44 protein-coding genes, 4 pseudogenes and 1 other annotated feature are annotated in these 47,033 nt (G+C 43.5%); of the genes and pseudogenes, 42 read left to right on the top strand and 6 right to left on the bottom strand.

The genetic code is table 11. The features are described 5' to 3' along the window. Nucleotides 1-237: 237 nt before the first annotated feature. From OCV70_RS16870 to OCV70_RS16880, 3 genes are all read left to right on the top strand, one after another. Complete coding sequence (locus OCV70_RS16870; RefSeq protein WP_021924913.1) at nucleotides 238-1,644, top strand: MATE family efflux transporter; 1,407 nt, start codon at nucleotides 238-240, stop codon at nucleotides 1,642-1,644. A 372-nt stretch (nucleotides 1,645-2,016) separates the two neighbouring features. After that, nucleotides 2,017-3,327, top strand: coding sequence for a sensor domain-containing diguanylate cyclase (locus OCV70_RS16875; RefSeq protein WP_173768017.1), 1,311 nt, complete (start codon nucleotides 2,017-2,019; stop codon nucleotides 3,325-3,327). Next, nucleotides 3,314-3,592, top strand: a complete 279-nt coding sequence (locus OCV70_RS16880; protein WP_243000405.1) for a kinase — start codon at nucleotides 3,314-3,316, stop codon at nucleotides 3,590-3,592. The genes OCV70_RS16875 and OCV70_RS16880 overlap by 14 nt, the downstream gene beginning before the upstream one ends. On the opposite strand, the pseudogene OCV70_RS19940 reads toward OCV70_RS16880, so the two are convergent. Beyond that, nucleotides 3,532-3,762, bottom strand: a pseudogene (locus OCV70_RS19940) (DUF6783 domain-containing protein). The gene OCV70_RS16880 and the pseudogene OCV70_RS19940 overlap by 61 nt on opposite strands. Here OCV70_RS19940 and OCV70_RS19945 point away from each other — a divergent pair. From OCV70_RS19945 to OCV70_RS16955, 16 genes and pseudogenes are all read left to right on the top strand, one after another. After that, nucleotides 3,700-3,861: pseudogene (locus OCV70_RS19945) on the top strand (DUF6783 domain-containing protein); the annotation flags it as partial. The pseudogenes OCV70_RS19940 and OCV70_RS19945 overlap by 63 nt on opposite strands. Before the next feature lie 3 nt (nucleotides 3,862-3,864). Beyond that, nucleotides 3,865-4,053, top strand: a complete 189-nt coding sequence (locus OCV70_RS16885) for a DUF6472 family protein (protein WP_021924909.1) — start codon at nucleotides 3,865-3,867, stop codon at nucleotides 4,051-4,053. A 42-nt stretch (nucleotides 4,054-4,095) separates the two neighbouring features. Continuing rightward, nucleotides 4,096-4,232: a sequence feature (ribosomal protein L10 leader region), on the top strand. 30 nt (nucleotides 4,233-4,262) lie between these two features. Beyond that, nucleotides 4,263-4,778: a 50S ribosomal protein L10 gene (gene rplJ, locus OCV70_RS16890; RefSeq protein ID WP_117854801.1), complete on the top strand. Its 516-nt coding sequence runs from the start codon at nucleotides 4,263-4,265 to the stop codon at nucleotides 4,776-4,778. A 67-nt stretch (nucleotides 4,779-4,845) separates the two neighbouring features. Beyond that, complete coding sequence (gene rplL / locus OCV70_RS16895; protein WP_117854804.1) at nucleotides 4,846-5,217, top strand: 50S ribosomal protein L7/L12; 372 nt, start codon at nucleotides 4,846-4,848, stop codon at nucleotides 5,215-5,217. A gap of 176 nt (nucleotides 5,218-5,393) precedes the next feature. Continuing rightward, nucleotides 5,394-7,715 carry a right-handed parallel beta-helix repeat-containing protein gene (locus OCV70_RS16900; protein WP_173768016.1) on the top strand — a complete coding sequence of 774 codons (2,322 nt, stop codon included), beginning with the start codon at nucleotides 5,394-5,396 and terminating at the stop codon, nucleotides 7,713-7,715. 173 nt (nucleotides 7,716-7,888) lie between these two features. Beyond that, nucleotides 7,889-11,743 (top strand): DNA-directed RNA polymerase subunit beta, encoded by a 3,855-nt coding sequence (gene rpoB / locus OCV70_RS16905; protein ID WP_117854809.1) that lies wholly within the window; start codon nucleotides 7,889-7,891, stop codon nucleotides 11,741-11,743. Nucleotides 11,744-11,760: 17 nt separating this feature from the next. Beyond that, nucleotides 11,761-15,489, top strand: a complete 3,729-nt coding sequence (gene rpoC, locus OCV70_RS16910) for a DNA-directed RNA polymerase subunit beta' (protein ID WP_173768014.1) — start codon at nucleotides 11,761-11,763, stop codon at nucleotides 15,487-15,489. A gap of 478 nt (nucleotides 15,490-15,967) precedes the next feature. Continuing rightward, nucleotides 15,968-17,203: a glutathione S-transferase C-terminal domain-containing protein gene (locus OCV70_RS16915; RefSeq protein ID WP_173768012.1), complete on the top strand. Its 1,236-nt coding sequence runs from the start codon at nucleotides 15,968-15,970 to the stop codon at nucleotides 17,201-17,203. A gap of 37 nt (nucleotides 17,204-17,240) precedes the next feature. Continuing rightward, the gene (locus OCV70_RS16920; RefSeq protein WP_117854815.1) at nucleotides 17,241-18,098 is read left to right on the top strand and encodes a transporter substrate-binding domain-containing protein; all 858 of its coding nucleotides are present in this window, start codon (nucleotides 17,241-17,243) and stop codon (nucleotides 18,096-18,098) included. A gap of 24 nt (nucleotides 18,099-18,122) precedes the next feature. Continuing rightward, the gene (locus OCV70_RS16925) at nucleotides 18,123-18,641 is read left to right on the top strand and encodes a GNAT family N-acetyltransferase (protein WP_202031110.1); all 519 of its coding nucleotides are present in this window, start codon (nucleotides 18,123-18,125) and stop codon (nucleotides 18,639-18,641) included. Between the two features lie 25 nt (nucleotides 18,642-18,666). Further along, on the top strand, nucleotides 18,667-19,419 hold the full coding sequence (locus OCV70_RS16930; protein WP_021924466.1) for an amino acid ABC transporter permease: 753 nt from the start codon (nucleotides 18,667-18,669) through the stop codon (nucleotides 19,417-19,419). Next, entirely contained in the window at nucleotides 19,406-20,164 is a 759-nt protein-coding gene (locus OCV70_RS16935; protein WP_173768010.1) for an amino acid ABC transporter ATP-binding protein, read from the top strand. Before OCV70_RS16930 ends, OCV70_RS16935 begins: the two co-directional genes overlap by 14 nt. Before the next feature lie 72 nt (nucleotides 20,165-20,236). After that, nucleotides 20,237-21,352, top strand: coding sequence for a M20/M25/M40 family metallo-hydrolase (locus tag OCV70_RS16940; RefSeq protein ID WP_202031109.1), 1,116 nt, complete (start codon nucleotides 20,237-20,239; stop codon nucleotides 21,350-21,352). A gap of 170 nt (nucleotides 21,353-21,522) precedes the next feature. Then, on the top strand, nucleotides 21,523-23,274 hold the full coding sequence (locus tag OCV70_RS16945) for a serine/threonine-protein kinase (protein WP_173768007.1): 1,752 nt from the start codon (nucleotides 21,523-21,525) through the stop codon (nucleotides 23,272-23,274). 14 nt (nucleotides 23,275-23,288) lie between these two features. Then, nucleotides 23,289-24,113 carry a PP2C family protein-serine/threonine phosphatase gene (locus OCV70_RS16950; RefSeq protein ID WP_021924462.1) on the top strand — a complete coding sequence of 275 codons (825 nt, stop codon included), beginning with the start codon at nucleotides 23,289-23,291 and terminating at the stop codon, nucleotides 24,111-24,113. Next, a complete protein-coding gene (locus tag OCV70_RS16955; protein WP_021924461.1) occupies nucleotides 24,110-25,348 on the top strand; it encodes a hypothetical protein in 1,239 nt (412 codons plus the stop codon). Before OCV70_RS16950 ends, OCV70_RS16955 begins: the two co-directional genes overlap by 4 nt. A 191-nt stretch (nucleotides 25,349-25,539) precedes the next feature. Here OCV70_RS16955 and OCV70_RS16960 read toward each other — a convergent pair whose 3' ends face one another. From OCV70_RS16960 to OCV70_RS19950, 3 genes and pseudogenes are all read right to left on the bottom strand, one after another. Next, entirely contained in the window at nucleotides 25,540-26,736 is a 1,197-nt protein-coding gene (locus OCV70_RS16960; protein WP_243280839.1) for a serine hydrolase, read from the bottom strand. Next, entirely contained in the window at nucleotides 26,736-27,536 is an 801-nt protein-coding gene (locus OCV70_RS16965) for an N-acetylmuramoyl-L-alanine amidase (protein WP_173768005.1), read from the bottom strand. The genes OCV70_RS16960 and OCV70_RS16965 overlap by 1 nt, the downstream gene beginning before the upstream one ends. 85 nt (nucleotides 27,537-27,621) lie before the next feature. Next, nucleotides 27,622-27,876: pseudogene (locus OCV70_RS19950) on the bottom strand (DUF6783 domain-containing protein). On the opposite strand from OCV70_RS19950, the pseudogene OCV70_RS19955 reads away from it, so the two are divergent. The 5 genes and pseudogenes from OCV70_RS19955 to tuf all read left to right on the top strand — a co-directional run. Further along, nucleotides 27,826-27,939: pseudogene (locus OCV70_RS19955) on the top strand (DUF6783 domain-containing protein); the annotation flags it as partial. The pseudogenes OCV70_RS19950 and OCV70_RS19955 overlap by 51 nt on opposite strands. A gap of 262 nt (nucleotides 27,940-28,201) precedes the next feature. Further along, nucleotides 28,202-28,621, top strand: coding sequence for a 30S ribosomal protein S12 (gene rpsL, locus OCV70_RS16970; protein WP_117854826.1), 420 nt, complete (start codon nucleotides 28,202-28,204; stop codon nucleotides 28,619-28,621). Between the two features lie 158 nt (nucleotides 28,622-28,779). Further along, nucleotides 28,780-29,250 (top strand): 30S ribosomal protein S7, encoded by a 471-nt coding sequence (rpsG, locus tag OCV70_RS16975; RefSeq protein WP_207661336.1) that lies wholly within the window; start codon nucleotides 28,780-28,782, stop codon nucleotides 29,248-29,250. Nucleotides 29,251-29,267: 17 nt separating this feature from the next. Next, nucleotides 29,268-31,391 (top strand): elongation factor G, encoded by a 2,124-nt coding sequence (gene fusA, locus OCV70_RS16980; RefSeq protein WP_262579919.1) that lies wholly within the window; start codon nucleotides 29,268-29,270, stop codon nucleotides 31,389-31,391. A 155-nt stretch (nucleotides 31,392-31,546) separates the two neighbouring features. After that, nucleotides 31,547-32,740, top strand: a complete 1,194-nt coding sequence (tuf, locus tag OCV70_RS16985) for an elongation factor Tu (protein WP_117854831.1) — start codon at nucleotides 31,547-31,549, stop codon at nucleotides 32,738-32,740. Between the two features lie 259 nt (nucleotides 32,741-32,999). On the opposite strand, the gene OCV70_RS16990 is transcribed toward tuf, so the two are convergent. Further along, nucleotides 33,000-33,482: a helix-turn-helix domain-containing protein gene (locus OCV70_RS16990; RefSeq protein ID WP_015541737.1), complete on the bottom strand. Its 483-nt coding sequence runs from the start codon at nucleotides 33,480-33,482 to the stop codon at nucleotides 33,000-33,002. Nucleotides 33,483-33,713: 231 nt separating this feature from the next. Here OCV70_RS16990 and OCV70_RS16995 point away from each other — a divergent pair, with 231 nt between their 5' ends. The 12 genes from OCV70_RS16995 (at nucleotide 33,714) to OCV70_RS17050 (ending at nucleotide 41,378) form a co-directional block, all read left to right on the top strand. Further along, the gene (locus OCV70_RS16995) at nucleotides 33,714-33,908 is read left to right on the top strand and encodes a MerR family transcriptional regulator (RefSeq protein ID WP_173768003.1); all 195 of its coding nucleotides are present in this window, start codon (nucleotides 33,714-33,716) and stop codon (nucleotides 33,906-33,908) included. An 11-nt stretch (nucleotides 33,909-33,919) separates the two neighbouring features. Continuing rightward, nucleotides 33,920-35,011 (top strand): site-specific integrase, encoded by a 1,092-nt coding sequence (locus OCV70_RS17000; protein ID WP_173768001.1) that lies wholly within the window; start codon nucleotides 33,920-33,922, stop codon nucleotides 35,009-35,011. Nucleotides 35,012-35,180: 169 nt separating this feature from the next. Next, nucleotides 35,181-36,263, top strand: coding sequence for an AAA family ATPase (locus tag OCV70_RS17005; protein WP_015541740.1), 1,083 nt, complete (start codon nucleotides 35,181-35,183; stop codon nucleotides 36,261-36,263). A gap of 67 nt (nucleotides 36,264-36,330) precedes the next feature. Then, entirely contained in the window at nucleotides 36,331-36,570 is a 240-nt protein-coding gene (locus tag OCV70_RS17010) for a complexin-2 (protein ID WP_129899239.1), read from the top strand. A 172-nt stretch (nucleotides 36,571-36,742) separates the two neighbouring features. Further along, the gene (locus OCV70_RS17015; protein ID WP_055258605.1) at nucleotides 36,743-36,970 is read left to right on the top strand and encodes a DUF5348 domain-containing protein; all 228 of its coding nucleotides are present in this window, start codon (nucleotides 36,743-36,745) and stop codon (nucleotides 36,968-36,970) included. A 234-nt stretch (nucleotides 36,971-37,204) separates the two neighbouring features. Beyond that, the gene (locus OCV70_RS17020; protein WP_129899238.1) at nucleotides 37,205-38,623 is read left to right on the top strand and encodes a plasmid recombination protein; all 1,419 of its coding nucleotides are present in this window, start codon (nucleotides 37,205-37,207) and stop codon (nucleotides 38,621-38,623) included. A gap of 4 nt (nucleotides 38,624-38,627) precedes the next feature. Further along, complete coding sequence (locus tag OCV70_RS17025) at nucleotides 38,628-39,002, top strand: TnpV protein (protein WP_129899237.1); 375 nt, start codon at nucleotides 38,628-38,630, stop codon at nucleotides 39,000-39,002. Between the two features lie 107 nt (nucleotides 39,003-39,109). Next, the gene (locus OCV70_RS17030) at nucleotides 39,110-39,490 is read left to right on the top strand and encodes a mannose-1-phosphate guanylyltransferase (protein WP_129899236.1); all 381 of its coding nucleotides are present in this window, start codon (nucleotides 39,110-39,112) and stop codon (nucleotides 39,488-39,490) included. A 51-nt stretch (nucleotides 39,491-39,541) separates the two neighbouring features. Continuing rightward, entirely contained in the window at nucleotides 39,542-39,961 is a 420-nt protein-coding gene (locus OCV70_RS17035; protein ID WP_129899235.1) for a TIGR04076 family protein, read from the top strand. Between the two features lie 26 nt (nucleotides 39,962-39,987). Next, nucleotides 39,988-40,383 carry a DUF6483 family protein gene (locus OCV70_RS17040; RefSeq protein WP_129899234.1) on the top strand — a complete coding sequence of 132 codons (396 nt, stop codon included), beginning with the start codon at nucleotides 39,988-39,990 and terminating at the stop codon, nucleotides 40,381-40,383. Nucleotides 40,384-40,419: 36 nt separating this feature from the next. Next, a complete protein-coding gene (locus OCV70_RS17045; protein ID WP_129899233.1) occupies nucleotides 40,420-40,797 on the top strand; it encodes an SdpI family protein in 378 nt (125 codons plus the stop codon). 413 nt (nucleotides 40,798-41,210) lie between these two features. After that, nucleotides 41,211-41,378 (top strand): hypothetical protein, encoded by a 168-nt coding sequence (locus OCV70_RS17050; RefSeq protein WP_154301420.1) that lies wholly within the window; start codon nucleotides 41,211-41,213, stop codon nucleotides 41,376-41,378. Nucleotides 41,379-41,949: 571 nt separating this feature from the next. Here the strand turns inward: OCV70_RS17050 and OCV70_RS17055 are convergent. Further along, the gene (locus tag OCV70_RS17055; protein WP_173768536.1) at nucleotides 41,950-42,483 is read right to left on the bottom strand and encodes a helix-turn-helix domain-containing protein; all 534 of its coding nucleotides are present in this window, start codon (nucleotides 42,481-42,483) and stop codon (nucleotides 41,950-41,952) included. Nucleotides 42,484-42,693: 210 nt separating this feature from the next. On the opposite strand from OCV70_RS17055, the gene OCV70_RS17060 reads away from it, so the two are divergent. The 6 genes from OCV70_RS17060 to OCV70_RS17085 all read left to right on the top strand — a co-directional run bounded on the left by OCV70_RS17060 (nucleotide 42,694) and on the right by OCV70_RS17085 (nucleotide 46,628). After that, entirely contained in the window at nucleotides 42,694-42,885 is a 192-nt protein-coding gene (locus OCV70_RS17060) for a helix-turn-helix domain-containing protein (RefSeq protein WP_009243123.1), read from the top strand. Nucleotides 42,886-42,898: 13 nt separating this feature from the next. Continuing rightward, entirely contained in the window at nucleotides 42,899-43,951 is a 1,053-nt protein-coding gene (locus OCV70_RS17065; protein WP_044925418.1) for a site-specific integrase, read from the top strand. A gap of 18 nt (nucleotides 43,952-43,969) precedes the next feature. After that, nucleotides 43,970-44,140: a hypothetical protein gene (locus OCV70_RS17070; RefSeq protein ID WP_165854697.1), complete on the top strand. Its 171-nt coding sequence runs from the start codon at nucleotides 43,970-43,972 to the stop codon at nucleotides 44,138-44,140. A 186-nt stretch (nucleotides 44,141-44,326) separates the two neighbouring features. Next, entirely contained in the window at nucleotides 44,327-45,001 is a 675-nt protein-coding gene (locus OCV70_RS17075) for a CHC2 zinc finger domain-containing protein (protein WP_044925415.1), read from the top strand. Beyond that, nucleotides 44,946-46,283: a virulence-associated E family protein gene (locus OCV70_RS17080; protein WP_044925412.1), complete on the top strand. Its 1,338-nt coding sequence runs from the start codon at nucleotides 44,946-44,948 to the stop codon at nucleotides 46,281-46,283. Before OCV70_RS17075 ends, OCV70_RS17080 begins: the two co-directional genes overlap by 56 nt. Nucleotides 46,284-46,400: 117 nt before the next feature. Further along, nucleotides 46,401-46,628, top strand: coding sequence for a DUF5348 domain-containing protein (locus OCV70_RS17085; protein WP_055066584.1), 228 nt, complete (start codon nucleotides 46,401-46,403; stop codon nucleotides 46,626-46,628). The last annotated feature ends 405 nt before the right edge of the window (nucleotides 46,629-47,033 follow it).

Here is a 47,033-nt window from a genome sequence, read left to right on the forward strand (position 1 = left end):
GGGCTTGACCTGAGTGCTAAGCACGAAGGTCGTTCCATCGAACGAAGTGAGATGGAACTTCCGATTTATTCGCAAGGTTGAGAAATGATTCGAAAAGATTCCGAAGAGGATACAGCATGTATGTAGTTTTGAAGGTACAGGACTTAAACGGTAGCCGGTTGGTTATCGTTTTTTTGTTACCTGGATTTTTTTATAGATTGGTAAAGATTTGAAAAATAGTAAACAGGAAGAAACCAGATGAAATTTAGTAGAAACAAACTAAAAAGGACAGATGAAGACACAAAGGAAATGCTGCCAATTATTTTCTCTCTGGCATGGCCAACTATGCTAGAGCAGCTTATGCAGACTGCTGTGCAGTACATGGATACAGGAATGGTTGGTGTACTTGGAACTCGCGCTACTGCGGCTGTAGGTGCTACCAGCACAGTCAATTGGCTGATCGGCAGTACTATTTCTGCAATTAGTGTAGGATTTTTGGCATACATTTCTCAGTCAATGGGAGCTGGAAAAAAACAGCAAGCTAAGAAAGCTTCTGCACAGGCTGTAATCACAGTTCTGATTGTAGGAATTTTATTTACACTTCTGACGATCGGACTTAGCAGCAAAGTGCCAGTATGGATGCAGGTAGATCCTTCTATACGAAGAATGGCATCCAGCTATTTTTTGATTTTATATTCCCCAATGCTATTTAGAACTGCAAATATTATTTTTGGAACAGTTCTCAGGGCTGTGGGTGATACCAAAACTCCTATGCAGGTAGGCGTTGCATTTAATGTTATCAACATTGTGCTGAATTATTTCCTCATATATTCCACAAGGACGGTTTCCATCGGTGGAAAAAATGTGTTAATCCCAGGTGCTGGATGGGGCGTTCAGGGCGCTGCTGCAGCAAGTGCAATTGCATATACCATTGGCGGTATAGCCATTACAATTAAATTATGGAAACACCCGGATATCTCGCCAAAAGGACAGAGCTTTAAGCTGGATAAGGTAGTTCTTAAGCCATGTCTGAAAGTGGCAGTTCCAAATATGTTTCAGCGCTTTGCAACATCTCTTGGCTACGTAGCGTTTGCATCTATGATTAATTCACTTGGCGAAACTGCAACTGCGGCTCACACGATTGCAAATACAGTTGAATCAGCATTTTATATTCCAGGTTGGGGAATGCAGACAGCTGCAGCCACTTTGGCAGGAAATGCGTTAGGTGCTAATGACAATAAGAAGCTAAGCGGACTTGCAAGAGCAATCATGCCATTAGAAATCGGATTAATGGTTGTTTCAGGCGGACTTTTGTTCACTTTTGCACCAGTATTGATCAGGCTTTTTTCATCAGATGCCCAGATCATTAGTCTGGGAAGTACAGTACTTCGCATGGTTGCTGTTTCCGAGCCATTTTACGGAGTTCCTATTGTTATAGAAGGAATGATGCAAGGTGTGGGAAAAACAGTGACACCGTTCGTATTCAATGTAGTTGGTATGTGGGGAGTTCGGATTTTGGGAACATTTGTCTGTATCCATATGCTTGGAATGGGACTGATTTCTGCCTGGGGATGCATGATCGGGCATAATTTGCTGCTGTTTATATTATTTACAAGACATTATTTAAGCGGAAAATGGAATCCTATGACTTCTGCCCATAGATAATAGCTTTAAGTATGTGATATTTTGTAACTGTTCACAGGTAATATAAGGTTAACTTGACAGAGCTATGTGCAAGCTTTATACTTAAATAAAAGCTTTTTAATTAGGATTGGATGTCGTTATATGAAAAAAATCATGAAAGATAATTCTGAATATAGAACGAAAAGGCAATGGTTTTTTATAGTCTTAATTTGTTTGCTGGTGATGGTTTTTTTGACTACGTTCCTCATGAAAAGATATCGTCAGAAAACTGAGAGGGTTTTTTCCGAACTAATGGAAGAAACTCTATTGTCCGCTCATTCAGAGGCATTATCAGAAATAGAGGCTTTTTGTGATGATCAGGGAGAAACTGCTGATTTAGAGAAAGCCTGGAAAATGATTAAACAGGATAAAAACAGGGTGTTCCATTACCTATGTGACTCTAAAGGTGTGATTCTGGCTGGCGATATGAAGATTTTTGATATCGAATATACAGTAGACACGGAATTGAGGTCTATTCGGATCAAAGACAAAGATATTGAGAAAGTAGAAGATATCCTTGCAAATCTTACTTTCGGACAGCCGTATTTATTTTCCGAATTAGAGAAATCAGATATTTATCTGGCGGCGTCTAAGCTGGAAGACAGAGATTGTATTCTGGTATCAGGCTATCGCTCCAATAAAATAAAAAATTACAGAACAATGCTCATTAACGGAAATCGCGCTTTAATAATAACATTGTTTGGCTGTATGTCAATTATAATCATTCTGATTGGCCGTTTGTATATGAAACAACAGAAGCGTGCAATGAAAGGGCAGGCGCGATACGATATTTTGTCTGAGTTTTCCGACACGGTACTTTTTGAATACGACTGTCTGGATAAGACACTGGTATTTACTCCGAATATAACCACCCTGTTTGGATTGAAGGAAATTGGCCAGATACGTCCATTTGAGAATGACACTGATTTTGCAATGGTACATCCGGATGATGTAGAGAAGGTAAAGAATCTTCTTTCCACTATCGGAGATAAGAAAGATGAGATTGACGATTTCGTAATCCGCTTTAAGGATAAGAATGGCAACTATCGCTGGGTTCGCTGGATGGGCCGATTGGTACGCGGACGTCTTGGTACTCCCCAGGTATTCCTTGGCAAGATTTCGGATGTGCAGGATGAAATGACCAAGGAACAGGATTTGCTGGAAAAAGCTTCGATAGATGGTCTGACCGGAGCTCTCAACCGTAAATCCGCAGAAGCGAAGATTGGTGAGCTTATGCAGAACAAAAACTGCAAAGGCTATCTGTTCATGATCGATATTGATGATTTCAAGACAGTTAATGATACTATGGGACATGCCATGGGAGATTTGGCGCTGATCAATCTTGTGAAGATTCTGAAAGAGAATTTCCGCAAGGATGATATTGTGGGAAGGCTTGGCGGTGATGAATTCATTGTATTCATGACGGATACAGAATTCGCTGCAGATGCGGAAGCAAAGGGCGCTGAGATTCTGGATGTGCTGGCGGCCTCCAAGGAGGAACCGCATTTTACCATCAGTGTTGGTGCTGCGGCTTATCCTGCAGCAGGACAGGATTACGAAAACCTGTATCTGTCTGCGGACCATGCAATGTATGTTTCAAAGAAAACAGGCAAGAACCGTATCCATGTTGATAACGGAACTGTAGAGAAGAATGACGAAAAGTGAGGTGTGCAAAATGCGGCTGCAGATCGTACAGGATGCATTAAAGAAGAAAAACATTAAATATGAATATACAGAGACAGACGGCTGCGGAAGCCTCGATTTCCTTTTCCGGGGACTGAAATTCCATGTATGGGAATATGAGGACCGGGTATGGGGCGCTGAGACCAATATCTATGAAGCAGGACGGAGCCAGGATATAGAGGGTGATTATGAGAATATTATTGCCAGAGAAATTTTGTCATGGCCGGATATGCTCCCAGGAAGCTGACGAAAGCGAAAACGCCAAATGGATTCGGGGGAAGCCTTAGAGCCTGTTTGAAAAATCATTCCCGCAATCTGCACGCCCCACTTTGCGGTATATTTTGCCCGAATTCAGTTGCCGTAGCCCGCTACGGCGCCCTCATCCGGACAAAATCTCCCACAAATTGTGACGCACATCTTGCAGAAAGCCTTTTTCAAACACGCTCTAGAGCCTTTTTCAAACATGCTCTAATTTTCCCGAATAATGAAATTCCTGTAGAAAGGCAGGTTTTATAAATAATGAAGAACAAGCAGGGAGTAAACTGCGAGTACTGTGTAAATTATTCTTATGATGACGATTATGAGTGCTATACCTGTGAGATGAATCTGGATGAAGATGAGATGTACCGCTTTGTTACCGGAACCAATCACGATTGTCCATATTTCCGCATGGGAGATGAATATCGGGTAGTAAGAAAACAAATGTAAAAAAATGAAATTACCTATTGACAAATAAAAACGAACATGGTATTTTATTACAGAACGCTGCCGAAGACAGTAGGTGCCGTAAGGCATAAGGATTAAAACGCCTACCGAGGACTAAGTATTCTTAAGTAAGAATTACGTTAAGCCTTGCTGTCTTACAGCAAGGCTTTTTTTGGCGGTATATCAAATTTTATAAGGAGGTGTACCATTTCATGGCAAAAGTAGAACTGAAACAGCCAATCGTAGAAGAAATCGCAAACAACATTAAAGACGCACAGGCAGTCGTACTGGTTGACTACAGCGGTCTTACAGTTGAGCAGGATACTATTTTACGTAAAGAGTTAAGAGAGTCCGGCGTACAGTACAAGGTTTACAAGAACACTTTAATGCGTCGTGCATTTGAAGGTACTCCATGTGCAGATCTTGACAAGCACTTACATGGAACAAACGCTATTGCAATTTCTGCAACAGACGCTACTGCTCCTGCAAGAATCCTTGCTAAATTTGCAAAACAGTATCCGGCACTTGAATTAGTTGCAGGTATTGTTGAGGGTAACTACAACGATCAGGCAGGAATCCAGGCTCTGTCCCAGATCCCGTCCAGAGAAGAACTTCTCGGCAAACTGCTTGGAAGTATCCAGTCTCCTATCACCAACTTTGCTCGTGTGCTTAATCAGATTGCAGAACAGCAGGGCGAGGGTGCAGCAGAGGCTCCAGCAGCAGAATAATTTAAGAATCTGCCGCTGAATCGAATCATTGATTCCACAAAAATTTTAAAAATGGAGGAAAATTATAATGGCAAAGTTAACAACAGCTGAGTTTATCGAAGCAATCAAAGAGTTATCTGTATTAGAGTTAAATGATTTAGTAAAAGCTTGCGAGGAAGAGTTCGGTGTATCCGCAGCAGCAGGCGTTGTTGTAGCAGCAGCTGGTGCAGCTGAGGCAGCAGAGGAGAAAGATGAGTTTGACGTAGAGCTTACAGAAGTAGGTCCTAACAAAGTTAAAGTTATCAAAGTTGTTCGTGAGATCACAGGCTTAGGTCTTAAAGAAGCTAAAGAAGTTGTTGATGGTGCTCCTAAAGCAGTTAAAGAGGGCGCTTCCAAAGCTGAGGCTGAGGACATCAAAGCTAAACTTGAGGCTGAAGGCGCTAAAGTTACTCTTAAATAATTTAAGCGAACCAAGCTCCCCGCAGAAGTCTGTTTGCAGGCAACTGCGGGGATTTTTTTTGCAAAGGATTTTGTCAGCGAGGATCCTTTATGTAAAAGGGAAACAGATGATATTTCTTTTTTACATAAAGGATCCTGCAGGGAAAGACTATGATGATTTAAGGCAGGAGGATGAATATGAAGAGACTTGTGGCTGGAATTCTGTTGGGATTGTCATTGGAACTGGGCTGCAGCGGAGCTGCTTATGCAGAGGCACCGGAAATTGCAGCTGAGTTTTCCGATACGACTGAAAGTGATAGTTTTTACACAGACGGAACTGAGAAAGTGCAGGTTCCGGATGACACAGATGATCCGGAGATGCTGCCGGAAAGCGGAGAAGAAGCTGAGGCAAGCTTTGGATCTGATTCAGAAGAACAGCAAAGTGAGGCTGCTTTTTTCAGCGGCAGCAGTGACGAGATGGCATTCACAGATGGAAGCTCGGATGAGGCACAGGCAGAAGTACAGGCTGCCGATCTTTCCGAAGAGGAAGCAGAAATTCTTGCCAAAATTCCGGCAGATGCCACAGAGGTTACCCTGGATGTCCAGGATGGAACTGATATCACCAATGTGCTGAACCTTGTTTTGAAATTTATGGGGCAGCGTGCTACAGATGTGTCTCCCTGTAAAGTGATCATTCCTCCGGGAAATTATTATATTTCCAATACCATTCATCTGTACAGCAATATGACTCTTTATGCCCAGGGTGCAGTTATCACGAAGAGCAGCACCAACAAGCACATTATTCTCCGGCTTGGGGAAGAAGTGCTTTCTGATGGCGGCTATAATGGCTATCGGAATGTTACCATTGATGGCGGAACCTGGGATCTGAACTATCAGAATGTAGAAGGCAAGGAGAATCCAGGCGGTTTCGTTGGCTTCCGTATTGGACATGCTACCAATATAACCGTGAAGAATGTCACCTTTCTTAACAACCTGAAGTCTCATTTCCTTGAACTTGCAGGTGTGAAGGATGCTGTAGTGACCGGCTGCACCTTCCGTGGCTACTGGAAAGATTATGAGGGCGGCGGACAGGAATGTATTCAGCTGGATGCCTGCCTGGACTATATTTTCCCAAGATATCAGCCGTTCGACGGTGCTGTCTGTGAAAATGTGCTGATTGAGAATAATACTTTCGAGGATGTTTTTGCAGGCGTGGGAAGCCACAGCATGGTTTACGACCGTCCGTATCGAAACATCCAGATCCGCAATAACACTTTCCGAAACATCCGCAAGCGTGCGGTATGGTGCTTGAACTATGTGGACTCCGCAGTGGAAGACAACACGATGGAACATGTAGGCGGCGGAGTACTTGTATGCAGCATGTATACGCCCAATACCCATCTGGCACCTGACGCAGCGCCGGGAACTGCTGGAAATCAGTATTCATCCAATATTTCTGTGAAAAATAATCGGATATTTATTTCTAATACAGATAAAATTAATGGAAAAAGCTGGAAGGGATATGGAATCCAAATACAGGGCAGTAAAGTGAATGCGAATGCAACTGGTATACCAGAAGGAATCTATAAAGTAACAAATGTTACGGTAGAGAACAATTTAGTTTCTGATGTAGGCAATGCAATTTACATGTATCTTGCAGATAATTGTGTGGTAAACAAAAACCGGATTTCATTAGTGCATGCCAGTTCCTTTTCTATCACGGGAATTTATTTGGCCGGATCATCTGGAAATGTGATAAGCAGTAATAAGATTGGTGACTGCAAGGGGAATGGAATATGTGCTAATAACGGCGGCAGGACATTGAATGCTGCTTCAACAGACAATAAAATTACGGGAAATATTATAAATAACACTTTAAATGATGGAATCTACATTGGAACGGGAAGTACAGGTACTGTAATCAGCAAAAATGATGTTGGTGTCAGCAATAAAAGCGGAATTGTGGTTCTGGACAGCAAGAAATGTCAGGTGATATCCAATAAGGTATCTGACTGCAGACTAGACGGAATATACCTGAAAAATATTGGCGATACTGATATAAAATCTAATAACGTAACTACTGTAAAACGCTATGGAGTACAGGTGATCTCCAGTCAGCTAAAATCCCTTTATGGAAATACGATCACAGGAAACGGGAACTGCGGTCTGCGGATCGTCCAGTCCAGGATTTCAGGCAGTCAGCAAAACCGGCTGCGGAATAATGGAAGTTCCTATGCCGTCTATTCCAGGAACAGTACAGGTTCTGTTCTGGTAAGGCTTCCAGCATCCGCAAGAATCACCAGAAACACCGCAAGAATTACCGGAACGGCAGCAGGAGGCAGAAGGCTTACTGTATATGTTGTGACAAAATCCGGAAACAAAAGGATCGGACAGGGCAATGTTACTTCCAGAGGAAGATACAGTGTCTCCATTCCAAAACAGAAAAAAGGAACCGTGCTTCTGTTGCTGCTGACAGATAAATATGGAAACCGTTCCTACACAGAGCAGAAAGTATTATAAAGACTGCTTCAAATTGAAATAAATTAAAAAAAGAACAGGAAAAGTGCTTGACAGGCTTTTTTTGTTGTGCTATAGTGAAGAATGCTATATTATGGCAAGATATGCCTACTATGCTTAGTAAGCAGGGCTGGCTGATGTTGTAATAAATAAAATAAAACAGGGGTGAAACGTCAATGGAAAAAAACAGAATTCGTTCTGTAAAAACTGGAAAAAGCATGCGAATGAGCTACCAGAGACAAAAAGAAGTCCTGGAAATGCCGAATTTGATCGAGGTCCAGAAGGATTCTTACCAGTGGTTTCTCGACGAAGGATTGAATGAAGTGTTCGATGATATTTCTCCAATCGCAGACTACGGCGGAAAGCTCAGTCTCGAGTTCATCGGCTTCACATTTGATGAAAAAGATGCTAAATATACCATCGAGCAGTGTAAAGAACGTGACGTAACTTATGCCGCACCTTTGAAGGTTCGAGTGAGACTGATTAACAAGGAAACAGAAGAGATCAACGAACACGAGATTTTCATGGGAGACCTGCCGATTATGACTGCGACAGGAACCTTCGTTATTAACGGTGCTGAGCGTGTTATTGTCAGCCAGTTAGTACGTTCCCCTGGAATCTATTATGCCATTGCACACGATAAAATCGGTAAAAGACTGTTTTCCTGTACAGTAATTCCTAACAGAGGAGCATGGCTGGAATATGAGACTGACTCCAATGATGTGTTCTATGTACGTGTGGACAGAACCAGAAAGGTTCCGATCACTGTACTGATCCGTGCACTTGGGGTTGGCTCCAATGCAGAGATCATCGATCTGTTTGGTGAAGAGCCGAAGATCCTTGCAAGTTTTACAAAAGATACTTCTACAAATTATGAAGAAGGTCTTCTTGAGCTGTATAAGAAAATCCGTCCAGGCGAGCCGCTTGCAGTTGAGAGCGCAGAGAGCCTGATCAATGCGATGTTCTTTGATCCGAGAAGATATGATCTTGCCAAGGTCGGACGTTATAAATTTAATAAAAAGCTTCATTTTAATAAACGAATTGTTGGCCACAAACTGGCTGATGATGTGGTGGAAGGCTCTACAGGCGAGATCCTGGCAGAGGCTGGCCAGATCGTGACCAGAGAACTGGCTGATGCCATTCAGAACGCTGCAGTTCCATTTGTATGGATCCAGGGTGAAGAAGACCGCAGAATTAAAGTTCTTTCCAACTTAATGGTAGACATGCATCACTATCTGCCAGAAATCGAGAACCTGGAAGAGCTTGGTGTTACAGAGTTAGTATACTACCCTGTACTCGAAAAAATTCTGGAAGAAAATGACACACTTGAGGACAGAATTGCTGCTATCCGCAGAGATATCCATGATCTGATTCCGAAGCATATTACAAGAGAAGACATTTTTGCCTCCATTAACTACAATATGCATCTGGAATACGGCATTGGAAATGACGACGATATCGACCACTTAGGAAACCGTCGTATCCGTGCGGTGGGTGAGCTGCTTCAGAACCAGTACCGTATCGGTCTTTCCAGACTTGAGCGTGTGGTTCGTGAGAGAATGACAACACAGGATGTGGAGAGCATTTCCCCGCAGTCCCTGATCAATATCAAACCTGTTACAGCTGCTGTAAAAGAGTTCTTTGGATCTTCCCAGCTGTCACAGTTCATGGATCAGAATAACCCGCTTGGTGAGCTGACCCATAAGAGACGTCTTTCCGCACTTGGACCTGGCGGTCTGTCACGAGACAGAGCCGGATTCGAGGTTCGAGACGTTCACTATTCCCATTACGGAAGAATGTGCCCGATCGAGACTCCTGAGGGACCGAACATCGGTCTGATCAACTCCCTTGCATCCTATGCAAAGCTGAATCAGTACGGATTTGTTGAGGCACCTTACCGTAAGATTGATAAGACAGATCCTATGAATCCGCGTGTAACCGACGAAGTTGTTTACATGACAGCAGATGAAGAGGATAACTACCATGTAGCACAGGCGAATGAGGCACTTGACGCAGAGGGACATTTCGTTCGTAAGAACGTTTCCGGTCGTTTCCGCGAAGAGACTCAGGAGTATGAGCGTCAGATGTTTGATTACATGGACGTATCTCCTAAGATGGTATTCTCTGTAGCTACAGCCCTGATCCCATTCCTTCAGAACGACGATGCGAACCGTGCGCTGATGGGATCCAACATGCAGCGTCAGGCCGTTCCGCTTCTTACTACAGAGGCACCGGTTGTTGGTACAGGAATGGAAGCCAAGACAGCTGTTGACTCCGGTGTCTGCATCGTTGCAAGAAAGTCCGGTACTGTACTTCGTTCCACATCTACTGATATCAGTATCAAGAATGATGACGGAACAAAGGATGATTATCATCTTACCAAATTCATGCGCAGTAACCAGAGCAACTGCTACAACCAGCGTCCGATCGTAAATCAGGGCGAGCACGTTGAAGCAGGAGATGTTATTGCAGATGGTCCGTCTACCTCTCAGGGAGAGCTTGCCCTTGGTAAGAACCCTCTGATCGGATTTATGACCTGGGAAGGTTATAACTACGAGGATGCGGTACTTTTAAGTGAGAAACTTGTTCAGAACGATGTTTACACATCTGTTCACATTGAAGAATATGAAGCAGAAGCACGTGATACCAAGCTGGGACCGGAAGAGATCACCCGTGATGTTCCAGGCGTTGGTGATGACGCACTCAAGGATCTTGATGAGCGCGGAATCATCCGTATCGGTGCAGAGGTTCGTGCAGGGGATATTCTGGTAGGTAAGGTAACTCCTAAGGGAGAGACTGAGCTTACAGCAGAAGAGAGACTTCTTCGTGCAATCTTCGGTGAGAAGGCACGTGAGGTTCGTGATACTTCCCTTAAGGTACCTCATGGTGAGTACGGTATCGTTGTAGATGCCAAGGTATTCACAAGAGAAAATGGTGACGAGCTGTCTCCTGGAGTAAATCAGTCTGTACGTATTTACATCGCACAGAAGAGAAAGATCTCCGTTGGTGATAAGATGGCTGGTCGTCATGGTAACAAGGGTGTCGTTTCCCGAGTACTTCCGGTTGAGGATATGCCATTCCTTCCGAACGGCCGTCCGCTGGATATCGTGCTGAATCCTCTGGGTGTACCTTCCCGTATGAACATCGGACAGGTCTTGGAGATCCACTTAAGCCTTGCTGCCAAGGCACTTGGCTTTAACATTTCCACACCGGTATTCGATGGTGCAAACGAGAATGATATCCAGGATACACTGGAACTTGCAAATGACTATGTAAATACAGAGGACTTTGAGGAGTTCCGTGAGAAATACAAAGATATTCTGGCACCTGATGTAATGCAGTATCTGGATGAGAACAAAGCCCACAGAGCACTGTGGAAGGGAGTTCCGATCTCCAGAGACGGTAAGGTTCAGCTCCGTGACGGACGTACCGGAGAGTTCTTCGATGGCCCGACCACAATCGGACACATGCATTACCTGAAGCTGCATCATCTGGTTGATGATAAGATCCATGCCCGTTCCACAGGTCCTTACTCTCTGGTTACACAGCAGCCTCTGGGTGGTAAAGCCCAGTTCGGTGGACAGCGTTTCGGAGAGATGGAGGTTTGGGCTCTGGAGGCATATGGTGCATCCTATACACTCCAGGAAATCCTGACAGTTAAATCCGATGATGTTGTCGGTCGTGTGAAGACTTATGAAGCAATCATCAAGGGTGACAATATTCCTGAGCCTGGTATTCCGGAATCCTTTAAGGTACTTCTTAAAGAGCTTCAGTCCCTGGCCCTGGATGTGCGCGTACTCAAGGATGATCAGACAGAAGTTCAGATCATGGAGAATGTAGATTACGGCGAAACCGACCTTCGAGCAGTTATCGAGGGAGATTCCAGAGGACACAGAGACCAGGAATCCTTTAGCAAACACGGCTACACCAAGCAGGAGTTTGACGGTGAGGAGCTTGTTGATGTGGACGAGGACGAAGATGAGGATTATGAATCCGAAATCGACGATTCCTACGATGATATCGAAGAGTAGAAAGGGGAAAAGAATACATGGCAGAATCAACCAATACCAATGAAACATATCAGCCAATGACTTTTGATGCCATTAAAATCGGACTGGCGTCCCCGGAAAAGATCAGAGAGTGGTCAAGAGGTGAGGTTTTAAAACCGGAAACCATCAACTACCGTACCTTGAAACCGGAGAAAGACGGACTTTTCTGTGAAAGAATTTTCGGACCGAGCAAGGACTGGGAGTGCCACTGTGGTAAATATAAGAAAATCCGTTATAAAGGTGTTGTCTGCGACCGATGCGGCGTTGAGGTTACCAAGGCTTCCGTTCGTAGAGAGCGTATGGGTCACATTGAGCTTGCTGCTCCTGTTTCCCATATCTGGTATTTCAAGGGTATTCCGTCCCGTATGGGACTTATCCTGGATCTGACTCCAAGAACACTGGAGAAAGTCCTTTACTTTGCAAACTATATCGTACTGGATCCGGCTGATTCCGGACTCCAGTACAAGCAGATCCTGACTGAGAGAGAGTATCAGGATGCCCGTGAGTCCTACGGAAACAACTTCCGTGTGGGCATGGGTGCTGAGGCCATCAAGGAGCTCCTTATGGCAATCGACCTTGAGAAGGATTCCGCTGAATTAAAGGCAGAGCTGGTTAAGGCAACAGGCCAGAAGCGTGCAAGAATCATCAAACGTCTTGAGGTTGTTGAGTCCTTCCGTGAGTCAGGCAACCGTCCTGAGTGGATGATCCTTGACGTTGTTCCTGTAATCCCGCCAGATCTTCGTCCTATGGTACAGCTGGATGGCGGACGTTTCGCAACATCTGACCTGAATGACCTGTACAGAAGAATCATTAATCGTAACAATCGTCTGAAGAGACTTCTTGAGCTTGGTGCTCCGGATATCATTGTCCGCAATGAGAAACGTATGCTTCAGGAAGCAGTTGATGCCCTGATCGACAATGGCCGCCGCGGCCGCCCGGTAACAGGTCCTGGAAACAGAGCCCTGAAATCCCTTTCCGATATGCTGAAAGGTAAATCCGGACGTTTCCGTCAGAACCTTCTTGGTAAGCGTGTTGACTACTCCGGACGTTCCGTTATCGTCGTTGGACCTGAGCTGAAGATTTATCAGTGCGGTCTTCCGAAAGAGATGGCAATCGAGCTGTTCAAGCCTTTCGTAATGAAAGAGCTGGTAGCAAACGGTACCTCTCACAATATTAAGAATGCCAAGAAGATGGTAGAGAAGCTTGAGCCAGCTGTATGGGATGTTCTCGAAGATGTTATCAAAGAGCATCCGGTTATGCTGAACCGTGCACCTACACTGCATCGTCTGGGTATCCAGGCGTTCGAGCCGATCCTTGTAGAAGGTAAGGCGATTAAGCTTCATCCGCTTGTTTGTACCGCTTTCAACGCTGACTTCGATGGTGACCAGATGGCTGTCCATCTTCCGCTTTCCCAGGAAGCACAGGCAGAGTGCCGTTTCCTGCTTCTGTCTCCGAACAACCTTCTGAAACCTTCCGATGGTGGCCCGGTAGCCGTTCCTTCACAGGATATGGTCCTTGGTATCTATTATCTGACCCAGGAAAGACCTGGAAATAAGGGTGAAGGCAAGTTCTTCAAGAGCGTAAACGAGGCAATTCTGGCATATGAGAACCAGGTAATTACCCTGCAGTCCAAGATTCTTGTACGTACCAGCAAGGTAATGCCGGATGGAAGCACTTTCACAGGCAATGTACAGTCTACACTGGGACGTTTCCTGTTCAATGAGATCCTTCCGCAGGATCTTGGATTTGTTGACAGAAGCATTCCGGGAAATGAGCTTCTTCTTGAGGTTGACTTCCTGGTTGGTAAGAAACAGCTGAAACAGATTCTTGAAAAAGTTATTAACACTCACGGAGCAACCAAGACCGCTGAGGTTCTGGATGCTATCAAGGCTATGGGTTACAAGTATTCTACAAGAGCTGCCATGACTGTATCTATTTCTGATATGACCGTGCCGCCGCAGAAGCCGCAGATGATTAAAGCTGCCCAGGATACTGTAGACAAGATTACCAAGAACTACAAACGTGGTCTTATTACCGAGGAAGAGCGTTACAAAGAGGTTGTTGATACATGGAAGAAGACTGATGATGAGCTTACTCACGCACTTCTGTCCGGACTTGATAAGTACAACAACATCTTCATGATGGCTGACTCCGGTGCCCGTGGATCTGATAAGCAGATCAAACAGCTTGCTGGTATGCGTGGATTGATGGCCGATACAACCGGACATACAATCGAGCTTCCTATCAAGTCAAACTTCCGTGAAGGTCTGGACGTACTGGAATACTTCATGTCCGCTCATGGAGCTCGTAAAGGACTTTCCGATACCGCTCTTCGTACAGCCGATTCCGGTTACCTGACAAGACGTCTTGTTGACGTATCTCAGGACCTGATCGTACGTGAGATGGACTGCTGTGAGAACAGATCCGAGATTTCCGGTATGTATGTAAAAGGTTTCATGGATGGCAAGGAGGAGATCGAGAGCCTTCAGGATCGTATCACAGGCCGTTTCTCCTGCGAGACCATTAAGAATAAAGACGGTGAAATCCTTGTAAAAGCAAACCACATGATTACTCCGAAGCGTGCCGCACGTATCATGAAAGAGGGCGTGGACAACATTACCGGAGGTGCTGTAGAGCAGGTTAAGATCCGTACCATCCTTAGCTGTAAGTGCAAGGTGGGTGTGTGTGCGAAATGTTATGGTGCCAACATGGCTACCGGAGAACCGGTACAGGTTGGTGAATCCATCGGTATTATCGCAGCACAGTCTATCGGTGAGCCTGGTACACAGTTGACCATGCGTACTTTCCATACTGGTGGTGTTGCCGGTGGAGATATCACGCAGGGTCTTCCTCGTGTCGAGGAGCTTTTCGAGGCAAGAAAGCCGAAAGGACTTGCCGTTATCACTGAGATTCCTGGTGTTGCTACAATCAACGACACCAAGAAGAAGAGAGAGATCATCGTAACAGATCCGGAGTCTGGAGAATCCAAGACCTACCTGATCCCATACGGTTCCCGTATCAAGATCATGGACGGACAGGTTATGGAAGCTGGTGATGAGCTTACTGAAGGTAGTGTAAACCCGCATGATATCCTTAGAATCAAGGGTGTTCGTGCCGTTCAGGATTACATGCTTCGTGAGGTTCAGCGTGTATACCGTCTCCAGGGTGTTGAGATCAACGATAAGCATATCGAGGTTATCGTTCACCAGATGCTGAAGAAGATCCGCATCGAGGACAACGGAGACTCCGAGTTCCTGCCAGGAACACTTGTTGACTTCCTTGAGTATGAGGAAGTAAATGAGAAACTGGAAGCTGAGGGCTTACGTCCTGCAGTTGGAAAACAGGGAATGCTTGGTATCACCAAGGCGTCTCTTGCAACCGATTCCTTCCTGTCAGCTGCTTCCTTCCAGGAGACCACTAAGGTTCTGACTGAAGCTGCGATCAAGGGTAAGGTTGACCATCTGATCGGTCTGAAAGAGAACGTTATCATCGGTAAACTGATTCCTGCTGGTACAGGTATGAAGTGCTACAGCGATGTAGAGCTTGATACAGGAATGCCGGAGGAGCCGGAAGAAATCGAATTCGACGAGATGGATGACGATCAGGACATGCTTGATGTAGCGGAAGATTCTGAAGATCTGGAGATCAGTGAAACTCCGGAAGACGCAGAGGATGAGGATGCATTCGATGATGAAGAGGTTGACTCCGCTGACGACAGTGAAGAATAAATGAATTAGGATCCCTCAGGGTGACAGAAATGTTGCTCTGGGGGATTTTTTTGCCTTTTTACAGCTGAAGTGTGCCCAAAAATCCCACCTGCTATAGCGTAAAGCTATAACTAGCTCTATAAAACTGCGATTCCCAAAACGCTATTTAGTGGTTGCATATGGTGAAGTTCTGTTTTATAATAAGCAACATCAAGAGAAATATATAAAACATATCGAGTTACTAGGAAAGGAGAAACCAATATGACAGTATCAATTAGAACCGCGAAGATGTGTTGCAGCATGAAGATGGAAAAAGAGGTTATGTGTTGTTGCTGTTGTTGCGGCTCCATGAAGACAGAAAGAAAATAGAACAGATTTACATACATATGCGTTGATGCTATATAAGAACAAAGAAGTTTTTTGAAGCAGGGATTCGGATATGGGACCTGCTATTTTTGTACCCATTTTTAGAAAATCAGACAATTCGGAGGAAAATAAAATGAGTGGATGCGGATGCAGTTTTTCACCAGCAGAGGAAATTAAGGAAGAAGTAAAATATACAGATGCACTTGCAGAGCAGTTTGCGAAAGAAGTTGGAGTTGATCCAAGACCAAATGAAACTTTAGTAGAAATCGATGAGAGAGGCGCATTTATCAGACAGCCAAACGCTTTTATCCAGCCATTCGGTGATGAAGAGGGAGACCTGAAAGCAGAGGCAAACCGTTACGGAATCTACTGGGCAACCGGATGCAACTGGTCAAACAGACCGATCATTGTAAGAGATCTTCTTGGACTTCAGGATGTGATCTCAGATACCAGAGTGACTCATTCTGGCGAGACTAACAGCTACGGACATGCATTTGGAGATCAGCCAGGATTCAAGGATCCCAAGACAGGCGCTTACTTCTTAAGTGAGTTTTACAAAAGAGCCAATTCGGATTTCAAAGGAAGAGCTACCACCCCAACTCTGGTAGACATCAAAGAAAAGAAAGCAGTAAACAACGATTATCATCGTCTTACAAACTACATTGAAGTTCAGTTCCGTCCCTTCCAGCCAAAGGATGCGCCGGACCTGTACCCGAAGAAATTCCGTAAAGAAATCGATGAATTTAACGACTGGCTTTTCCCACATGTAAACAACGGACATTACCGCATGGCATTCTGCCAGTCACCGGAGGCTTATGATGAAGCATATGAAGATTTTTATGAATCACTTGAGAAGCTGGATAAGAGACTGGAAACAAACCGTTTCCTTTTCGGAGATTACATTACAGACAGCGATGTCCGCGCTTATGTTACCCTGGTACGCTGGGATGTAAGCTATTTCCATAACATCGGTCCAGTGAAAAAGCCAATCCGTGATTACAAAAACATCTGGGGCTACTTAAGAGAGCTCTACGCAATCCCGGCATTCCGCCACGGAAGCGATCCGCAGGTACTTGCATTAGACGGCCCCAGAAAGAAATTAGGAGAGGTTCTTTTCCGTGGATACAACGACAGAATCCTTTCAAAAGTTGATTTCGAAAAGCTTTGGGCAGACGACGGCGAGAGAAGAAAATTAAGCAAAACACCAGATGAGTTATTCCTTCGCCATCCGGAAGGAGAGACCTACGAGGATTACGCAGGCCCCATTTCCAAGACTATCTGGAACAGCCCGAAATGGGAAGACAGAAATCCGAAGAATGGAACCTTATCCGTGGACGCATCCATTAACCCGCTGAAGGGACTTTTATGAGAATCAGGCAAAAAATTTACGAGAGAGGATAGAGATTATGAAAAGATTTAATAGATTAACAGCAGTTTTACTGGCAGGTGTGACAGCAGCAAGCCTTACAGGCGGTGCAGTCAGCGTATTTGCAGATTCCGACGTAAAGGTGATCAAAGGTGTTACAAGCGGTTCCCTGGCTCCTTACTTTTATGTAGGAGATGACAATGAACTGACAGGAGTTGATATTGACATTGTGAAAGAGGTTTTTAACCGTCTTCCTCAGTATGAGCTTCAGATTGATACAGCAGATGCACTACAGGGCGTAATCAGCGGCCAGTATGACATTGCAATCAACAATTACGGCTACACAGACGAGAGAGCAGAATCCTATTACTTCTCTTTCCCATATAAGACAAGTTTTAATGAGTACATTCAGCGGGCAGATGATGAGCCGCTGACCTCCCTTCAGGATCTGGCAGACAGAGGCTACAAGATCGAGCTGACAGCCGGAAGCCTGACAGCCAATGCACTGGAGCAATGGAATGAGGAGAACCCGGATCATCAGATCGAGATCGTTTACGACAACACCAATTTCCAGGTTCGTTACCAGAACATTGTAGACGGTGTTACAGACGTTGCCATTGACGATGGCCCGCTGATCGACAACCTTCTTCCAAACTTTGGACTGGAGGGACAGCTGGTTCCAAATCCAATTGACGACGAAACACAGGAATTCCTTTTCCCACAGAACAACACCTATTTTCTCTTTGGAAAAAATGAGGAGGGCGCAGCTCTTCGTGAGGATGTGGATGCAGTGCTGAAGGAAATGAAAGAGGACGGAACCCTGGCTGAGATCACCGAGAAATATCTTGGAAAAGACACAAGCCCGGACGAGAAATACTTCGAAGAGACAATCAACTAAATCAGAGATGCAAGGAGAACGATCATGGTGGAAATTTATCGCATAGAAAAAGGGGCAGAGACCTGGAAATACAAAGCTTATGATTACGTGAGGACAGATGCCTTCTGCGTGGGACAGAGCATTCCCATAGAGCTGGAATTTTCCCATGACGAAAAGGAAGAGGACCTGCAGGCTGTGATCCTGATTGAGGATCACAAGCCAGTGGCAGGCTGCCGAATCGCTTTTCCAGACGAGAAGACCGGCAAGATCGAACGTGTCTGCGTCGTCCGGGGAAAACAAAAAGGCGGTTACGGCAGAATCCTGATCCAGGAAGCAGAGAACTGGTTAAAAGAGTACGGAGTAAACCACATCGTGATCAGCAGCCAGGACCGTGCTGCTGGTTTCTATGAAAAGCTGGGTTATCAGCTGAACCCGGATGTGGACCCGTCCGTATACGACAAGCATCATAAACAGGAAGAGAAGCCGAAGCAGGAGCCTTCCAGACCGAAGAATGCGCCGGGACCTTTTGGATTTACCTGTGTGCTTGTAGAAAAATATTTATAGAAACTGAACTTGTAGGAGAAAAATCATGGGAAAATTATTTGACGTATCACTGGTATTCACATCGATCCCGGAATTGCTGGGAAAATTACCAATCACTTTGGAGCTGGCAGTGCTTTCCATGCTTCTGGGGCTGATCTTAGGACTTGTGATGGCGATCATAAAAATGCATAAGATCAAGGTACTGACACAGCTTACCAACCTTCTGATTTCTCTCCTTCGAGGAACTCCTGTAATCGTACAGCTGTATGTGGCATTCTTTGGAATCCCAATGTTTTTCAAAGCCATCAACCAGAAATTCGGCACCAACCTTGCAGTGGCAGACATTCCTGGAATTGCCTATGCAATGATCGCACTTGGACTGAATCAGGCTGGCTTTATGGCAGAGATCATCCGTTCCGCACTTCAGTCCGTAGACAATGGACAGATTGAAGCCGCCCACGCACTTGGAATGACTTATCCGCAGGCACTTCGCAGGATCATTCTTCCGGAAGCTTTTGAGGTAGCGCTTCCTACACTGGGAAATGCCCTGATCAGCATTATCAAAGGAACATCACTGGCCTTCACCTGTGCAGTTGTGGAGATTACCGCACAGGGCCAGATTATTGCAGGAAAAACATACCGCTATTTCGAGGTTTACGTATCACTTGCTATTATTTACTGGGTAATTACCTTGATTATTGAGCAGCTGATCCGTATAATTGAAAATAAGATTCGTATTCCGGATCAGGTGGAGCTGGTAAACTTTGCCGAGGAGGACGCAACCCATGATAAAAATTGATCATTTGTCAAAAAAATTTAATGATAATGTTGTCCTGGACGACATCAGCCTAGATATCAAAAAAGGCGATGTAGTGGGAATCATTGGTCCTTCCGGAACCGGTAAATCCACCCTTCTTCGCTGCGTGAACCGCCTGGAAACACCGGAACGGGGCACTGTGACCATCGGGGATAAAACCATTGATCTTTCCGAGAAAAAGCCAAAAGACCTTTTATATCTGAGACAGAATACAGGAATGGTATTCCAGCGCTTTAATCTTTTTGAGAAAAAAACAGCTCTTGAGAATGTAATGGAAGGTCTGATCGTGGTAAAGAAGATGTCAAAGGCGCAGGCAAGAGAGATTGCCATCGAGCAGCTGAAGCTGGTAGGCATGGCACCCTGGGCAAATCATTATCCCAAGCATTTGTCGGGCGGACAGCAGCAGAGAGTTGCGCTGGCAAGAGCCCTTGCAATGAAGCCGCAGATCCTTCTTCTGGATGAGCCTACCTCCGCACTGGATCCGGAGCTGGTTGGCGAGGTGCTGGACGTCATCCGCAAGGTTGCAGCACAGGGCTACACTATGCTTCTGGTATCCCATGAGATGAACTTTATCCGTCATGTATCCAACCGTGTGATTTTCCTGGACAAGGGACATGTGGTGGAGGACGGAACACCGAAGGAAGTATTCGACCACCCGACGAACCTGCGTACCCAGGAATTTTTCCGAAAGATGAATATTATGGCACAGCCGGAGTACATGATTTAAACGAACACCTGAAAATTTCAAAAAGGAGAATAAAACAGCTGTATCGCGCAGCTGTTTTTTGCAATTGCGATTATGAGAGAAAATGAGAAAATAGCAGAAGTATTTGGCAAACTGGTATCCATTGATTCCCCATCCTTAAAGGAACGGGAGATGGCAGACTACCTGAAGAAATTATTTGGAGAAATCGGCGTAGAGCTGGAGGAGGACCAGACCGGAGAGGCAACAGGGTCCAATGCAGGCAATCTTTTTGCCCGGCTGGAAGGGGAGGCTGGATCAGAACCTTTGCTTCTTGGCGTGCATATGGATACAGTAGAGCCTTCCCGGAACAAAAAAGCGGTGTTTCACCCGGACGGAACTGTGACAAGCAACGGAACTACAGTCCTTGGTGCAGACGACCTTGCCGGTGTTACCGCAATCTATGAGGCAGTCCGCTATCTGAAAGAGAAGAACATTCCTCACAGGACGGTGGAGATTTTGATCACAACCGGGGAAGAACTGTACTGCAAAGGAGCAAATGCTTTCGATTACAGCAAAGTCCGCTCCAAAGAGGCTTACGCTTTGGATCTTAGCGGCAAAATCGGAGCAGCCGCTTACGCTGCCCCAACTTTAATTTCTTTTTCTGCCTCTGTAAAGGGAAAGGCTGCCCACGCCGGATTTTACCCGGAAAAAGGAATCAACAGCATCCAAGCAGCAGCCAAAGCCATCGCCAGACTTTCCCAGGGCAGGATTGATGAAAATACAACTGCCAACATCGGTGTTTTTGCAGGGGGAACAGGAACCAACATTGTACCAGAAGCCTGCACGGCGAAAGGGGAGATCCGCAGTCTGAATCATGAGATTGCCATGAAGCTTCTTAAGGAGTACCATGAGATTTTCCAGGAAGAGGCAGAGAAGGCCAGAGCAGCGCTTGAATGGGAAGAAAAGCTGAATATTATTGCATATGAGACGGATCTTGGCGGAAAAGCTGCAGAAAATTACAGGAAAGCAGTGGAAAAAACAGGACTTGAGCCAGAATTCGAGAAAACCTTCGGGGGAAGCGACAACAATGCGTTTGCCCAGCACGGAATCGAAGGGCTGGTAATCGCCACCTCCATGAACCAGGTGCACAGCTGCAGCGAATACTGCAGCATCCCGGAAATACGGCAGGTGTCTGAGATTCTGGTAAACCTCTGCACCGCAGAAAAATGACAGACATCCTGCCAATGGAAGGCTGGAAAGATATGGATAGAGAAAAATACAGGCGGGACTATCATTTGTGGTAATATTCTAGTATAATATTACGAAAACCCGGGCAGCAGTTCCGGGGATGATGATTGTGGTCAGCAATCGACTTTCTTTTTGGGAAAGGAGGGGCTTGCATGGAGAAAGGGGTTCCGGTTTCTGTCTGGCCAGAGTGGCAGCTTGTAGAGAAAATAGGGGAAGGCTCTTTTGGGAAAGTATATAAGGCGCAGCGGACAGAGCGTGGACGCACTTTTTATTCGGCCATTAAGATTATATCGATTCCCGGTAATAAGGGAGAGCTTGACAGCGTAAGATCAGAGATGAATGATGAGCAGTCTACCAGAGAATATTTTCGAAACCTGGTGGAGGACTGCGTTCAGGAAATATATACGATGGAGCATTTCTGCGGAAATTCCCATATTGTATCCTTTGAAGATTTTAAAGTGGTGGAATATCTGGACGAGATCGGCTGGGATATTTACATCCGAATGGAATATCTGACCAGTTTTATGGATTACTGCACAGGCAAGGAGCTTACTGAGAAAGAGGTAATGAAACTTGGCTGTGATCTTAGCATGGCATTAATTTACTGCCGGAAGCTGAATATTATTCACAGGGATGTAAAGCCGGAGAATATTTTTGTATCCAGATTCGGTGATTTTAAGCTGGGAGATTTTGGAATTGCCAGAGAGCAGGCGCACACAGTGGGGAATATGTCCAAGAAGGGTACCTACTCCTACATGGCACCTGAGATTTATAAAGGTGAGAAATACGACAGCAGCATTGATATCTATTCCCTTGGAATCGTGCTATATAAGCTGATGAACCAGAACAGGCTTCCGTTTTTGTCTCTGGATAAGCAGCTGATTACCTATCGGGATAAGGAGAATGCACTGGCACGGCGCATGGCCGGGGAGAAGATGCCGGCACCATCCCGGGCAAGCGCTGCCTTTTCCCATATTATACTGAAGGCATGTGCCTATGATCCACAGAAGCGTTACCGGAAACCGGAGGATATGCTTCAGGATCTGGAAAGCCTGCGGATCGCACCTGTGAATGCAGCCAAGGAGTGGGAACGCTCCCAGTGGCAGCTGGCTGATGCCCGTGATATAGAGCAGCGGCACCAGAAGAATTATGTGGTGGAAGAACCAGGTGCTGAGAAAATGGAACGGACCCAGGTGGCAGAAGAACCGCAGATTGAGAAAGCCATCCGTCAGGAAGAAGAGAAGGAGAAAAAGAACTCCAGGGACGCAAAGGAGCCGAAGCCATCCAGAAGCCTTCGCAAAGAAGACAGATCAGAGGCAGCTTCCAGACAGAAGCGGCAGGCGCCGCAGCAGGAGAGAAGGATTTCTCCATGGACCATTTCCATTGCGGTTGTGGTGCTGGCAGCATGCATTATTGCTGGCGTTTATGTGAAGCTGATTCATGACGAGGACCGGAAGGCACAGAACACCAACATGGTTATGGAAGTGCTGGAAGCCAATGACAACAGCACGGCTCAGATCGATGATTTTTCCACAGCAATCCAGACCATTAAGGAACAGGCGAATACCATTGTGGAGGAACTGGCCGATTGTAAGGAAGTGGGCAAGGAAGGCGACCGACTTCGCTACTATGACAGCAACGGCAAACTTATAAAAGCACTGATCTATCCGGAAACTTCTGAGGACGGTGTTTATGAGGAATATTATTACTGGGATGAGAGACTGTTTTTTGCATACATATGGACCGGCAATAAAAAAGAACTTTATTATTATGATAAACGCGGCAAGATGATCCGCTGGATCGATACGGACGGCGTTGTCCATGACAAGGAAAATGACAGTACAGAGTATACCAAACGCGGAGAGAAATACTGGAAAAATGCTCTGGAACAGCTGGATGAATAGCGAAGAGGAATCATATGACATACCGTATTAATTATGCTTATACCTGCCATGCGGGGAAAGTGCGATCAAATAATGAAGATAATTTCTGGTGCTGTGGGGAGATTCTTCCGTCCCAGAATCTGGGAATGCAGGAAGTGCGCGGCGGTGAGCGGCTTCGGGAGAGCTTTCCGGTGCTGATCGTTTTCGATGGAATGGGAGGAGAGAGCCAGGGCGAGATGGCAGCTTATCTGGCGTCCCAGGAATTCGGGAAATACTATGGACAAAATAAGGGGAAGCTGCGCAGACAGCCGGAGAATTTTCTTCTGGAGGCCTGCCAGATTATGAATCAGGCAGTGTGCAGCTACAGCGCAAGCAACCGGATCAATGCCATGGGAACGACCATGGCGATGATCGTGTTTGCCAGGAAGTCTGTCTATATCTGTAATCTTGGGGACAGCCGGATCTATCAGCAGAGCCAGGGGCAGATCCGGCAGATTTCCAGTGATCATGTTCTGAGAAGCTATATGTTTGGGAAAGCTCCTCTGACCCAGTTTCTGGGAGTGGAGGAAAGCGAGATGAAGCTGGAACCTTCTGTAAAGGCTCTGGAATATCAGGAGGGAGACCGTTATCTTCTCTGTTCAGACGGGGTGACCGATATGCTTTCGGATAAGGAAATCGAAACGGCTATGGCTTCCGGCGAATCTGTTGGAGACACGGTGCAGATTCTTATGGATCAGGTTCTGGAGAAAGGCGCCAGAGACAATACCACGATCATTCTCTGTGAAATCCAGCGTGAGAATCATCCGCTCAGAGCCTGGCTGCGCCAGAACAAAAAAGAAAATGAAGGTGATGTATTATGAAAAATCGTATGCAGGATCTTGATTTCGAACAGACTGTGGCATTTGACGCAGTGAAAGATTTTGAATTTACCAGAAGGGCGGCGCAAAGGTTCCGGCAGGTGGTGAGCCTGGAGAGCTTTGAAGATGAAGATGCAGAAGTGATCTTCCATTATCTCTACAAGGAGATGGAGCTGGTTTCCTTTGGAGATCATCTGAAGAGATATATTTATGAGCGTGCAGGCCTTGAGGAGCCTTACGGGGAAGTGCCCCAGGAGATATACAGGGATATTGCGGTGGAATCCTTTAAGGAAACTTATACGCCCAAGTCCATGAACCCTACTTCTACCAAGCTTCCGGCACTGGTGAATAACTGGCTGACCCAGGCTTCTGTGAAGAGAGAGACGGTTTTTCTTCTGGGCTTTGGGCTTCGCATGAGTGCAGAGGATGTATCGGATTTCCTTACCAGAGTGCTCAAGGAGCAGGATTTTGATTTTCACAATCCGGAGGAGGTAATCTACTGGTACTGCTACAGCAGGCAGCTTCCCTACAGCAAGGCAGAAGAGTACAAAGATCGCTATAAGACCATAGAGCCAGCAGCTCATAATGATATTGTGGCAGAAGCGATGAGCGGGAAGTTTATCATTGATACAGAGAAGAAGCTTCTTCAATATCTAGCATGCCTGAAAGCCGGATGGGACGATCCTATGAACGAGAAGAGTCAGGCTTTCCAGGAATTTCAGCGGCTTTTGCAGCGCGCAAAGGAAATTATTGCAGCCATGTACCAGAAGGATGAGGAGGAGAAGGGACGGAATAAGATCTGGAAAGCAGAGAATATCACGCCCTCTGATCTTGAGAAGGTAATCTGCAATGGTATTCCTATCAACCGTATGGGAAACCTGAAGAAAATGTCTGCTTCCATTCTGGCCAAGCATTTCAGTCAGAAGCGTTTCAGCAGGCAGAGAATTACCAATATTCTGAACCACAAATTCCCGGTGGAGCGTTTTGACCTTCTCACAATCGAATTCTTTATTGTGTCCCAGGAGATGGAGGATGACGATCCCTATGACCGTTACCATCATTTTATAGAAGAAGCCCAGGGCATTCTGAAGAAATGCGGAATGAGTGAGATTTATATTGTGAATCCGTATGAGTGCTTTTTGCTGATGTGTCTGCTTACAGACTGTCCGCTGGCAGTGTTCTCCGAGATCTGGGAGAAATCCTATGAAGAGGGAGAAGATGAGGGGAAAGCGGAGTAAGGGGACGCAGCGGTCAACGGCTAAAAAATAAGATGAGTCAATATAAAAAGAACCATGAAACTGTGCTGTCTCAAAAGCTTAGAATTTTGAGGACGGTTTACATTGTATCATGGTTCTTTTTATATTGCGATGGATGAAAAATCAGACACTTTTTGAAAAATCTTTCATGTTTTCATGTTAAGCATTGCGTCTCAGCCATTATAAGTCAGATAAATGGTTCTGCTTAACTGGGCGATGGTACTTTGCGCGGCAGCAGTATCGGTAAGATTCTCTGAAAGAAAACAGATTACAAGGTCATTGCCGGAATTGGTATCATAGAGGATTCCGGCATCATTTTCCACATTGGAAAGCTCGCCGGTTTTGTTGGCAACCTTTACGCCTTCCGGAAGGTCTGCCGGAATCTTGTTGCTGCGCTGCTGCTGTTTCAGAAGTGCATACATGTCCTCTGCGTGTGCCAGAATCGGATCACTGGAGGTATCTGCACAGCTCTGATAGATTTCCTTCAGGAATTTTCCGCAGTCGTAAGCGGAAGTGTAGTTATCCCCGAACTCGTTGCTGGCAAGAAGAAGCCGGCCCATGGAGGTGCTGTTATATCCATGTTCTGTACAGAAGCTGTTGACTTTCTCCATACCTGCACTGCTGTCACCGCCGCCAAGGCAGGACACCAGGCTGTTGGCAGCGTCATTGTCGCTGACGGTGATCATAGGCAGCAGATATCCATCAATGGTCTGCGCCCCGTACTGCTGGGTCAGGCTGTCGTAATTTTCATATACAGCACCCATAATGTAAAGCTTGATCAGACTTGCCGCCTGCATGGAAAAATCATTGATGATGCCTTCTGACCCGCCGGACAGGTCACAGATGTAGACGCTCCAGGAGCCATTGGAGACGGGCAGTGCCAAACGGATCTGTGCAAGGAGGTCTTCCATGGTCTGGTCCGCTTTATTGTCAAAAACAGAATTGCCCTGCGATGGGGAAATGGCGCCGTCTTCGGCATTGGCTTCAGGTGTATTAGCATGTGCTTCTGACGGCTGGGAACTGTCATCTGGCGCAGGTTCCGGCTGATCGGCAGACGGATCCTGGCTGGCATCTGCCTGCTCCGGAGCCTGTGTCACTGGCATAGGGCCGGCGCTTTCTCTTTCCGAAAAGCCTTCCGGTGAATCAGAAGCATCCGCAATATCTCCGGAAGTAAATCCGTCATCAGCCTCTGCATCGCCAGAGGTGAACCCATCTTCCTCCCTGGCACTGGCGGTCTGGATTTCTGTCTGCGTGCTGGTGGAAACATTTTGCTGGCGAACGGTGAAATAAATAATTAATAAAATAAGGATTACAGCAATCGCGCTGAGAAGCATCAGCAAATAAGAAGAAGCTGGCCGTTTCTTTTTCATCAGTTTTCTACATCCTTTCCGACGGATTCAAAATAAGAATCGATACCGTCTGCAATTCCTGTGACCATGGTATCCTGAAAATCAGGATCGCTCATCTGAAGGTCATCATGTTCGTTTGTCATAAATCCCATTTCCAGAATGGTGACTGGGATGGTGCTCCAGTTGATTCCGGTCATATTATCCGCATAGGTAACTCCCCGGTTGTCAAATCCGGTTGCCTGGCAGTAGGAGTCCAGAACACACTGGGAAAGCAGATTGGACTGTTCATAGAGGGAAGCAACATAAGGGTTGGCAGAAGAGGGAGAAATGGTAAGGGCACCGGAGGCAGCAGAATCAGCCCCGTTGGCATGGATCCGCACACAGATTTCCGCGCCCTGCTCAGCGGCATATTCTGCACGCTCTTTATTGCTGATCGCTGTGTCGTTATCTCTTCTGGTAAGCACAACGATGTAGCCGCGGTCTGTAAGCTCCTGTTCCAGCTTCAGGGAAACGTCCAGATTCAGCTGGTATTCTTCAAGCCCGGTGAAAGCCCCCTGGGTACCCGTGGAAGCCTTCGCCTTCATTTCTGTGGAGCCAGGTCCGAGAGGCTCTAAGGCGCTCATATCTACATTCGGCCCTTGATGCCCGGGATCAATTGCCACAGTGTGACTGTCCGTCTGGGAAAGCTGCTGGTCTGTTTCGGCAGTTTTGGCGCAAACGGTATGTATAGAACCTGGAATCATGCCCCATAATAGAGAAGAGAGCAAAAAAGAAGTTTTTATAAGATGCTTATGATAAGGTTTTACAAAATGCAAAGACATAGCATGTCCCCTTTCCGAGTATTTGCAGAATACCAAACTGTCAGGTTTTATTGGTGATACTGCAGTTGGGAAATCTTTTTACTTATTATAATAACGCATAAATAGGAATGCAATGTAAAGTTTGGTTTCTGTGAAAGGGGATGGGTTTGAAAAATGTTTTTTCGAAAGCACATTTTAATAAGAAGAAAGCAGTACGTATTAAAACTTTACCGCAATAACTAGAGCGTGTTTGAAAAATCATTCCCGCGATCTGCACGCCCCACTTTGCGGTATATTTTGCCCGAATTCAGTTGCCGTAGCCCGCTACGGCGCCCTCATCCGGACAAAATCTCCCACAAATTGTGACGCACATCTTGCAGAAAGCCTTTTTCAAACACGCTCTAGCACAACGAAAATTAAGTAACCGCCATATTGACTTGCCTGATTTTTCATATGCCGCGTTGTCGTCAGTCGCCGTAGCCAACGCTACGCCGCCATCCTCCGCCTTGCATATGAAAAAATAAGGAAAAATTGCAGAAAAACACCTTGACAGAGATATGCAGACAGGATATAATCAAAAAGCGTGCGAAATAAGGCATTTTTTTCCGCGCTTACTAAGATAATAGCAACCGCAAGGAAACCCCATAGAAGAATCTATGGAGAAATAAATCGGGAGGTGAAATGGAATGCCAACATTCAACCAGTTAGTAAGAAAAGGACGCCAGACAGCTGTTAAGAAATCTACAGCTCCGGCTCTGCAGAGAACTTATAACTCTTTAAGAAAGAAAGCAGTTGAGCAGTCTGCACCACAGAAACGTGGCGTTTGCACAGCTGTTAAAACAGCTACTCCTAAGAAGCCTAACTCAGCTCTTAGAAAGATCGCCAGAGTTCGTCTTTCCAACGGAATCGAAGTAACAAGCTACATCCCAGGAGAAGGTCACAACCTTCAGGAGCATAGCGTTGTTCTGATCCGTGGAGGAAGGGTTAAGGACTTACCTGGTACAAGATACCACATCATCAGAGGTACTCTTGATACTGCAGGTGTTGCTAACAGAAAACAGGCCCGTTCTAAATACGGCGCTAAGAGACCGAAAGTTAAGAAATAATCCATCCGTATTACTGCGGAGACTATAGAGATTTGTACGGTATTCCATATACCCTGTCGGTTGCGGGTTAAATATAGGACCATTACCAGTGCGAACATGCAATAGTTTACTGCGTGAGTACCGATGAGATAATCAGAATGATTAAGGAGGGAAGTAACGTGCCACGTAAAGGACATACTCAGAAAAGAGACGTTCTGGCAGACCCGATGTACAACAATAAAGTTGTTACAAAGCTTATCAACAACATTATGTTAGATGGTAAGAAGGGTGTAGCTCAGAAGATTGTTTACGGAGCATTTGCCAGAATGGAAGAGAAGACTGGCAAACCAGCTATTGAAGTATTTGAGGAGGCTATGAACAACATCATGCCTCAGCTTGAAGTTAAAGCAAGACGTATCGGTGGAGCTACTTATCAGGTTCCGATCGAGGTAAGAGCTGACAGACGTCAGGCTCTGGCTCTTCGCTGGATCACCATGTTCTCCCGCAAGAGAGGCGAGAAGACCATGGAAGAGAAACTGGCTAACGAGCTTATGGATGCAGCCAATAACACCGGAGCATCTGTAAAGAGGAAAGAAGACATGCACAAGATGGCTGAAGCAAATAAAGCATTTGCTCACTATCGCTTCTAATCAAGGAGGAAAATCCATTGGCTGGAAAAGAAGGTAGAGAATACCCGCTCGAGAGAACCAGAAACATTGGTATTATGGCTCATATCGACGCTGGTAAGACAACTCTTACAGAACGAATTCTGTACTATACAGGTGTCAACTACAAGATTGGTGATACACATGAAGGTACTGCTACCATGGACTGGATGGAGCAGGAGCAGGAGCGTGGTATCACAATCACATCCGCTGCTACAACATGTCACTGGACCCTGGAAGAGAACTGCAAACCAAAAGCAGGCGCTCTTGAGCATCGTATCAACATCATTGATACCCCAGGCCACGTAGACTTTACTGTTGAGGTTGAGCGTTCCCTTCGTGTACTGGATGGCGCTGTCGGCGTATTCTGTGCAAAGGGTGGTGTTGAGCCACAGTCTGAGAACGTTTGGCGTCAGGCTGATACCTACAATGTACCTCGTATGGCATTCATCAACAAGATGGACATCCTTGGTGCAAACTTCTACGGTGCAGTAGAGCAGATCAAGACTCGTCTTGGTAAAAACGCAATCTGCCTGCAGCTCCCAATCGGAAAAGAAGATGACTTCAAGGGAATCATCGACTTATTCGAAATGAAAGCTTACATCTACAATGACGAGAAGGGCGATGATATCACTATCACCGATATCCCGGAAGACATGAAAGAGGATGCTGAGCTTTATCATACAGAACTGATCGAGAAGATCTGTGAGCTGGACGACGATCTCATGATGGAATATCTTGAGGGAGAAGAGCCAAGCACAGACAGACTGAAAGCAGCCCTGAGAAAAGGTACATGCGAGTGTACAGCTGTTCCGGTATGCTGCGGTTCTGCATATAGAAACAAAGGTGTTCAGAAGCTTCTGGACGCTATCCTGGAGTACATGCCTGCTCCAACAGATATCCCGCCAATCGATGGTGTTGACATGGATGGAAACCCGACCGTGAGACATTCTTCTGATGAAGAGCCGTTCTCCGCTTTGGCATTCAAGATCATGACAGACCCATTCGTTGGAAAACTTGCATATTTCCGTGTATATTCAGGAACAATGAATTCCGGATCATATGTATATAACTCTACAAAGGGCAAAAAAGAGCGTGTTGGCCGTATCCTTCAGATGCATGCTAACAAGCGTATGGAACTGGATAAGGTTTACTCCGGTGATATCGCTGCCGCTATCGGATTCAAATTCACCACAACTGGTGATACAATCTGTGATGAGCAGCATCCGGTAATCCTTGAGTCCATGGAGTTCCCGGAACCAGTTATCGAGCTGGCTATCGAGCCTAAGACAAAAGCAGGACAGGGCAAACTGGGTGAGGCTCTTGCAAAACTTGCAGAAGAGGACCCGACCTTCCGTGCACATACAGATCAGGAAACAGGACAGACCATTATCGCTGGTATGGGTGAGCTTCACCTTGAGATCATCGTTGACCGTCTTCTTCGTGAGTTCCACGTAGAGGCTAACGTTGGTGCTCCTCAGGTAGCTTACAAAGAGACCATCACCAAACCTGTTGATGTAGACAGCAAGTATGCAAAACAGTCTGGTGGTCGTGGACAGTATGGTCACTGTAAAGTTAAATTCGAGCCTATGGATGCCAACGGCGAAGAACTGTACAAGTTCGAGTCTACTGTTGTCGGCGGTGCTATTCCGAAGGAATATATCCCGGCTGTAGGAGAAGGTATCGAAGAGGCTATGAAGGCTGGTATCCTTGGAGGATATCCGGTTGTTGGTGTACATGCAAATGTATACGATGGATCTTATCATGAAGTCGATTCTTCTGAGATGGCATTCCACATTGCAGGTTCTCTTGCATTCAAGGATGCTATGCAGAAGGCAGCTCCAATCCTTCTTGAGCCTATCATGAAGGTTGAGGTTACCACACCAGAGGATTACATGGGTGATGTTATCGGTGATATCAACTCCCGTCGTGGTCGTATTGAAGGTATGGATGATATCGGCGGCGGTAAGATGATCCGTGGATTTGTTCCGCTTTCCGAGATGTTCGGATATGCAACAGATCTTCGTTCCAGAACTCAGGGACGTGGTAACTACTCCATGTTCTTTGAGAAATACGAGCCAGTTCCGAAGAGTGTTCAGGAGAAAGTTCTGGCAAAGAAAGACTGATTTGGTTTTAAGCTGAATTAGGGTTTCGCATAAAATAATAAAAAGCTTGCAAATATCCTTGATTTGCAATATAATCAAGGATAGCAAGTTTAAAACCGATATGGCGCTCTATTTTAATAGAGAATGAGCCAACTAATCAAGGAGGACATTTTAAAATGGCAAAGGCTAAGTTTGAGAGAACAAAACCACATTGTAACATTGGTACCATCGGACACGTTGACCATGGTAAAACTACTTTAACAGCTGCTATCACAAAAGTACTTTCTGAGAGAGTTGCTGGTAACGTAGCTACAGATTTCGCTAACATCGATAAAGCTCCAGAGGAAAGAGAGCGTGGTATCACAATTTCTACAGCACACGTTGAGTATGAGACAGAGCATAGACACTATGCACACGTTGACTGCCCAGGCCATGCTGACTACGTTAAGAACATGATTACTGGTGCAGCTCAGATGGATGGTGCTATCCTTGTTGTTGCTGCTACAGATGGTGTTATGGCTCAGACAAAAGAGCACATCCTTCTTTCCCGTCAGGTAGGTGTTCCTTACATCGTTGTATTCATGAACAAATGTGATATGGTTGACGATGACGAGCTCCTTGAGCTGGTTGAGATGGAGATTCGTGAGCTTCTTTCCGAGTATGACTTCCCAGGAGATGACATCCCGGTTATCAGAGGTTCCGCTCTTAAAGCTCTTGAAGACCCGAGCAGCGAGTGGGGCGACAAGATCATGGAGCTTATGGATGCAGTTGATAGCTACATTCCGGACCCACAGCGTGACACAGATAAACCATTCGTTATGCCTGTAGAGGATGTATTCTCTATCACAGGACGTGGAACAGTTGCTACTGGTAGAGTAGAGGCTGGTGTTCTTCACGTATCTGACGAAGTTGAGATCGTTGGTATCAAAGAAGAGACTCGTAAAGTTGTTGTAACTGGTATCGAGATGTTCCGTAAACTTCTTGATGAGGCTCAGGCTGGTGATAACATCGGAGCACTTCTTCGTGGTGTTCAGAGAAACGAGATCGAGCGTGGACAGGTTCTTGCTAAACCAGGAACAATCACATGCCATACAAAATTCACAGCTCAGGTTTACGTTCTGACTAAAGACGAGGGTGGCCGTCATACACCATTCTTCAACAACTATCGTCCACAGTTCTACTTCAGAACAACAGACGTAACAGGTGTTATCAACCTTCCAGAAGGAACAGAGATGTGCATGCCTGGAGATAACATCGAGATGACAATCGAACTGATCCACCCAATCGCTATGAGCCAGGGTCTTACTTTCGCTATCCGTGAAGGTGGACGTACTGTAGGATCAGGACGTGTTGCTACAATCATCGAGTAATATAATCTCAATATAGATTTGTTATCGCAAGATAACGTTGTGTCCAAACGTAAGATACCCCAGAAACCTTGTGTTTCTGGGGTTTTTCTGTACTCTAAGAAAAGAATTGTTCGTAAATTTATCAGATTGGAAACAGTGAAATATTTATCAGCAAGATGAAATACGGATAAATTTAAAATTGAAAAATAAGGCTTGTGGTGCCAAAACGGTGCCAAAAAGAAACTCCTGCGAATGTTTGCTATTCACAGGAGTAATTTTTTTACCAGCCTTTGATCTGTTTGATCTGTTCAGCACGTTCTGGATCACGATGATATTGCAGTTTCAGACGGATTGTTTCTACAACTTCCTGTCTGGCTTCATCATCAAGCTGATAGAATGATGTAAGCAGATTATCTACATCAGGCATACTGTTCTTACCGAAAAGATACATCAACGGGTACATAGAATTTTTTAAGTAAGTCTTTACACGACTGGCATCTAATGCTCCGTTCAAACCGTCTGGAAGCGTAGGATAAATCTCTTCTTCCTTAATTGTGCCAGAAAATGGACTGGCAGAACATATCTCATTCACATCAATTTGCAATTCATTCGCAAGTCTTAATGCAAAATCAAATCGAATATTGGAATCTTTTTGAATAATTGAATATAAGGTTGTGGCACTGATTCCGGTTGCTTTTGCAATTTTACGGACATTTGTGCCTTTTTCATCAAGATATTTTTTCAAATTTTTACCGTCACCCATAGAATCCTCCTTTTTCATATATTGCAAAATTACGAAAAACATAAATCTATAAAATATCATAGCACAGACCTGGAATAAAATAAAGAAAAAATAATATACGAAGTTCGTAAAAATACGTTTACGAAATATTGACAATGGAATAAATACATGATATTATCAAATTACGAAAATCGTACAGATACAAAATACAGTAAACGTATTTAAAGTCTGACGAGGAAAGGAGGAGGCAAAATGGCAAGTTACAATTATATGATGAGTGCTGATGAAGTGGCACAGGAATTGAACTGCTCAAAATCTCATGCCTATAAACTGGTGAAAGCTATGAATAAGGAACTGGCTGCACAGGGATATATTACGATAGCAGGAAGAATACCAAAGGCATTTTGGGCAAAAAAGATGTATGGCTATGAAATAGCGGGAAATTAAGGAGGATCAATATGGCTTACAGAGAAAAAGATACAAAAAAATGGACAGCCCAGTGGTTTGAGACAAATGTTATGGGTGAGAAGAAAAAACGCAGAAAGCGTGGATTTGAAACAAAGCGAGAAGCATTGGAGTTTGAACGAAGTAAAAAGTTAAGCAACGAGCGAAGTATGGATATGAGACTTAACGATTTTATTGAGATTTATTTTTCGGACAAACAGAATGAACTGAAAGATCGGACAATCAAAAATAAAAGATATATGATGCAACAGCATATAGTTCCGTATTTTGGAAATCAGATGATGAGTGAAATCAAGGCTTCACAGATTATTCAGTGGCAGAATGAAATTCAGAAGAAAGGCTATTCAGATTCTTATCTGAGAATGATTCAGAATCAGTTGACCAGTCTGTTTACACATGCAGCTAAAATCTATGATCTGCCGGTTAATCCATGCAAGAAAGTGAAACGAATGGGAAATTCGGATTCGAGAAGTTTGAACTTCTGGACACTGGACGAGTACAAACAGTTTATACAGACAATGGAGCCGGGAACAAGATATTATCTTATGTTTGAGATGCTGTTCTGGACTGGATGCAGGATCGGGGAGTTGCTTGCGATTACAAAAGCTGATATCAATTTTGAAAAGAATCAGCTTAGTATCAATAAGACTTATTACCGGACAGGAATGCAGGATATTATCACAGAACCGAAAACAAAACAGTCCTTTCGGACAATCGAAATTCCGGAATTTCTGAAAGAGGAAATTAAGGAATTTGTAGATGGTCATTACGGAATGCCGGATACAGAAAGATTATTTCCGGTTGTTCAGGAAGCGGTACAGCATAAGATGAAACGGCAGATTGAGCTGGCAGGAGTGAAGAAAATTCGAGTGCATGATATCAGGCACAGTCATGTGGCTTATCTTATTGAGAAAGGTGTGGAACCGTTATTGATTCGGGACAGATTAGGTCATAAAGATATTCGTATCACATTGAACACTTATGGACATCTTTATCCAAATCAGCAGAGAAAGATTGCAAATCTTCTGGATAATGAAAATGGAAATGCTGTTACCGGATTGGGAGAAGAAAGAGATGAATGTTGAAAAGGCAAAAGAAAAAGCCCAGATAAATAATCTGAGCAAGTTCTCTGATAATCAGATTCACTGATATACCATCTTGGCAGATTCAGTATATCACGAATCGGGAAATACGACAATTCCCGAATATCTGTTCATCAGAGACTTGCCCGGAAGGGCAAGAGGAGATGATGGAATGAATATGAATGAAAAAAATAAAATTGAGAATTGTAGAATAGAACCAAAACTGAAACTGATCAATATGGATTCAGTAGAGGTGGAACAGGTAGAATGGCTGCTTTATCCGTTTATTCCTTATGGAAAAGTGACCATTATACAGGGAGATCCAGGAGAAGGCAAGACAACGATGGTACTTCAGATTATTGCAAAACTGACCAGAGGAGAGCCGATTCTTCCTGTTACTGATACAACGAAAACAAAAGAAAAACGAGGTGATGAAGTCGATAGTGAGAATGAAGATTTAGATGCTGAAGATAATATGCAGGAACAGTCTTCTGTGTCACCTGTAAATGTAATCTATCAGACAGCAGAAGATGGACTTGGAGATACTATCAAACCCAGATTACTTGCTGCAGGTGCAGATTGTTCAAAGGTGCTGGTGATTGATGACAGTGACCAGCCACTGACAATGGCAGATGTCAGATTGGAAGAAGCAATTGTGCAGACAAAAGCAAAAATGGTTGTTCTTGATCCGATACAGGGCTTTCTGGGAGCGGACGTAGATATGCACAGGGCAAATGAGATCAGACCACTGATGAAGCGTATCGCAGTGCTGTCAGAAAAATATCACTGTGCAGTCATTTTAATCGGTCATATGAACAAAAACAGCAACGGCAAATCTTCTTATCGAGGACTTGGATCCATTGATTTTCAGGCTGCTGCAAGAAGTGTTCTGATTGTCGGGCGAGTGAAAGATGAACCGGAAGTAAGAGTGGTATGTCATACGAAGAGTTCTCTTGCACCGGAAGGAACGTCCATTGCATTCAGACTGGATAAGAATAATGGGTTTGAATGGATTGGAGAATATGATATCAGTGCCGATGAACTTCTTAATGGAGACGGAAGAGGACAGAAAAGTCGGAAAGCAAAAGAATTTCTCCTTGAGATACTGGCAAATGGAGGAATGACTCAGAAGAAAATTGCAGAAGAAGCAGAAGCCAGAGGAATCAAAAGTAAAACGCTATGGAACGCCAAACGGGAACTTGAAATTGATTCCGTAAAACGTGGAAAGCAATGGTATTGGATGTTGCCAGAATAAAAATGGAAGATGGCAAGATTACCATTTCTTAAGAAGAGGGAATCTTGCTACCTTGAAAGGAGAACAGATGCAAAATAAAAGTGTACAGATTCCATACGAGTTATTCTTTCAGCTCTTGCAATATTTTTTGATGGATAACTACGATGGCGAAGAAATAATCCGGTTGGGATTGGAGAAAAAACTGGATGCAATGGTGAATCGTGAAGTATACAGCAAATCCAAAACAGCACCAACGGAAGAAGAAAGAGAAAAGTTCCGGCAGGAATATCTGGATAGACAGGGAATACCGGAGAACTTTCGATGGTAAAGGTTCTTTCTGAACACTTTATTACAGGAGCGTGTCACGCACCTGTAGATAGCAGACAAGGAGAATGTTGGTAAGGTGTAGTCGGGAGTTGACTGGCGTAGAAGAGAATTTTCAAAAGGGAGCTGATTCAGGGCGTCCCTGCGGAAACGCTAAATGAAAGGAGAATGGCATAATGCGAGAAGGAAGATTAGGATATAACAGTTATAACAAAAGATATGGATTATTATCATCAGATCTATGGATTGATACAGGATTTCACTGTGGAGAATGCCTGGAAGTGTTGCTTGATGATGAATGGGTTCAGACTAGAATGGAAATGAATCCTGCAAGAGAATGGTATCTTGTAGGAACACCGTATTGTGGTGATCTGGAATATATCCGGGCAAGGATACCGGGATAATTCAGCCATACAAGTAACGCAGGAGTGAACCGACCAACGGGAGGAATAGCCCCCGGCAGGGCGCAAGGGTACTTTTGATGGACGGTACGGCTGTCGAAAGTGCTTTTGCGTTACTTTTGACAAAAGTAACAAAACCGCCGTATCCGGCGAAGATTTCTTATAATCGCCATAATTGGCGTGGAACAAATTATGTGCCATATCTGGCACTCCTTTTAGAAAGAGAGGTGAGAAGCAATGATAAAAAGAACAATAAGTGGGAGAAATGGAAAAGGTTCTCTGGCACACAACAGACGGGCATTTGAGACAGAAAATGTCGATAAGACAAGAGTGCATCTGAATATTAAGTACTGTGATGAAAATCTGAAAGCAGTTTATCATGAACTGTTTGATTCGGCAGTGGAGAGATACAATGTGGGAAAAAGGAATGACCGGAAAATTACAGATTACTACGAGAAGATACGTCAAAGTAAACAGGAAAAGCTGTTTCATGAGGTGATTTTTCAGATTGGGAATTGTACAGACACGGCTGTAGGAACTGAGGAGGGTGAACTGGCAGTAAAGATTTTGGATGAGTATATGAAAGAATTTCAAAAACGAAACCCATCGCTGCGTGTGTTTAGTTGCCATTTACATTTAGATGAATCAACTCCACATCTGCATGTTGATTTTGTCCCTTATGTGACCGGATGGAAGGGAAAAGGAATGGATACAAGAGTTTCGTTGAAACAGGCATTAAAGAGTTTAGGATTTGAAGGTGGTTCAAAACAGGATACAGAATTGAATCAATGGATAAACCACGAAAAAGAAGTGCTTGCAGAGATTGCTCTACAGCATGGAATTGAATGGGAGCAGAAAGGGACACATGAGGAGCATCTGGACGTTTACAATTTTAAGAAAAAAGAGCGTAAAAAAGAAGTGCAGGCACTGGAACAGGAGAAAGAATATCTCACAGCAGAGAATGAAGGTCTTAATTGCCAGATTGCAGAAGCAAGGGCAGATATCAAGCAGTTGGAAGAAGAAATGGTTCGATTTCAGAAAGATAAAGAGACAGCAGAAGAACGTGCCGAGAAAGCAGAACAGGAATTGAAAAAACTGGAAGAACGCAGGGAGCGATTACAACCGGTAATGGATTATGTCAGCAAAGAAATGAAAGAATATGGGACAGTTAAAGCAATTCTACCGGAAGCCGGCACTTTAGAACGTGCAACAGCGTACCGTGACAAGAAAATCAAACCGTTGTTTATTCAGATGAAAAATAAAATAGCTGCAATGGCTGTTCAGGTCAAAGAACTTACTAAAGAAGTTGATGGGTGGAGACATAAATATCAGAAAACGAAGCAGGCATATAACCAAATGCAAAGGGAGTTAGACACAGTGCGTGAAGAGAATGAGCAGTTATTTGAGGAAAAACAACAATTGCAGGATGTTTCTGATAGATATGATCGTGTAGTACGAGTTCTTGGGGAAACTGTTGTAGATGATGCGGTACAACAGGATATACAAGAGCAGAAGGCATTAGAAGAAAAACGACAAATGGAGCAAATGCCAACAGGAAGTATCCATGAAAGACTTGCCTGGGGTTCCCGAAAGAGTGAAATGGAGAACCAACAGCGTAAGAAAAATAAAACAAAGAACAGAGGAATGGAGTTGTAAGAATATGAAAAAACACATTTATGATGAAAGTAACGGATTAAGTTACAGATTGCATGGAGACTATTACCTGCCAGATCTGGCAGTGAATGAGGAAGAACCGACATATGGTAAATACGGAATGCTGCGAAAACAGTTCCTGAAAGAGCATAAACCAGCACGATATCAGTATTTACTGATGACGGGGAAACTGACAGGCCATCTAAACCAAGTCGATCAGGATGTCAGAGAGAAGGTGGAAACTTTAGTAAAGCAGATAGCAGAAAAACATGGTGTGACGGAAGAATTGAAAATGCAGGATCAGATGAAATGGGTTGGATTGATGAATAATATTAAAGTCTGTGCAGAAGAAATTGTTTTGAAAGAGATTATATATATGTGAGTAGAAAAGAGCGGTCGTAAGGCTGCTCTTTGATAATCTAAGAATAGAGTTTTGTAGTAGAATATGATAGAATGTAAGAAACAAATCGGAATTTAGGAGTGATATAAATGATTAAAGATTTAATGTATATTGAACTAAAAACAGGATATTCTGATGATGGTCCAGCATGGATTGGATATGTGAAAACTTCAAAAACCAAGAAAACCATTTACTTTAATGACCATGCTTTTCAAAAATATAATGGTGGTTATTCTAACTATGTAGATATTGAAAACGGCGATGAATATTGGATTTCTGGCTTGAAAAAGAGAGAGAGCAATCGTCATTGGGACGGTCATGGGAAAATTATGATTGACCGCAGAGCTGTTAATGAATATCTTACTCTGATTGGAGAGAAAGAATTACCCCTAAATTTGTTTGAAATAATTGACATTGAAAACAGATTTCCAGTTGAAAGAGTAAATAATCTTTTGAACGACAAAGAATAAAATTTCAGTTGTCTTAATTGGATAAATCGTTGTTTTAAGGAGAGATACGATATGGAGCATAGAGTTAAGGTTACTGTTTTGGACAAAAAATTATTTTCAGAATTACAGGCACAATATTGTGCAGTACCCGACAGTGGAAAATGTCCTTGCTACAATGTTGGAGATGAATTTATGTTTTATCGGAACGATGAGCGTGATGACTACTGGCATATGGGAGCAGGCACACTGATAAAAAGCGGAAAGCCCGATGAAGGGGTATTACTTTCTCCGGGAACAATGCACTGTGGAACGGATGGAGTTCCATTCTGTTCAGAAGCGTGGGATGCTATTAGCAGATATATTTATTCAGCTCTTCAAGGTGGAGCAATCATGCACGGCTGGATGAATGACGATAAGGTTATGATTACTTGCTGTAATGACGGTACAAGACCTGTTATTTTTAAGATTGAGAGAATAGATATTGATGAGTGACGAATCGGGCTTTGTGGAGGTGGAAAATGTATTTCACGGATGAGAAAGATTACATTATGCGAATGATAAAAGAAATGGTGAGAATATTATTCTCTTTAATATATGGGAAAAAGTATGTTTCTGTTGAGCTTGAAAAAGAAAACAAATATGAAGTGTCAGGGAAAAATTTGAAAAGTTTTCTTGATATGATTGATTCAGGGCAAATTAACGAAGCAGAGAATATACTTTTAGATAACATTGATTATGCAAATAATGATGAGGTGATGGCGGCAGCTCTTTTCTATCAATACCTTAGTGAGAAAGATAGTGAGTTTTTGATTAACAACAATTATACAAAAGAAGAAGTGCTTTCTGGCTTTAAGCAATTACTTGTGCAGTCAGGATATAATAATTTGTTATATATAATTAAGGATGATGAGTAATGCAGAAATTCCAAGTTGTAGTAAAGGAGGTTTACAATGGGGTTTTGGATTTTTATGTTGATTATGGATTTGCTTCTTCCATTTACGATGATTGGTTTTGGAAGATATTTTATGAAAAAGGCTCCAAAGGAAATAAATTCAGTATTTGGATATCGGACTTCGATGTCTATGAAGAACAAAGACACATGGGAATTTGCTCATAAATATTGTGGTAAAGTTTGGTATGTCTGTGGAATGGTTATGTTGCCGATAACAGTAATATTCATGCTTTTAGTAATTGGAAAAAATGAAGATTGTGTTGGGAGTATAGGAGGAATTATCTGTGGTGTTCAACTTATTCCTTTAATTGGATCTATTCTCCCAACAGAAATAGCATTAAGAAAGAATTTTGATAAGAATGGAACAAGACGATAAATTCCTGTTTGCGTGGGTGGCTATATTCTAATAGAAAAAGAATTTTTTGACATTTCCACAGATGCGTGATAATATGATTATAGAAAAAGAGTGCTACCGATAGACGGTTAGTCCACATACTTAATCGATTAAAAATAACCGTTCAGTTTGCGAGGCTGGGGCGGTTATTTTTGTGTCTTATTATTATCCTTGCCGAATGTGTATCCGGCACAAAAGCAGGTGATGCCGAAGCTCACAACTGCAATGAAGTCCACAATACTCATTGGCTTAGCCCTCCTTTCCAGTGGATTCCCTTTCGGGTTTCTATGTAATCAGAGGGTCACAGTCCCTCTGTTGAAGGACTAACCGCCTACCGTTATGGTAGCACCCATGTTCTGATTATAACAATAAAAAATAATGGGTGCAATAAGAAAATGGCAGAGGAAGTAGTAGGTGTTGATGACGAAGTATTTAGAACAAGGCGTCCGGTGCCAAAACGGTGCCAAGAAATCAGGCAAATAAAAATAGACCATGTAAATCAGCCATTTTTTACTGTATTTTGGATAGAAAAGCATAAAAAATGCAGGATGAAACGGGATTAAAGTATCGTGAAGGTGGACGTACTGTAGGATCAGGACGTGTTGCTACAATCATCGAGTAATACAATCTGAATATAGATTTGTTATCGCAAGATAACGTTGTGTCCAAACGTAAGATACCCGTAGAACTTCGGTTCTACGGGTTTTTCTGTTGCCTGGAAATATATAAAAGAGCGGAAAAGAATAACGAACAGTATAGAAAAGCGGTTGCCGGGAAAGAGTCCTGACAACCGTTTGTGATAACAGAATGATAACAAAATTTTGAAAGTTGATTGACAAATTTGAAATCAATGCTATACTACCACTATAATTAAGTTAGCAATAGGTTCTGGTTCGATTCCAGATATCGCCACCATATTAGGAATTCTTTTGAGTTCTATGATTTCGGGAATAGTATATGACATCGAAAAGTGCATTTACAAGAAAGGAATTGATATTATGAAAAAAGAAATCTTATTAGTAGGTCTGGGTATTTGCGGCGATATGGTGTAATGGTAGCATGGAATAATAAGCAATTCCCCCAGACCACCAAAAATAAAGAGCTCTTCGTGAGCTCTTTTTCTTATGCACAAAATTAAGTCAGATCATATGTCTTGATGTCATTGCCTTCAGTGCCCTTCTTAACGATAGTATGGCAACCTATCGTAGTTCCCATAGCACGCAGTTTCCATTCTTCCTGGGTAGAATTGAGCTTATCCAGTTCTTCCTGTCTTTTATCTTCATCTTCAATAGCTAATATTTCAGCTTTTTCCTTTTCATAGACATTTTTAAATTGACACCATTTCCTGAAAAAGTCCTGCATTGTAGGATTTTCGAATGTCAGTGCAACCTTCTGCTCAGGTGTTTCAGCAAGTGAGAGGTTCACCGAATCATCAATAGAAAACAACAGAGAGAGTACATCTCCGACTGTTTCAATATTAAAATCCAGAAAAACACTTACATTTAATCCCAGTGCAGTTGCAATCTTTTCTAACTGATCCGGTTTCGGATTCCGGATTCCCAGTTCATATTTTCTGATTGTTCCTACGTTAATGCCGGACAGCTCGGCTAACTGTATCTGACTGTATCCTCTAAATTCCCGGAATGCCCGGATTTTTTTGCCAACCATAATGCTGCCTCCTTAATAATATTTGTGCTTCTATTCTAGCACAAAAGTGAATGATACAAAAGAGTGAGATTTAACAAATTGCCGATACGCAAGCAATAGGTATGGAATGGAAAAAATAAATTCGCAAATGTTTATTGACAAATTCACAAAAGTGAATTATTATAAGAGAACAACGAAAGAGTCACAAAAGTGACTGGAAAGGAGGACGCTATGAGAACTAATTATATGATGACTGTTGATGATGTCATGGAAGAATTAGGCGTGAAACGCAGTAAAGCATATTCCATTCTGAAGCAGCTTAATGATGAACTGGCAAAGGAAGGATATGTGGCAGTTCGTGGAAAGATTCCACGTCCCTACTGGGAAACAAAATTTTATGGATGCTCTCAGAGAGCAGTGTGAAGGAGGTTTTAAGATGTCAGCTTACAAGGACAAAACACAGGGAACCTGGTATGTGAGCTTCCGCTATATTGACTGGACAGGTAAGAAAACGCAGAAGCTGAAAAGAGGGTTCAAGACAAAGAAAGAAGCATTGAATTATGAAAAGGAATTCATAAGAAAGACTGCAGCGGATATGAAAATGGAGATGAACAGTTTTATTCAAGTCTATTTTGAAGATAAAAAGAATGAACTGAAAGAAAATTCAATCCGTAACAAGCAGCACATGATGAACAAGCACATTGTTCCGTATTTTGGAACAAGAAAAATGAATGAGATCACACCGGCAGAGATTATCCAGTGGCAGAACACCATTCAGGAAAAAGGTTACAGCAAGACTTATGAGCGTATGATTCAGAATCAGTTAAATGCACTGTTTAATCATGCACAGAAAATTTACAATCTGAAGGAAAATCCATGTAAGAAAGTAAAAAAGATGGGGAAATCGGATGCTAATAAGCTGGAATTTTGGACGAAAGCAGAATATGACAGCTTTATCGCCGGGATTGAGCCAGAGAGTGAGGATTATCTGATATTTGAAATCCTGTTCTGGACAGGAATCAGGGAAGGAGAACTTCTGGCATTGAGTCTTTCAGACTTTGATATGAGTGGTAATCTTTTGCATATCAATAAGACTTATAACCGGATCAGGAAAAGAGATGTGATTGATACTCCAAAAACAGAAAATTCAGTCCGTACCATTGATATTCCTAATTTTCTTAAAGAAGAGGTGCAGGAGTATGCGAAGAAGCATTATGGATTTCCGGAAAATCAGCGGTTATTTCCGATTGTGGCGAGAACACTGCAGAAACGGCTTAAGAAGTATGAAGCATTGACCGGTGTAAAACCAATCAGAGTGCATGATATCCGTCACAGCCATGTAGCATATCTGATTTATCAGGGTGTAGAGCCACTGATCATCAAGGAAAGACTGGGGCACAAAGATATTCAGATGACATTAAACACTTATGGTCACCTGTATCCGTCACAGCAAAAAAAGGTAGCTGAGATGTTGGACAACAAACGTTAAATATGGAGGAAAAGACACATGAAAACAAAGAAAGTAGTCAGAAAAATATTTGATACGCTCAATTATAGTAAGAAGCTGAAGATAAGTTCCATTTTACCGGATCGAGATTCGGATTATGCGATTCTTCTTGAATTAGAGGATGGAAGCAAATTTGAAATTATCATTATCCCAACAAGGAGATTCGTATAAGGAGTGGAACTATGGCTACTAACAGACAAAAAGAAAAAGCCCAGACAAAATATCTGAGCAAGTTCTCTGATAATCAGATTCACTGATATATCATCTTGGCAGATTCAGTATATCACGAATTGAACGATACAACAATTCCCGAATATCTGTTCATCAGAGACTTGTCCGGAGGGGCAGGAGGTAGAAGTGACATTATTTGAACAGGTAAAAGAATGTGTGACAGCCAGACAGGCTGCGGAGCATTACGGGATTAAAGTAAAAAGAAATGGAATGGCGTGTTGTCCGTTTCATAAAGACCGACACCCAAGTATGAAGGCCGATAAAATATATCACTGCTTTGCATGTGGAGTGGGCGGTGATGCGATAGATTTTACAGCAAGGTTATTTGGAATATCACAGTATGAAGCTGCGAAAAAGATGATAGAAGATTTTGGACTGGATATAAAAATCGAAGACAGAAACAAATACAAAAGGATGCACCAAAGCAGGAATACTTTGATATCAAAGAAACCTAAAGTTGTGATGATCAGAGAAAAACTGGAGCAGTGGTTGAAACATGCAACAGACGTGCTGATCAGATATCTGAAATGGATTCAGTTCTGGAAAGAGATTTACAAACCAGAACCAGATGAAGAGTGGCACGAATTATTTACGGAGGCATTGGCAAATGAAAGAAAGATAAATGACTATCTGGACGTGCTGATGTTTGGAACAGGAGAAGAGATTGTAGAGTTTTTCAAGATGAAGAGAAGGGAGGTTGAAAAAATTGAAGAAAGAATTAACGAATATCAGCGAGAAGTCCTTGATGGAATTAGAAGATATTGTGAACGAGGAAATGCTTACAACAGAAGATGTCAATAATATGTTGGAGCATACGGATAAAGGAAGAACAAAGCAGACAATTAGAAATTGTGTAACCGTACTTCAAAATGATCCGGTATTGAAAAAAGCGATTAAACGAAATGAACTTTCTGGAAGGATGGACATTGTAAAAGAGGTTCCCTGGGAGCGGAGGAATAACAGTCCTACGGTTACAGATACTGATGAAAATAATTTGAAGATGTATCTGGAAGAAAATTATGAACTGACAAGTGAGCGTGTGATCAAAGCAGGAATAGATATTGTTTCCAATGAAAATAAATATCACCCAATTAGAGATTATCTGGAGAGTCTGGTCTGGGACGGAATTCCAAGAATAGAAAATATGCTTCCACATTTTCTGGGAGCAGAAAAGAGCAAATATACAATCGGAGTAATGAAAATGCACATGCTGGCAGCGATTTCAAGAATTTATGAACCGGGAATAAAATATGATATTATGTTGTGTTTGGTTGGGAGTCAGGGAGCCGGAAAGTCCACATTTTTCAAATATCTAGCGATAAAAGAAGAATGGTTCAGCGACAATCTGGATCATTTGGATGATGAAAATATTTACAGAAAACTGCAAAATCACTGGATTATCGAAATGGGAGAAATGAAGGCAACTATCACAGCAAAGAATATTGAACAGATAAAATCGTTTCTGAGCAGACAGAAAGAAACTTATAAAGTACCTTATGAAGTTCACCCGGAAGACAGACCGAGACAGTGTGTATTTTGCGGTACTTCAAATGATTTGAATTTCCTTCCGCTGGACAGAACCGGAAACAGAAGATTTGCTCCGGTGATGACAGATATGTCGAAAGCAGAAGTTCATATTCTGGACAATGAGGCAGAGAGCAAAGCCTATATCGAACAGGCTTGGGCAGAGGCAATGGTACTGTATCGACAGGGAAATGTGTTCTTAGGATTTACAAAGGAAATTGAGGAAGAGGCAAAGCGTCTGCAGAAAGAATTTATGCCGGAAGATACCAATGCCGGAATCATACAGGAATTTCTTGATGACTACGATGACGATTATGTATGTACAAGAATTCTGTTCGATGAAGCGCTACATCGAACCGGAGAAATGAAACAGTGGGAAGGTAAAGAAATTGCCAATATTATGAACAATGCGATTGTAGGCTGGAAACCACATGGTACACATCGATTCGGAAAGGAATATGGAATACAGCGGTCATGGAAACGGATGAAAGATTCGGTGAAGAAAGATAAAGACGGATTTATAGAAGTACCGGAACAGTTGGAAATACCGTTTGAGTAAAGATTATTGTAAACGATGTAAACGGAACTTGAAGAAAAAACTTAAAACGTTAACTTTTAAAATCTTTTGAACTCCGTTTACAAATTTCGTTTACAGACTGGAAAGGAGCAGAAAATGATGAAACAGGGAAGATTAGGATATAACAGCAGCAATGGAAGATATGGATTATTATCATCAGATTTATGGATTGATACAGGATTTCACTGCGGAGAAGGACTGGAAGTGCTGGTAGATGATGAATGGGTACAGACCAGAATGGAGATGAATCTGGCAAGAGAATGGTATCTGGTGGGAACACCTTATTGTGGAGATTTGGAATATGTGCAGGCGAGGATACCAGAATAAACAGATCTATGATCCACTTCGGTCGGTGCAGAACAGACGTCCATAAGGACGTTATGCCCCCGGCAGGGCGCAAGGGGACTTTTGATGGACGGTACGGCTGTCGAAAGTGCTTTTGCGTTACTTTTGACAAAAGTAACAAAACCGCCGTATCCGGCGAAAATTTCTTAAATATCGCCATAACTGGCGTAAATAAAAATTATGTGCCATGTCTGGCACTCGAGTAGAAAAGAGGTGAGAAAATTTATGATGAAACGGACAATCAGTGGCATGATCGGAGCCGGTTCACTGGCTCATAACAGACGGGATTTTGTAGCAGAAAATGTAGATCCGGACAGAGTGCAATTGAACATTTGTTATAAGAATGAGAATCTGAAAGAAGTTTATAAGGAACTGTTTGACGATGCT

Source organism: Blautia acetigignens, assembly GCF_025566865.1.
In the GTDB taxonomy this organism is placed as follows: domain Bacteria; phylum Bacillota; class Clostridia; order Lachnospirales; family Lachnospiraceae; genus Blautia_A; species Blautia_A acetigignens.

What these genes read in the sequence shown, in the direction of transcription:
- OCV70_RS17045 (WP_129899233.1), top strand. Translation starts at nt 40,420, where the DNA reads ATGGGGTTTTGGATTTTTATGTTGATTATGGATTTGCTTCTTCCATTT.
- OCV70_RS16990 (WP_015541737.1), bottom strand. Translation starts at nt 33,482, where the DNA reads ATGGGTGACGGTAAAAATTTGAAAAAATATCTTGATGAAAAAGGCACA.
- OCV70_RS16995 (WP_173768003.1), top strand. Translation starts at nt 33,714, where the DNA reads ATGGCAAGTTACAATTATATGATGAGTGCTGATGAAGTGGCACAGGAA.
- OCV70_RS16945 (WP_173768007.1), top strand. Translation starts at nt 21,523, where the DNA reads ATGGAGAAAGGGGTTCCGGTTTCTGTCTGGCCAGAGTGGCAGCTTGTA.
- OCV70_RS16920 (WP_117854815.1), top strand. Translation starts at nt 17,241, where the DNA reads ATGAAAAGATTTAATAGATTAACAGCAGTTTTACTGGCAGGTGTGACA.
- OCV70_RS17010 (WP_129899239.1), top strand. Translation starts at nt 36,331, where the DNA reads ATGCAAAATAAAAGTGTACAGATTCCATACGAGTTATTCTTTCAGCTC.
- OCV70_RS17025 (WP_129899237.1), top strand. Translation starts at nt 38,628, where the DNA reads ATGAAAAAACACATTTATGATGAAAGTAACGGATTAAGTTACAGATTG.
- rplJ (WP_117854801.1), top strand. Translation starts at nt 4,263, where the DNA reads ATGGCAAAAGTAGAACTGAAACAGCCAATCGTAGAAGAAATCGCAAAC.
- OCV70_RS16925 (WP_202031110.1), top strand. Translation starts at nt 18,123, where the DNA reads ATGGTGGAAATTTATCGCATAGAAAAAGGGGCAGAGACCTGGAAATAC.
- OCV70_RS17070 (WP_165854697.1), top strand. Translation starts at nt 43,970, where the DNA reads ATGAAAACAAAGAAAGTAGTCAGAAAAATATTTGATACGCTCAATTAT.
- OCV70_RS17030 (WP_129899236.1), top strand. Translation starts at nt 39,110, where the DNA reads ATGATTAAAGATTTAATGTATATTGAACTAAAAACAGGATATTCTGAT.
- OCV70_RS16955 (WP_021924461.1), top strand. Translation starts at nt 24,110, where the DNA reads ATGAAAAATCGTATGCAGGATCTTGATTTCGAACAGACTGTGGCATTT.
- OCV70_RS16965 (WP_173768005.1), bottom strand. Translation starts at nt 27,536, where the DNA reads ATGTCTTTGCATTTTGTAAAACCTTATCATAAGCATCTTATAAAAACT.
- OCV70_RS16930 (WP_021924466.1), top strand. Translation starts at nt 18,667, where the DNA reads ATGGGAAAATTATTTGACGTATCACTGGTATTCACATCGATCCCGGAA.
- OCV70_RS17055 (WP_173768536.1), bottom strand. Translation starts at nt 42,483, where the DNA reads ATGGTTGGCAAAAAAATCCGGGCATTCCGGGAATTTAGAGGATACAGT.
- OCV70_RS16950 (WP_021924462.1), top strand. Translation starts at nt 23,289, where the DNA reads ATGACATACCGTATTAATTATGCTTATACCTGCCATGCGGGGAAAGTG.
- OCV70_RS16960 (WP_243280839.1), bottom strand. Translation starts at nt 26,736, where the DNA reads ATGAAAAAGAAACGGCCAGCTTCTTCTTATTTGCTGATGCTTCTCAGC.
- OCV70_RS17050 (WP_154301420.1), top strand. Translation starts at nt 41,211, where the DNA reads ATGGCAGAGGAAGTAGTAGGTGTTGATGACGAAGTATTTAGAACAAGG.
- OCV70_RS16935 (WP_173768010.1), top strand. Translation starts at nt 19,406, where the DNA reads ATGATAAAAATTGATCATTTGTCAAAAAAATTTAATGATAATGTTGTC.
- rplL (WP_117854804.1), top strand. Translation starts at nt 4,846, where the DNA reads ATGGCAAAGTTAACAACAGCTGAGTTTATCGAAGCAATCAAAGAGTTA.
- OCV70_RS17040 (WP_129899234.1), top strand. Translation starts at nt 39,988, where the DNA reads ATGTATTTCACGGATGAGAAAGATTACATTATGCGAATGATAAAAGAA.
- OCV70_RS16885 (WP_021924909.1), top strand. Translation starts at nt 3,865, where the DNA reads ATGAAGAACAAGCAGGGAGTAAACTGCGAGTACTGTGTAAATTATTCT.
- OCV70_RS17005 (WP_015541740.1), top strand. Translation starts at nt 35,181, where the DNA reads ATGAATATGAATGAAAAAAATAAAATTGAGAATTGTAGAATAGAACCA.
- tuf (WP_117854831.1), top strand. Translation starts at nt 31,547, where the DNA reads ATGGCAAAGGCTAAGTTTGAGAGAACAAAACCACATTGTAACATTGGT.
- OCV70_RS16870 (WP_021924913.1), top strand. Translation starts at nt 238, where the DNA reads ATGAAATTTAGTAGAAACAAACTAAAAAGGACAGATGAAGACACAAAG.
- rpsL (WP_117854826.1), top strand. Translation starts at nt 28,202, where the DNA reads ATGCCAACATTCAACCAGTTAGTAAGAAAAGGACGCCAGACAGCTGTT.
- OCV70_RS17035 (WP_129899235.1), top strand. Translation starts at nt 39,542, where the DNA reads ATGGAGCATAGAGTTAAGGTTACTGTTTTGGACAAAAAATTATTTTCA.
- OCV70_RS16915 (WP_173768012.1), top strand. Translation starts at nt 15,968, where the DNA reads ATGAGTGGATGCGGATGCAGTTTTTCACCAGCAGAGGAAATTAAGGAA.
- OCV70_RS17060 (WP_009243123.1), top strand. Translation starts at nt 42,694, where the DNA reads ATGAGAACTAATTATATGATGACTGTTGATGATGTCATGGAAGAATTA.
- OCV70_RS17065 (WP_044925418.1), top strand. Translation starts at nt 42,899, where the DNA reads ATGTCAGCTTACAAGGACAAAACACAGGGAACCTGGTATGTGAGCTTC.
- OCV70_RS16880 (WP_243000405.1), top strand. Translation starts at nt 3,314, where the DNA reads ATGACGAAAAGTGAGGTGTGCAAAATGCGGCTGCAGATCGTACAGGAT.
- OCV70_RS16940 (WP_202031109.1), top strand. Translation starts at nt 20,237, where the DNA reads ATGAGAGAAAATGAGAAAATAGCAGAAGTATTTGGCAAACTGGTATCC.
- rpoC (WP_173768014.1), top strand. Translation starts at nt 11,761, where the DNA reads ATGGCAGAATCAACCAATACCAATGAAACATATCAGCCAATGACTTTT.
- OCV70_RS17020 (WP_129899238.1), top strand. Translation starts at nt 37,205, where the DNA reads ATGATAAAAAGAACAATAAGTGGGAGAAATGGAAAAGGTTCTCTGGCA.
- OCV70_RS16900 (WP_173768016.1), top strand. Translation starts at nt 5,394, where the DNA reads ATGAAGAGACTTGTGGCTGGAATTCTGTTGGGATTGTCATTGGAACTG.
- rpoB (WP_117854809.1), top strand. Translation starts at nt 7,889, where the DNA reads ATGGAAAAAAACAGAATTCGTTCTGTAAAAACTGGAAAAAGCATGCGA.
- OCV70_RS17080 (WP_044925412.1), top strand. Translation starts at nt 44,946, where the DNA reads ATGGAATTAGAAGATATTGTGAACGAGGAAATGCTTACAACAGAAGAT.
- OCV70_RS17000 (WP_173768001.1), top strand. Translation starts at nt 33,920, where the DNA reads ATGGCTTACAGAGAAAAAGATACAAAAAAATGGACAGCCCAGTGGTTT.
- OCV70_RS16875 (WP_173768017.1), top strand. Translation starts at nt 2,017, where the DNA reads ATGATTAAACAGGATAAAAACAGGGTGTTCCATTACCTATGTGACTCT.
- OCV70_RS17015 (WP_055258605.1), top strand. Translation starts at nt 36,743, where the DNA reads ATGCGAGAAGGAAGATTAGGATATAACAGTTATAACAAAAGATATGGA.
- OCV70_RS17085 (WP_055066584.1), top strand. Translation starts at nt 46,401, where the DNA reads ATGAAACAGGGAAGATTAGGATATAACAGCAGCAATGGAAGATATGGA.